44 protein-coding genes, 3 tRNA genes and 1 pseudogene (2 of these 48 cut by a window edge) are annotated in these 57,671 nt (G+C 61.9%); 37 read left to right on the forward strand and 11 right to left on the reverse strand.

The features are described from left to right. From mgtA to AC07YV_RS08460, 3 genes are all read right to left on the reverse strand, one after another. Window positions 1-2,575: the 5' portion of a magnesium-translocating P-type ATPase gene (mgtA, locus tag AC07YV_RS08450; RefSeq protein ID WP_102699261.1), read on the reverse strand. Its footprint begins 140 nt before the window's first position; 2,575 of the gene's 2,715 nt are visible here — the first part of the coding sequence; its start codon is at window positions 2,573-2,575; its stop codon lies off the left edge, out of view. A gap of 569 nt (window positions 2,576-3,144) precedes the next feature. Next, on the reverse strand, window positions 3,145-4,482 hold the full coding sequence (locus tag AC07YV_RS08455; RefSeq protein ID WP_102699262.1) for a lysine N(6)-hydroxylase/L-ornithine N(5)-oxygenase family protein: 1,338 nt from the start codon (window positions 4,480-4,482) through the stop codon (window positions 3,145-3,147). Window positions 4,483-4,629: 147 nt separating this feature from the next. After that, complete coding sequence (locus AC07YV_RS08460) at window positions 4,630-5,112, reverse strand: sigma-70 family RNA polymerase sigma factor (RefSeq protein ID WP_015094172.1); 483 nt, start codon at window positions 5,110-5,112, stop codon at window positions 4,630-4,632. Window positions 5,113-5,476: 364 nt separating this feature from the next. On the opposite strand from AC07YV_RS08460, the gene AC07YV_RS08465 reads away from it, so the two are divergent. The 3 genes from AC07YV_RS08465 to AC07YV_RS08475 are packed head-to-tail and all read left to right on the forward strand — an operon-like array spanning window position 5,477 to window position 10,025. After that, entirely contained in the window at window positions 5,477-6,649 is a 1,173-nt protein-coding gene (locus AC07YV_RS08465; protein WP_102699263.1) for an efflux RND transporter periplasmic adaptor subunit, read from the forward strand. Then, a complete protein-coding gene (locus AC07YV_RS08470) occupies window positions 6,650-8,623 on the forward strand; it encodes a MacB family efflux pump subunit (protein ID WP_102699264.1) in 1,974 nt (657 codons plus the stop codon). Between the two features lie 7 nt (window positions 8,624-8,630). Beyond that, complete coding sequence (locus tag AC07YV_RS08475; protein WP_102699265.1) at window positions 8,631-10,025, forward strand: efflux transporter outer membrane subunit; 1,395 nt, start codon at window positions 8,631-8,633, stop codon at window positions 10,023-10,025. Between the two features lie 174 nt (window positions 10,026-10,199). Here AC07YV_RS08475 and pvdP read toward each other — a convergent pair whose 3' ends face one another. Further along, window positions 10,200-11,819, reverse strand: coding sequence for a pyoverdine maturation tyrosinase PvdP (pvdP, locus tag AC07YV_RS08480; protein ID WP_102699266.1), 1,620 nt, complete (start codon window positions 11,817-11,819; stop codon window positions 10,200-10,202). A 243-nt stretch (window positions 11,820-12,062) separates the two neighbouring features. Between pvdP and pvdM the strand changes: the two genes are divergently transcribed. The 27 genes from pvdM (at window position 12,063) to AC07YV_RS08615 (ending at window position 41,359) form a co-directional block, all read left to right on the forward strand. Next, window positions 12,063-13,412: a pyoverdine-tailoring dipeptidase-like protein PvdM gene (gene pvdM, locus AC07YV_RS08485; protein ID WP_102699267.1), complete on the forward strand. Its 1,350-nt coding sequence runs from the start codon at window positions 12,063-12,065 to the stop codon at window positions 13,410-13,412. 30 nt (window positions 13,413-13,442) lie between these two features. Beyond that, window positions 13,443-14,723 (forward strand): pyoverdine-tailoring periplasmic protein PvdN, encoded by a 1,281-nt coding sequence (pvdN, locus tag AC07YV_RS08490; RefSeq protein WP_102699268.1) that lies wholly within the window; start codon window positions 13,443-13,445, stop codon window positions 14,721-14,723. Between the two features lie 29 nt (window positions 14,724-14,752). Beyond that, window positions 14,753-15,625, forward strand: coding sequence for a dihydropyoverdine dehydrogenase (gene pvdO / locus AC07YV_RS08495; RefSeq protein WP_102699269.1), 873 nt, complete (start codon window positions 14,753-14,755; stop codon window positions 15,623-15,625). An 86-nt stretch (window positions 15,626-15,711) separates the two neighbouring features. Continuing rightward, window positions 15,712-16,479, forward strand: coding sequence for a class I SAM-dependent methyltransferase (locus AC07YV_RS08500; RefSeq protein WP_102699270.1), 768 nt, complete (start codon window positions 15,712-15,714; stop codon window positions 16,477-16,479). Between the two features lie 51 nt (window positions 16,480-16,530). After that, window positions 16,531-17,613 (forward strand): 3-isopropylmalate dehydrogenase, encoded by a 1,083-nt coding sequence (leuB, locus tag AC07YV_RS08505; RefSeq protein WP_007975659.1) that lies wholly within the window; start codon window positions 16,531-16,533, stop codon window positions 17,611-17,613. Between the two features lie 66 nt (window positions 17,614-17,679). Beyond that, complete coding sequence (gene asd, locus AC07YV_RS08510; RefSeq protein ID WP_007975660.1) at window positions 17,680-18,792, forward strand: aspartate-semialdehyde dehydrogenase; 1,113 nt, start codon at window positions 17,680-17,682, stop codon at window positions 18,790-18,792. Window positions 18,793-19,057: 265 nt separating this feature from the next. After that, complete coding sequence (locus AC07YV_RS08515; protein ID WP_102699271.1) at window positions 19,058-20,068, forward strand: aspartate-semialdehyde dehydrogenase; 1,011 nt, start codon at window positions 19,058-19,060, stop codon at window positions 20,066-20,068. Between the two features lie 205 nt (window positions 20,069-20,273). Further along, window positions 20,274-22,883: a motility hub landmark protein FimV gene (locus AC07YV_RS08520; protein WP_102699272.1), complete on the forward strand. Its 2,610-nt coding sequence runs from the start codon at window positions 20,274-20,276 to the stop codon at window positions 22,881-22,883. 272 nt (window positions 22,884-23,155) lie between these two features. Beyond that, the gene (truA, locus tag AC07YV_RS08525; protein WP_032829430.1) at window positions 23,156-23,980 is read left to right on the forward strand and encodes a tRNA pseudouridine(38-40) synthase TruA; all 825 of its coding nucleotides are present in this window, start codon (window positions 23,156-23,158) and stop codon (window positions 23,978-23,980) included. Between the two features lie 63 nt (window positions 23,981-24,043). Further along, on the forward strand, window positions 24,044-24,670 hold the full coding sequence (locus AC07YV_RS08530; protein ID WP_102699273.1) for a phosphoribosylanthranilate isomerase: 627 nt from the start codon (window positions 24,044-24,046) through the stop codon (window positions 24,668-24,670). 191 nt (window positions 24,671-24,861) lie between these two features. Continuing rightward, window positions 24,862-25,782: an acetyl-CoA carboxylase, carboxyltransferase subunit beta gene (gene accD, locus AC07YV_RS08535; protein ID WP_015095887.1), complete on the forward strand. Its 921-nt coding sequence runs from the start codon at window positions 24,862-24,864 to the stop codon at window positions 25,780-25,782. Further along, the gene (folC, locus tag AC07YV_RS08540) at window positions 25,779-27,086 is read left to right on the forward strand and encodes a bifunctional tetrahydrofolate synthase/dihydrofolate synthase (RefSeq protein WP_102699274.1); all 1,308 of its coding nucleotides are present in this window, start codon (window positions 25,779-25,781) and stop codon (window positions 27,084-27,086) included. The genes accD and folC overlap by 4 nt, the downstream gene beginning before the upstream one ends. Then, window positions 27,070-27,729, forward strand: a complete 660-nt coding sequence (locus AC07YV_RS08545; RefSeq protein ID WP_102699275.1) for an SPOR domain-containing protein — start codon at window positions 27,070-27,072, stop codon at window positions 27,727-27,729. Before folC ends, AC07YV_RS08545 begins: the two co-directional genes overlap by 17 nt. A gap of 98 nt (window positions 27,730-27,827) precedes the next feature. Beyond that, entirely contained in the window at window positions 27,828-28,388 is a 561-nt protein-coding gene (locus AC07YV_RS08550) for a CvpA family protein (RefSeq protein ID WP_007975669.1), read from the forward strand. Window positions 28,389-28,429: 41 nt separating this feature from the next. Beyond that, window positions 28,430-29,935, forward strand: coding sequence for an amidophosphoribosyltransferase (purF, locus tag AC07YV_RS08555; protein ID WP_007975670.1), 1,506 nt, complete (start codon window positions 28,430-28,432; stop codon window positions 29,933-29,935). Window positions 29,936-30,008: 73 nt separating this feature from the next. Continuing rightward, entirely contained in the window at window positions 30,009-31,220 is a 1,212-nt protein-coding gene (locus AC07YV_RS08560) for an O-succinylhomoserine sulfhydrylase (RefSeq protein WP_102699276.1), read from the forward strand. Next, window positions 31,217-31,993, forward strand: coding sequence for an SDR family oxidoreductase (locus AC07YV_RS08565; RefSeq protein ID WP_102699277.1), 777 nt, complete (start codon window positions 31,217-31,219; stop codon window positions 31,991-31,993). Before AC07YV_RS08560 ends, AC07YV_RS08565 begins: the two co-directional genes overlap by 4 nt. A 218-nt stretch (window positions 31,994-32,211) precedes the next feature. Continuing rightward, window positions 32,212-32,287 (forward strand) — tRNA-Val (locus AC07YV_RS08570). A 53-nt stretch (window positions 32,288-32,340) separates the two neighbouring features. Beyond that, a tRNA-Asp gene (locus AC07YV_RS08575) sits at window positions 32,341-32,417 on the forward strand. A gap of 378 nt (window positions 32,418-32,795) precedes the next feature. After that, window positions 32,796-33,305: a sigma-70 family RNA polymerase sigma factor gene (locus tag AC07YV_RS08580; protein ID WP_095965303.1), complete on the forward strand. Its 510-nt coding sequence runs from the start codon at window positions 32,796-32,798 to the stop codon at window positions 33,303-33,305. Then, window positions 33,302-34,252, forward strand: coding sequence for a FecR domain-containing protein (locus AC07YV_RS08585; RefSeq protein WP_102699278.1), 951 nt, complete (start codon window positions 33,302-33,304; stop codon window positions 34,250-34,252). The genes AC07YV_RS08580 and AC07YV_RS08585 overlap by 4 nt, the downstream gene beginning before the upstream one ends. 67 nt (window positions 34,253-34,319) lie before the next feature. Then, the gene (locus tag AC07YV_RS08590) at window positions 34,320-36,743 is read left to right on the forward strand and encodes a TonB-dependent receptor (RefSeq protein ID WP_102699279.1); all 2,424 of its coding nucleotides are present in this window, start codon (window positions 34,320-34,322) and stop codon (window positions 36,741-36,743) included. A gap of 78 nt (window positions 36,744-36,821) precedes the next feature. Then, a complete protein-coding gene (locus AC07YV_RS08595) occupies window positions 36,822-37,763 on the forward strand; it encodes an ABC transporter substrate-binding protein (RefSeq protein ID WP_102699319.1) in 942 nt (313 codons plus the stop codon). After that, window positions 37,763-38,752 (forward strand): FecCD family ABC transporter permease, encoded by a 990-nt coding sequence (locus AC07YV_RS08600; RefSeq protein WP_102699280.1) that lies wholly within the window; start codon window positions 37,763-37,765, stop codon window positions 38,750-38,752. The genes AC07YV_RS08595 and AC07YV_RS08600 overlap by 1 nt, the downstream gene beginning before the upstream one ends. Continuing rightward, window positions 38,745-39,776: a FecCD family ABC transporter permease gene (locus AC07YV_RS08605; protein WP_102699281.1), complete on the forward strand. Its 1,032-nt coding sequence runs from the start codon at window positions 38,745-38,747 to the stop codon at window positions 39,774-39,776. Before AC07YV_RS08600 ends, AC07YV_RS08605 begins: the two co-directional genes overlap by 8 nt. Window positions 39,777-39,788: 12 nt before the next feature. Continuing rightward, a complete protein-coding gene (locus tag AC07YV_RS08610) occupies window positions 39,789-40,580 on the forward strand; it encodes an ABC transporter ATP-binding protein (protein ID WP_102699282.1) in 792 nt (263 codons plus the stop codon). Further along, on the forward strand, window positions 40,577-41,359 hold the full coding sequence (locus AC07YV_RS08615; protein ID WP_102699283.1) for an IucA/IucC family C-terminal-domain containing protein: 783 nt from the start codon (window positions 40,577-40,579) through the stop codon (window positions 41,357-41,359). The genes AC07YV_RS08610 and AC07YV_RS08615 overlap by 4 nt, the downstream gene beginning before the upstream one ends. Window positions 41,360-41,434: 75 nt before the next feature. On the opposite strand, the gene aldA is transcribed toward AC07YV_RS08615, so the two are convergent. From aldA to AC07YV_RS08635, 4 genes are read right to left on the reverse strand one after another with little or no spacing between them, the layout of a single operon-like run. Next, the gene (aldA, locus tag AC07YV_RS08620; RefSeq protein ID WP_102699284.1) at window positions 41,435-42,868 is read right to left on the reverse strand and encodes an aldehyde dehydrogenase; all 1,434 of its coding nucleotides are present in this window, start codon (window positions 42,866-42,868) and stop codon (window positions 41,435-41,437) included. 19 nt (window positions 42,869-42,887) lie between these two features. Next, complete coding sequence (locus AC07YV_RS08625) at window positions 42,888-43,688, reverse strand: aldolase/citrate lyase family protein (RefSeq protein ID WP_102699285.1); 801 nt, start codon at window positions 43,686-43,688, stop codon at window positions 42,888-42,890. Between the two features lie 14 nt (window positions 43,689-43,702). Next, window positions 43,703-44,887 (reverse strand): L-rhamnonate dehydratase, encoded by a 1,185-nt coding sequence (gene rhmD / locus AC07YV_RS08630; protein ID WP_008047298.1) that lies wholly within the window; start codon window positions 44,885-44,887, stop codon window positions 43,703-43,705. A 33-nt stretch (window positions 44,888-44,920) separates the two neighbouring features. Then, window positions 44,921-46,216 carry an MFS transporter gene (locus AC07YV_RS08635; protein WP_102699286.1) on the reverse strand — a complete coding sequence of 432 codons (1,296 nt, stop codon included), beginning with the start codon at window positions 46,214-46,216 and terminating at the stop codon, window positions 44,921-44,923. A gap of 125 nt (window positions 46,217-46,341) precedes the next feature. Between AC07YV_RS08635 and AC07YV_RS08640 the strand changes: the two genes are divergently transcribed. The 5 genes from AC07YV_RS08640 to AC07YV_RS08660 all read left to right on the forward strand — a co-directional run bounded on the left by AC07YV_RS08640 (window position 46,342) and on the right by AC07YV_RS08660 (window position 53,036). Further along, the gene (locus AC07YV_RS08640) at window positions 46,342-47,283 is read left to right on the forward strand and encodes a LysR family transcriptional regulator (protein WP_102699287.1); all 942 of its coding nucleotides are present in this window, start codon (window positions 46,342-46,344) and stop codon (window positions 47,281-47,283) included. Between the two features lie 175 nt (window positions 47,284-47,458). Then, entirely contained in the window at window positions 47,459-50,290 is a 2,832-nt protein-coding gene (locus tag AC07YV_RS08645) for a xanthine dehydrogenase family protein molybdopterin-binding subunit (RefSeq protein WP_102699288.1), read from the forward strand. Then, on the forward strand, window positions 50,283-50,822 hold the full coding sequence (locus AC07YV_RS08650; RefSeq protein ID WP_015095868.1) for a (2Fe-2S)-binding protein: 540 nt from the start codon (window positions 50,283-50,285) through the stop codon (window positions 50,820-50,822). Before AC07YV_RS08645 ends, AC07YV_RS08650 begins: the two co-directional genes overlap by 8 nt. 2 nt (window positions 50,823-50,824) lie before the next feature. Next, window positions 50,825-52,063 carry a c-type cytochrome gene (locus AC07YV_RS08655; RefSeq protein ID WP_102699289.1) on the forward strand — a complete coding sequence of 413 codons (1,239 nt, stop codon included), beginning with the start codon at window positions 50,825-50,827 and terminating at the stop codon, window positions 52,061-52,063. Between the two features lies 1 nt (window position 52,064). Beyond that, window positions 52,065-53,036 (forward strand): XdhC family protein, encoded by a 972-nt coding sequence (locus tag AC07YV_RS08660; RefSeq protein WP_102699290.1) that lies wholly within the window; start codon window positions 52,065-52,067, stop codon window positions 53,034-53,036. Between the two features lie 117 nt (window positions 53,037-53,153). Here AC07YV_RS08660 and AC07YV_RS08665 read toward each other — a convergent pair whose 3' ends face one another. Next, window positions 53,154-54,437 (reverse strand): NAD(P)/FAD-dependent oxidoreductase, encoded by a 1,284-nt coding sequence (locus tag AC07YV_RS08665; RefSeq protein WP_102699291.1) that lies wholly within the window; start codon window positions 54,435-54,437, stop codon window positions 53,154-53,156. A gap of 184 nt (window positions 54,438-54,621) precedes the next feature. Here AC07YV_RS08665 and AC07YV_RS08670 point away from each other — a divergent pair. Beyond that, window positions 54,622-54,698 (forward strand) — tRNA-Val (locus AC07YV_RS08670). A gap of 517 nt (window positions 54,699-55,215) precedes the next feature. On the opposite strand, the gene AC07YV_RS08675 is transcribed toward AC07YV_RS08670, so the two are convergent. After that, window positions 55,216-57,360 (reverse strand): acyltransferase family protein, encoded by a 2,145-nt coding sequence (locus tag AC07YV_RS08675; protein WP_494990279.1) that lies wholly within the window; start codon window positions 57,358-57,360, stop codon window positions 55,216-55,218. Window positions 57,361-57,444: 84 nt separating this feature from the next. Here AC07YV_RS08675 and AC07YV_RS08680 point away from each other — a divergent pair. Then, a pseudogene (locus AC07YV_RS08680) lies at window positions 57,445-57,561 on the forward strand (glycoside hydrolase family 19 protein); the annotation flags it as partial. Window positions 57,562-57,571: 10 nt separating this feature from the next. Here the strand turns inward: AC07YV_RS08680 and AC07YV_RS08685 are convergent. Continuing rightward, window positions 57,572-57,671 carry the 3' portion of a hypothetical protein gene (locus AC07YV_RS08685; protein WP_095965321.1) on the reverse strand. 107 nt of this gene lie beyond the right edge of the window, so 100 of the gene's 207 nt are visible here — the last part of the coding sequence; the start codon falls outside the window, past its right edge; its stop codon occupies window positions 57,572-57,574.

The raw sequence follows: 57,671 nt of genomic DNA on the forward strand, positions 1-57,671 counted from the left end.
TCGGCAGGAAAATCCCCACGGCCATGATCAACCCGGTCATCACCAGCAACGGCATGGCCGCGCGGCTTTGCAGGAACGGGATCTTCGGCGTGCGGATCATGTGCACGATCAGTGTCTGGGTCAGCAGCCCGACCACGAACCAGCCGGACTGGAACAGGGTCTGGTGATCCGGGGTGTTGGCATCGAACACGTACCACATCAAGGCGAACGTGGTGATGTCGAAGATCGAGCTGATCGGCCCGAAAAACAGCATGAAGCGCCCGACATCCGCCGGCTGCCAGCGCTGCGGTTGCTTGAGCATTTCGTCATCGACGTTATCGAATGGAATGGCGATCTGCGAAATGTCATAGAGCAGGTTCTGCACCAGCAGGTGCATCGGCAGCATCGGCAGGAAGGGGATGAACGCACTGGCCACCAGCACCGAGAACACGTTGCCGAAGTTCGAACTGGCGGTCATCTTGATGTACTTGAGCATGTTGGCGAAGGTCCGGCGCCCTTCCAGCACACCCTCCTCCAGCACCATCAGGCTCTTTTCCAGCAGGATGATGTCGGCCGCCTCCTTGGCGATGTCCACGGCGCTGTCCACGGAAATGCCGATGTCGGCGGTGCGCAGGGCCGGGGCATCGTTAATGCCATCGCCCATGAAACCGACCACATGGCCGTTACCCTTGAGCAGACGGACGATGCGTTCCTTGTGCGACGGCGTCAGTTTGGCGAAGACGTTGGTGGTCTCCACGGCTTTCGCCAGTTCGGCATCCGACATGCGCTCGATGTCGTTGCCCATCAGCAGGCCCTGCTGCTCCAGGCCGACTTCGCGGCAGATCTTCGCCGTCACCAGTTCGTTGTCGCCGGTCAGCACTTTCACCGCCACGCCGTGGGCCGCCAGCGCCTTGAGGGCCGGCGCGGTGCTTTCTTTCGGCGGATCGAGAAAGGCCACATAACCGATCAGCGTCAGGGCCTGTTCATCGGCCAGGCTGTAGGTGTCGCGGCCTTCGATCATCGGCCGCGCGGCAACCGCCACCACCCGCAGGCCCTCGGCGTTGAACGTGGCCGTGACCTGACGGATGCGCGCCAGCAGTTCTTCGCTCAAGGCTTCATCGACTTCGCCGTGACGCACCCGCGAGCACACCGCCAGCACCTCTTCCACCGCCCCCTTGCAGATCAGCAGGTGCGGTTGATCGCGCTCGGCGACCACCACCGACATGCGCCGGCGGGTGAAGTCGAACGGAATCTCGTCGACCTTGCGAAACGCCGTGCCGACTTTCAGTTCACGGTGGATTTCGACGTGTTCGAGCACCGCCACATCCAGCAGGTTTTTCAGGCCGGTCTGGTAGTAGCTGTTGAGGTAGGCCATTTCCAGCACGTCATCCGAGTCGTTGCCCCAGACGTCGACGTTGCGCGCCAGGAAGATCTTGTCCTGGGTCAGGGTGCCGGTCTTGTCGGTGCACAGCACGTCCATGGCGCCGAAGTTCTGGATCGCGTCGAGGCGTTTGACGATGACTTTCTTGCGCGACAGGAACACCGCGCCCTTGGCCAGGGTCGAGGTGACGATCATCGGCAGCATTTCCGGGGTCAGGCCCACGGCAATCGACAGCGCGAACAGCAGCGCTTCGGTCCAGTCGCCCTTGGTGAAACCGTTGATGAACAACACCAGCGGCGCCATCACGAACATGAAGCGGATCAACAGCCAGCTGACTTTGTTGACACCGGTCTGGAACGAAGTCGGCGCGCGATCCGTCGCACCGACCCGCTGGGCCAGCGCACCGAAATAGGTGCTGTTGCCGGTGGTGAGGATCACCGCCATGGCCGTGCCGGACACCACGTTGGTGCCCATGAACAGGATGTTGTCCAGGTCCAGTGGGTTGAGCGTGTCGCGGTCCTGCTGGCGGGGGAATTTTTCCACCGGCATCGATTCACCGGTCATGGCCGCCTGACTGACGAACAGGTCCTTGGCGCTGAGCACCCGGCAATCGGCGGGAATCATGTCCCCGGCGGACAGCACGATCAGGTCGCCCGGCACCAGTTGTTTGATCGGCAATTCGATGCGCTGCGCGTGGTGTTCCTCAAGGTCCCGGCGCATCACCGTGGCCGTGTTGCTGACCATGGCCTTCAGGGCATCCGCGGCCTGGTTGGATTTGGTTTCCTGCCAGAAGCGCAGCAAGGTCGAGAGCACCACCATGGAGAAAATCACGATGGCGGCTTTCATGTCTTCGGTCAGCCAGGAGATGACTGCCAGCAAGGTCAGCAGCAGGTTGAACGGATTCTTGTAGCAGTGCCACAGGTGCGTCCACCAGGGCAGCGGCTGTTCGTGCTCGACTTCGTTGAGGCCGAATTGCTCGCGCAGGGTATCGGCTTCGAACTCGCTCAAGCCGTCGGTGTGACTGCCCAGTGTGTTGAGCAATTGGCCGGTGTCGCTGCCGGCAGCGCTCACCAGGGTTTGCGCCAGGGTGGGCGGGACTTCACGGCTGACCGTGGTGTCGGTGAAGGTTTCCAGCAACGCCAGGCGACGGAAGTGCCGGGCGATGTGGCGGTTACGCAGGAAGCCTGCGAAGAATTCCTTGAGGGTAAGTTTCATGGCTGGTGCCCCTTTGGTCAGCCGGGAAACCGTCGAGCAGGCAGGTCCACGCCTTTGCCGCCGGAACAACCGGCAAGGCAAGGCCTGGCGCGCCGGTCACGAATGACAGGCGTGTCGATAGAGCGGCGGCCACGACAAGAAGTCGAAACCACGCACTGTTCAGTGTCGATGAGAGGGACGTCTGGACATGGCCGGGACAGGCCATGATCAGGATGCCGCTGCTCGCTTGTCGGCGAGACAACGGCACAGGAGACTGCGCGTTATCTTGCCGAGAAAATGCCGGTTACCGAGACCGGCCGACAACTGTCACTCGAACAAGTACCCACTGTGGGTCTCCGTAATGGATGAAAACGCGCGAAGCTTACGCCCCGATGTTTGGAGAGTAAACCCGTTACAAAGTCTTGCCGGGGGAAACGCGGGGTTCTTCAGGAAGGGTTCAGGATTGAGGGTTTTGGGTGATTTCAATGGCCCCTTCGCGAGCAGGCTCGCTCCCACAGTAGTCCTGTGAACACAGGTCCATTGTGGGAGCGAGCCTGCTCGCGAAGGCGGCCTGTCAGGCGCCGAAAAACTTAGCTCGCGGTCGCCAACAACAGATCCACCACCGACCGCCCATGCCCGCGATGCTTGCCATGCTCATACAGCGACCCGGCAATCTCATCGGCACGGATCGGCAGGATCGACAGCAGGGTGTCGCTCAGCCCGTGGCTGGCCTGGCAGAAGCCCTGCATGTAGAGGCCGGCCTTGCAGCGCTCGTCGGTGATCAGTTTGTAATTGCGATCGACTTCGAAGTCACCCAGGTACTCTTCCAGCGGTGCCAGCAGCTTGCGGTGCATCTGCCGCTCGTAACCGGTGGCCAGGACCACGGCGTCGTAGTGACGCACCGAGACTTCACCGGTGGCGTTGTTGCGCAGCACCAGTTCGACGCCGCGTTCGTTGGCGGTGGCCTTTTCGATCGTGGTCAGGGTATGGAACGCATGACGGGCGATGCCCGAGACCTTCTGCCGGTAGAAGATGCCGTAGATGCGCTCGATCAGATCGATGTCCACCACCGAATAGTTGGTGTTGTGGTACTCGTTGACCAGGCGCTCGCGCTCGCTGTCGGGCTGCTGGAACACCAGGTCGGTGAACTCCGGCGAGAACACTTCGTTGACGAAGGGGCTGTCGTCGGCCGGCTTGAGTGCCGAGCCGCGCAGGATCATGTCCACCTGCACCGATGGGAAGCTGTCGTTCAAATCGATGAAGGCCTCGGCGGCGCTCTGCCCGCCACCGATGATCGCAATGCTCATCGGCTGGTTGTTCACGCATGGCTGTTTGGCCATCTGCGCCAGGTACTGGGAATGATGGAACACCCGGCCGTCATCCTTGAGCGCCTTGAACACTTCGGGAATACGCGGCGTACCACCGGCGCTGACCACCACCGAACGAGTGGTGCGTACCTGTTGGTGCCCGCTCGCATCGCGGGAAATCACTCGCAATGCCTCGACCTGATGGTTGTGCAGCACCGGCTCGATGGTCAGCACTTCTTCGCCGTAACGGCTTTGCGCCGTGAACTGCCCGGCAACCCAGCGAAGGTAGTCGTTGTACTCCATGCGGCACGGATAGAAGGTGCCCAGGTTGATGAAGTCCACCAGGCGCCTGTGGGCCTTGAGGTAATTGACGAATGAATAGGGGCTGGTCGGGTTGCGCAGGGTCACCAGGTCCTTGAGGAAGGAAATCTGCAACTCGCTCTGGGTCACCAGGGTGTTGCCGTGCCAGCGGTAGTCGGCCTGCTTGTCGAGAAACAGCACATCCAGGTTGCCCTGGCTCGCCCCGCGCTCTTGCAGCGCAATGGCCAGTGCCAGGTTCGACGGGCCGAAACCGACGCCGATCAGGTCGTGAACGAGGGGCGATGCAATTGCCTGTGTCATTTCCAGTGTCCTCTGGATGTTCCCCGCAAAAGCGGGACATTGAACCTAAGTGACCTGACAGGCCTTGGGCCGCACAACAGGTCGTCTGTTGACTAGGAACGAGGACAATGGAACAAAATTTAACGGGGCTTGATGAATCCCTGGGGATCAGTGGCCTTCCCACTGACGCATCCGCGCACGGCAATGCTTCATGGCGTTGACGATGTGCTTTTCCACCAGCGCACGGGAAATGCCCAGTTGCCCGGCGATTTCCAGATGGGACAGGCCATCGATCTTGCGCAGCAGAAAACTCTCGCGGCACAGCCGTGGCAGTTCCGCCAGGGCACGCTGGAGCATGTCCAGACGCTGGCCGTGATCGAGGACCTTGTGCGGTGAAGGTATGAAGCAGCTTTCTTCGCTGTCGAGTACGTCCAGCGGCTCGGTGCGACGCAAGGCGTTGCGCCGATGGTCATCGACGACCAGGTTGAGGGCGGTGCGATAAAGGAATGCCCGGGGCTGCTCGATCGGTGTATCGCTGGAACGCTCCAGGACCCGCAGGTAAGCGTCATGCACCACATCTTCGGCCACCTGACGGTTGCCCAGCCTGGCGTTCAGGAAACACACCAGCTCGCGATAGTAGTTTTCCAACATGACTCCCGTCCGCACGGGGGTGCGGTTGCTGTCCTTGAGCCGTTTCGGCGACCGCCGAAACACGCAGTGGCACGATAGTGGCAGTTTGAGAAGTGTAATTTATAGTAATTCTCATATAGATTTAAAGTACTGCTTCACCGTGCGCGCTAAATAGTCACCTCCACTGTAGGAGCTGCCGCAGGCTGCGATCCTTTGATCTTCAGCATGATCAGCCACCTCGAAGATCAAAAGATCGCAGCCTGCGGCAGCTCCTACAGGTGTTACGTCGTGTGTCCGGGGCTAAATTCCCGGGGGCTTTCATCGTACTAAGGACAGCTCCCCGTCTCTGCCCGGACGGGCCGATTTCCCAAGGCCGGAACCCTGCATGAAACGCCCCCGACAGACCCGACGCGCCCTGCTTGCAGCACTTTGTCTGATCCCCGTGGTGGCCGTCGCCGCCTGGCAGTTCATCCCGCCGGGCCGCGACCAGTTCACCACCGTCCAGGTCAGCCGCGCCGACATTGAAAGCAGCGTCACCGCCCTGGGCACCCTGCAACCGCGGCGCTATGTCGACGTCGGCGCCCAGGCCTCCGGGCAAATCCACAAGATCCACGTGGAAGTCGGCGACCGGGTCAAGGAAGGCCAGTTGCTGGTGGAAATCGACCCGTCCACGCAACAGGCCAAGCTCGATGCCGGGCGCTTCTCCATCGAAAACCTCAAGGCGCAGCTGCAGGAACAGCGGGCGCAACACGAACTGGCCCGGCAGAAATACCAGCGCCAGCAGAACCTCGCCGCCGGCGGCGCCACCCGTGAAGAAGACGTGCAGACCGCCCACGCCGAACTGCGCGTGACCCAGGCGCGCATCGACATGTTCCAGGCGCAGATCCGCCAGGCCGAAGCCAGCCTGCGCAGCGATCAGGCGGAGCTCGGCTACACGCGGATTTATGCGCCGATGGCCGGCACAGTGGTCGCGCTGGATGCCCGCGAGGGCCAGACCCTCAACGCCCAACAGCAGACACCGCTGATCCTGCGCATCGCCAAGCTGTCGCCGATGACCGTGTGGGCCGAGGTCTCGGAGGCCGACATCGGCCACGTCAAACCCGGCATGCACGCCTGGTTCACCACCCTGAGCGGTGGCACCCGGCGCTGGACCAGCACCGTGCGGCAAATCCTCCCGGTGCCGCCCAAGCCCCTGGACCAGACCAGCCAGGGCGGCGGCAGCCCTGCCAGCACCAGCAAAAGCGGGAGTGCCCGCGTGGTGCTGTACACCGTGCTGCTGGACGTCGACAACGCCGACAACGCGCTGATGGCGGAAATGACCACCCAGGTGTTCTTCGTCGCCAACCAGGCGCAGAACGTCCTCACCGCACCCATCGCCGCCCTGCAAACCGGCGCACAGCCAGACCTGCAGACCGCGCAAGTGGTCGCCAAAAACGGCAGCATCGAACAGCGCAACGTGCGCACCGGCATCAGTGATCGCCTGCGGGTACAGATCCTCGACGGCCTGCAAGAAGGCGATCATCTGTTGATCGGCCCGGTCGACGGGAGTGGCGGCTGAATGCTGACGCCCCTGATCGAACTTTCGGACATCCGCAAAGCCTACGGCGGTGGCGAAGCGCCTGAAGTTCACGTATTGCGCGGTATCGACCTGTCGATCCATGCCGGGGAGTTCGTGGCGATTGTCGGCGCTTCCGGTTCCGGCAAGTCGACGCTGATGAACATCCTCGGCTGCCTCGATCGTCCGACCTCGGGCGAATACCGCTTCGCCGGGGAAAACGTCGCCGCCCTCGACAGCGACGAACTGGCCTGGCTGCGTCGCGAAGCCTTCGGGTTTGTATTCCAGGGCTACCACCTGATTCCATCCGGCTCGGCCCAGGAAAACGTCGAGATGCCGGCCATCTATGCCGGCACCCCGGCCGCCGAACGCTACGCCCGCGCCGCCGCCCTGCTCGACCGTCTCGGCCTGGCTTCGCGCACCGGCAACCGCCCCCATCAACTCTCCGGCGGCCAGCAGCAACGGGTGTCGATCGCCCGCGCGCTGATGAACGGCGGCCACATCATCCTTGCCGACGAACCCACCGGCGCCCTCGACAGCCACAGCGGCGCCGAGGTCATGAGCCTGCTCGACGAGCTGGCGAGCCAGGGCCACGTGGTGATCCTCATCACCCACGACCGCGAAGTGGCGGCCCGGGCCAAACGCATCATCGAGATCCGCGACGGCCTGATCATCAGCGACAGCGCCAGTGAAAACCCGACCGCGCAAAACTCGGCCAACCCCGGTGCGCTACAAGCCGTCGACCTGCGCAAGCGCTTGAGTGAAGGCGCCGAAGCCACCGGCGCCTGGAAGGGTGAATTGGTCGATGCCGTGCACGCGGCGTGGCGGGTGATGTGGATCAACAAGTTCCGCACCGCGCTGACCCTGCTCGGGATCATCATCGGCGTCGCCTCGGTGGTGGTCATGCTGGCCGTGGGTGAAGGCAGCAAACGCCAGGTGATGGCGCAGATGGGCGCGTTCGGTTCCAACATCATTTACCTCAGCGGCTCGGCGCCCAATCCGCGCACGCCGATGGGCATCATCACCCTCGACGAGGTCGCGGCAATTGCCAGCTTGCCCCAGGTCATGCGGATCATGCCGGTCAACGGCCAGGAGGCCGGGGTGCGCTTCGGCAACCTGGATCACATGAGCTATGTCGGTGGCAACGACACCAACTTCCCGGCGATCTTCAACTGGCCGGTGGTCGAAGGCAGCTACTTCACCCACGCCGATGAACAGAACGCCGCGGCGGTCGCGGTGATCGGGCACAAGGTGCGGACCAAGTTGCTCAAGGACGTGGCCAACCCGATCGGCCAGTACATCCTGATCGAAAACGTACCCTTCCAGGTGGTCGGCGTGCTCGCCGAAAAAGGCGCCAGCTCCGGCGACTCCGACAGCGACGACCGCATTGCCATCCCCTACTCCGCCGCCAGTGTGCGCCTGTTCGGCACGCACAATCCCGAGTACATCGCCATCGCCGCCGCCGACGCGCGCAAGGTCAAGGAAACCGAAAAAGCCATCGAGCAATTGATGCTGCGCCTGCACGACGGCAAGCACGACTTCGAACTGACCAACAACGCCGCAATGATCCAGGCCGAGGCACGCACGCAAAACACCCTGTCGCTGATGCTCGGTTCAATTGCCGCCATTTCGCTGCTGGTGGGCGGGATCGGCGTGATGAACATCATGCTCATGACCGTGCGCGAGCGGACTCGTGAGATCGGTATCCGCATGGCCACCGGCGCGCGCCAGCGCGACATCCTGCGCCAGTTCCTCACCGAGGCGGTGATGCTCTCGGTGGTGGGCGGCCTCGCCGGGATCGCCCTGGCGCTGATCGTCGGTGGCGTGCTGATTTTCAGCGAAGTCGCTGTCGCGTTCTCCCTGATAGCGGTGCTGGGCGCCTTCGGCTGCGCCCTGGTCACCGGTGTTGTTTTCGGCTTTATGCCGGCCCGCAAAGCTGCCCGACTCGACCCGGTCACGGCCCTTACCAGTGAATGATCGATTGATGAAGCCGCCACTCAGTGTGTTAACCCTGTGCCTGTTGCTCAGTGCCTGCGGCACCCCGGCCCAGCGCCCCGACAGCGGCATCCAGCCGCCGGCCGCCTGGCAATCGCCGCACACCGCAGGCGCTGTCCATGACAACCAGCAATGGTGGAATCGCTTCGGCAGTCCGCAACTGGGTCGCCTGATCGAACAGGCGCGGCTCGGCAGTTACGATTTGGCCGCCGCCATCGCCAGAGTGCGCCAGGCCCAGGCCGACACGGTCATCGCCGGCGGCTCGCAACTGCCGGAGGTCAAGGCCGCGGCCAATGCTAATCGCCAGAAGCTGATACGGGGCAACGGCTACAGTCAGCTCGATGCCGACAGCGATAACAACGCCGTCGACTACTTCAATGCGAACCTGGTGGCCAGCTACGAAATCGATTTCTGGGGCGGCCAGCAAGCCAGCCGCGACAGTGCGCAATTCAGTCTGGACGCCAGCGAGTTCGATCAGGCCACCGTGGAATTGACCTTGCTCAGCGGGGTGGCCAACAGTTACGCACAAGCCTTGTCGTTGCAGGAACAGAGCCGCATCGCCGAGTTGAACCTGGCCAATGCGCAAAGCGTGCTGAAACTGGTGCAGACCCGCTTCGATTCGGGCTCGGCCACGGCCCTGGAACTGGCGCAGCAAAAAAGCCTGGTGGCGGCGCAGCAACGCCAGCTGCCGCTGGTGCGGCAACAGGCCGAGGAGGCACGAATCAGCCTCGCTGCCCTGCTCGGCCGCCCGGTACAGGCACTGTCGCTGGGTCAGGAACGTTTCGATCAACTGACCTGGCCGGCCATCGACGCCGGGGTGCCCAGCCAGTTGCTCAGCCGCCGTCCGGACATTGCCCGGGCCGAGGCGCAACTGGCTGCCGCCCAGGCCGACGTCACCGTCGCCCGGGCCGCGATGCTGCCCACCGTGACCCTCACCGCCGAAATCGGCTCCGGGGCCGACCGGGCCGACGATATTCTGCGCAGCCCCTTCTACAACCTCACCGCCGGGCTGCTTGCGCCGGTGTTCAACAACGGCCGCCTCGGCGCCCAGCGCGACAAGGCCACGGCGCGCCAGCAAGAACTGCTGGAAACCTATCGCGGCGCAATCATCAACGGCTTCGCCGACGTCGAAAAAGCCCTCAACAGCATTCGCGGACTGGATGAACAGCGCGGCTGGCAGAGTGAAGAACTGAGCCAGGCACAGACCGCGTTCAACATCGCGCAAAGCCGTTACCAGGCCGGGGCCGAGGATTTGCTGACGGTCCTGGAGACCCAACGCACGCTGTATGCGGCGCAGGATTTGAATGTGCAACTGCGCTTGTCGCGGATGCAGGCGAGCATTGCGTTGTACAAGGCGTTGGGTGGGGGGTGGCAGGTTCTTTAATCGTGGTGTCTGTCAGGACGCCTTCGCGAGCAAGCCCGCTCCCACAGTGGATCTTCAGTGAACACAAAACCTGTGTACGACCAAGATCAAATGTGGGAGCGGGCTTGCTCGCGAAGGGGCGGGAACATTCAACATCAATCCCCCTTCTTTCTCGATTTGACGGTCACGCCGTTATCAAGCCTGGTTCTGCTTAGCCTTCAGATTGCGCGCATACCACGGCCGCTGCGGCACTTTGCGGAACAAATCCTTCAGCTTCTTTTCGTCCTCGCCAAAGGTGATGCGCAGCGCCAGCTTCATGGTTTCCGGGTCCATTTCCACTGACTTGCCTGCCTGCAACCCCGGCGTGGTGCTGCAGCCATGGGTGACCGGGCCGAGCCATGGGTCATCGATTTCGACCCAACGCCCCGGTGCAAACCAGGGCACGCCATTGACCTGCAGCCGACTGACCTGCCCCGGGTGGAAGCGCTCATGGGCGCGGAACCAGTCCTCCAGACGATCGTCGATCCAGCCGTGGAAATGCCAGAACACCGGGTTCACATGGGAGGAAAACGGGTCGCCCAAGAAGTCGTTTTCCGCAGCGAACCAGCGCGCGGAAAAGTCTGCCGGATCACGGGCAAAGGGCACCGGCTGACCGTTGGACGGATCACGCGGCACCGAAGCCCAGCGCATGTGCAGCCAGTCGTGCAGGCCCAGTTCAACCTCCGAGCCGAACTGGCCGAGGGTCAGCGTCGACAGGTAACGCGGATCACGGTAGCGCGATTCCCAGACCTGGAAATTGCTGTGATACGTCTCGCCGGTCTTGATGTCACTGACCCATTGCGTGTACTCGTCATCGTCCTCGGCCAACCAGGTTGGCGGCAGCGCGGTGCCGTCGTGGTTGTCGAAGTACCGGGCGAAGCCGGGCCGGTCCCGCGCCAGCTCCGGCTGCGGCAACGGAAAGTGCTTCCAGGACGGCAAGTCCTGCATCGAACGCGCCGTGCCAAGCATGTGCCGGTGCATGAAGAAAAAGTCCACGCCCGAACCGTTACGATCCTTGCGCACACCTCGGCCATCGCGCTCCCTGTCACGCGGACCGGGTTGCCAGCCGAGCCCGCGCAAGGCGCCGCGCTGGTCTTCGGACAGCTTGTGCCACTTGTCCCGGGAGGCATGCCAGAGCTGGTGGAACAAACGGTGCTCCGGCGATACCAGCCAGGCCAGCAGGGCCGGATTGAGGCCGGTGCGTTCGCGCGCTTCAGGGAATACCCGTTTGACGGCAATGAAGCGATTGTCCTGGGCCGTCAGCATCAGCGGACGCTTGAGGTCCAGCACGCGCCCGCTGAGACTGCCGCTGCCGGCGTTAGCGAAACCGGCCCAGACCTCATCCAGGGTCATGTCGAACTCGTACTCGCAACAGCCGCTGGCGCCCAGCAGTCGCCAACCGAGCTGCTTCGGGTTGGCCTCGGACAGATCACCGAGCACCCGGTAACGGGGCTCCTCGGCAGAGCGCAATCGCTCGGCGGTGTCGAGGAAACCGACGACGCCACGACCTTTGTGACCGATGTCGAGAAAGACCTCCAGCCCTTCCAGCGGCAAGCCTTCGAGACCGGCGTCACGGCCTTCGAACCGAATCTGCCAGACCCCGCGCAAGGCATCCGCCAACCGCTGGCCGGCCACGTCCGCCACGTCGAACGAGGCTTCGTCCGGGGTGATCGTCGGGTCCGGTTTGGTCAGTTCGCGATGCCCGTAGTAGACCGCAGGCACGGCGGCACCGGTCAGCGCCAGACCCGCGAGGAACCATCGTCGAGAAATCGTCATTGCCCTACCTGTGTCAGCCATGGAGCAGGCTTTATCCAAGCTAGAACGATTGTTGCCCTGACAAATTTAAAAGCTTCGCGAGCAGGCTCGCTCCCACAGGTAACCGCATTCCAAATGTGGGAGCGAGCCTGCTCGCGAAGAGGCCGGCACAAACAACTAAATTCTCAGGCCAGCCACTCGTTCCCCCCAGATAGCAAAGGCCCCCGCGCCTGATCCCCGACGGCGAACCTGACTGAGACGGCAATGACAAAACCACGTTCGAAAAAGGCTCTTTTCATCGGCTTGCCGCTGGCCCTGGCGATCAGCGCGGGGGCAGGGTTCGCGGCTTGGGACTACTGGTTCAGGGACAATCCCGGCTACCCGGTGAAGGTGATGAAACAGGCCGATCAGCTGCAGGAGCGTATCCTCTCGTTCGACAGCCACATCACCATACCGATGGACTTCGGCACCGCCGGCAACGAAGTCGACAAGGACGGCGAAGGCCAGTTCGACCTGGTCAAGACCGGACGCGGGCGCCTGTCCGGGGCGGCGCTGACGATTTTCGGCTGGCCGGAAATCTGGAACGGCCCCAACGCGCCCCATCGCCCGACCGCCGGTTTCGTCGACGAGGCCCGACACGAGCAGGAAACCCGCTACAAGATCATCAGCGCGATGGTGCGTGACTTCCCCCATCAAGTCGCCATCGCCTACACCCCCGACGACTTCCGTCGCCTGCACGGCGAAGGCAAGTTCGCGATTTTCATCAGCATGCTCAACGCCTACCCGCTGGGCAACGACCTCAATGCCCTGGACAAGTGGGCGGCGCGCGGCATGCGCATGTTCGGCTTCAGCTACGTGGGCAACAACGCCTGGGCCGACTCGTCGCGGCCGCTGCCGTTCTTCAATGATTCGCGGGACGCCCTCGGCGGGCTGTCGGACATCGGCAAGCAAGCGGTGCAGCGTCTCAACGACCTGGGCGTGATCATCGATGTGTCGCAGATGTCGACCAAGGCCCTGGAGCAGGTCGCACACCTGAGCCGCACGCCGATGGTCGCCTCGCACTCGGCGCCGCGCGCCCTGGTGGACATCCCGCGCAACCTCAGCGATGCGGAAATGCAGTTGATCAAGAACAGCGGCGGCGTGGTGCAGATTGTCGGTTTCCCGACCTACATCCGCCCGTTGAGCCAGGCCACCCAGGACAAGCTCAACGCCCTGCGCGCGCGCTTCGACCTGCAACCGCTGCAAGGCCTGGAAATGGCGCTGATGCCGGGTGACCCGGTGATCACCGTCTGGCCCGAGCAGCGTTTCGGCGAATACGCCAGCCAGCTCTATTCGATCCTCGACGAAGAACCCAAGGCCAGTCTCAAGGATTACGGCGACGCGATCGATTACGCCGTGAAAAAAATCGGCATCGACCACGTCGGCATCAGTTCCGACTTCAACGATGGCGGCGGCCTCGACGGCTGGAAAGACGTCAGCGAAGCCCGCAACGTGACCGCCGAACTGATCAGCCGCGGCTACAGCGAGGCCGACATCGCCAAGCTCTGGGGCGGCAATTTCCTGCGGGTCTGGGACCAGGTGCAAAAGTCCTCCCGGCCTGTGGTCCAGAACTGATTTTTCCTTTTGCCAAAGCGAACCGAACCCATGACCAACCGTCGTTCATTCCTCAAGCAGGCCGGCATTCTGGCGGCCGGCATTCCCCTGGCCTCGACCGTGAACCTGCCGGTACTGGCCGCTGCCCCGGCGCCCTTGCCCAAGGACAAATGGGACCAGTTGCGCCAATTGTTCACGCAGGACCCGAACTACCTGCACTTCGCCAACTTCCTGGTGACCTCGCACCCGCGTCCGGTGCGTGAAGCCATCGAGATGCACCGCGCCAACCTCGATCGCAACCCCGGCCTTGCCATGGACTGGCATCGCGGCGAAACCGAACGCCGCGAAGAAGAGGTGCGCGTCTGGGCCGGGCGCTATTTGAAAGCCAAACCGTCGCAGATCGCCCTGACCGGCAGCACCACCGAAGGCCTGGCGATGATCTACGCCGGCATCCACGTGCGCCCGGACCAGGAAATCCTCACCAGCGAACACGAGCACTACGCCGCCAACAGCGTGTTCGAATACCGCACCCAGAAAGACGGCACCCAGGTTCGCAAGATCAAATTGTTCGAAGACCCGTACAAGGTCTCGACCGCCGAAGTGCTGGCCGCGATTGAACGCAACATTCGCCCCGAGACCCGCGTACTGGGCATGACCTGGGTGCACTCCGGCAGCGGCGTGAAGCTGCCCATCGGCGAAATCGGCAAACTGGTGGAAGAGAAAAACCGTGGCCGCGAGGACAAGGACCGCATCCTCTACGTGATCGATGGCGTCCACGGCTTCGGCGTGGAGAACGTCGATTTCCCGGACATGCACTGCGATTTCTTCATCGCCGGCACCCACAAATGGATGTTCGGCCCACGGGGCACCGGGATCATCTGCGCTCGTTCCGACGAGCTCAAGGACGTGACCCCGACCATCCCGACCTTCTCCGAAGCCACGCAATTTTCCACGGTGATGACCTACGGCGGCTACCACTCGTTCGAACACCGCTGGGCATTGACCGAAGCCTTCAAGTTGCACCTGGACCTGGGCAAGGCCGAGGTCGCGGCACGCATCCATGACATCAACAGCTACCTGAAAAAACGCTTGCAGCAGCACCCGTCGGTGGAGCTGGTCACGCCCCTGTCACCGGAGTATTCCGCCGGCTTCACCTTCTTCCGCATCAAGAACCGCGACTGCGAAGAAGTCGCCAATTACCTGATGGATCAGCGCGTGGTGTGCGATGCCGTGGACCGTGATGTCGGGCCGATCATTCGAGTGTCGCCGGGGTTGCTCAATACCCAAGCGCACATCGACAGGTTGATGGAACTGATGGCCAGCCGGCTCTGACCCACCGATTTCAAGGAGCGAGAACCCGTATGAAAAGCCCCCTCAAAAACATCGGCGCCCTGATCCTGCTGGGATTGCTCGGCAGTACCGTGCCAGGCTTGGCCCAGGCCTATACGGCGCCATTACCGGGCAAAGTCTTCAAGGATTGTCGTGACTGCCCGGAAATGGTGGTGCTGCCCGCCGGCACCTTCACCATGGGCACCCCGGACGACGAAGTCGGCCGCGAGCCTGACGAAGGCCCGATGCATGAGGTGACGTTCGACAAACCCTTCGCCATGAGCCGTTACCAGATCACCGCCGGCGAATGGAACCAGTACATGAAGGAAACCGGCATCACCCTGCCCGATGGCGACACCCGCCCCGGCCGCGCGTGCACCAACGGCAAGCCGAGCTACCCCCAGGGCCCGCGCCAGCCGGCGGTGTGCATGAACTTCGCCGAGGTCAGCGCCTACGTCGCCTGGCTGTCGATGAAAACCGGCCAGCACTACCACATCGTCAGCGAAGCCCAGCGCGAGTACGCGGCCCGTGGCGGATCGACGGGCGCGTTCCCCTTCCCGTTCGACCCCGGCACCGAATACAGCATCGCCACCCACGCCAACACCTACGGCCCGACCGACGGCTACAGCTACAGCTCGCCGGTCGGCAGCTACCCGGCGAATGCCTTTGGCCTGTACGACATGCACGGCAACGTCTACGAGTGGATCGCCGACTGCTACCACCCGGACTACGTCGGCGCGCCCACCGACGGCAGCGCCTGGACCGAGCCCGACTGCGACACCCTGCGCATCCGTGGCAACGACTGGGGCGAAGCACCGGTGTTTTCCCGTTCGGGCAACCGCAACGACATCGACCCGCAGACCCGTGGCGACTGGATCGGATTCCGCGTTGTGCGCAGTCTCTAACCTCCCCCCACACCTTGTGGGAGCGAGCCTGCTCGCGAAGGCGGCAGCCCAAACACCCCAAGACTCACCCCAAAAAGGAAGTCCCCATGACCAGCACCGCCCAGCACAGCCAGGTAGTCCAAAAGCAATTCGGTGAACAGGCAGCCGCCTACCTGAGCAGCGCCGTCCACGCTCAAGGCACCGAATTCGCTCTGCTACAGGCTGAACTGGCGGGGCAGGGCGATGCCCGGGTCCTGGACCTGGGTTGCGGCGCCGGTCACGTGAGTTTCCACGTGGCTTCGCTGGTCAAGGAAGTCGTGGCCTACGACCTGTCGCAGCAAATGCTGGATGTGGTCGCCGGTGCTGCCGTTGATCGTGGCTTGAGCAACGTATCGACGGTCCTCGGTGCCGCCGAGCGCCTGCCGTTCGCCGATGGCGAATTCGATTTCGTCTTCAGCCGCTATTCGGCGCACCATTGGAGCGATCTGGGTGTGGCCCTGCGGGAAGTGCGGCGGGTGTTGAAGCCGGGTGGCGTGGCGGCATTTGTCGACGTGTTGTCACCGGGCAGTCCGTTGTTCGACACTTACCTGCAAAGCGTCGAAGTGCTGCGTGACACCAGCCATGTGCGCGATTATTCCGCCGGTGAGTGGCTGCGCCAGGTCAGTGAGGCGGGGTTGCACACCCGCAGTACCGCCCGTCAGCGCTTGCGCCTGGAGTACAACAGCTGGGTCGAGCGCATGCGCACCCCTGAAGTGATGCGCGCGGCGATCCGCCAGTTGCAGCAGTCGATGGGCAACGAAGTGCGCGAATATTTTGAGATTGAGGCAGACGGTTCGTTCAGTACCGATGTGCTGGTATTGATGGCCGAGCGATAGAATTTTTCCGGGAGCGCCCAAGGGTGCACCGACTGATGACATGAGGAAAGCATGAGCAAGCAGATTCTGATTCTCCCAGGTGACGGTATTGGCCCGGAAATCATGGCCGAAGCGGTCAAGGTGCTGGAACTGGCCAGTGACAAGTTCTCTCTGGGCTTCGAGCTGAGCCACGACGTGATCGGTGGCGCGGCCATCGACAAGCACGGCGTGCCTTTGGCCGATGAAACCCTGGAACGTGCCCGCGCGGCCGATGCCGTGTTGCTGGGTGCGGTCGGCGGCCCGAAATGGGACACCATCGAGCGTGACATCCGCCCTGAGCGCGGCCTGTTGAAAATCCGTGCGCAACTGGGCCTGTTCGGCAACCTGCGTCCGGCGATCCTGTACCCGCAACTGGCCGAGGCTTCGAGCCTGAAGCCGGAAATCGTCTCCGGGCTGGACATCCTGATCGTTCGCGAACTGACCGGCGGCATCTACTTCGGTGCGCCGCGCGGTACCCGTACCCTGGAAAACGGCGAGCGTCAGTCCTACGACACCCTGCCGTACAGCGAAAGCGAAATCCGCCGCATCGCCCGTGTCGGCTTCGACATGGCCATGGTTCGCGGCAAGAAACTGTGCTCGGTGGACAAGGCCAACGTACTGGCGTCCAGCCAGTTGTGGCGTGAAGTGGTCGAGCAAGTGGCCAAGGATTATCCTGAAGTCGAACTGAGCCACATGTACGTCGACAACGCCGCCATGCAGCTGGTGCGTGCACCGAAGCAGTTCGACGTGATCGTCACCGACAACATGTTCGGCGACATCCTGTCCGACCAGGCTTCGATGCTCACCGGTTCCATCGGCATGCTGCCGTCGGCGTCCCTGGACACCAACAACAAGGGCATGTACGAGCCGTGCCACGGTTCGGCGCCGGACATCGCGGGCAAGGGCATTGCCAACCCGCTGGCGACCATTTTGTCGGTGTCGATGATGCTGCGTTACAGCTTCAATCAGCAGGCAGCTGCCGATGCCATCGAGAAAGCCGTGAGCCTGGTGCTCGATCAGGGCTTGCGCACGGGCGACATCTGGTCGGCCGGTTGCACTAAAGTCGGTACGCAGGAAATGGGTGACGCAGTAGTCGCCGCGCTGCGGAATCTGTAATCTCTCGGGCCCGCTGCCAAATTCAAGACAAGGCAGCGGCCCACATTTCAAGAAGGTGTAGTTGCGATGAAACGTGTAGGTCTGATCGGTTGGCGCGGTATGGTCGGTTCCGTGCTCATGCAGCGGATGCTGGAAGAGCAGGATTTCGATCTTATCGAGCCGGTGTTTTTCACCACTTCCAATGTCGGTGGCCAAGGCCCGTCCGTGGGCAAGGACATTGCTCCGCTCAAGGACGCTTACAGCATTGAAGAGCTGAAAACCCTCGACGTGATTCTGACCTGCCAGGGTGGCGACTACACCAGCGAAGTCTTCCCCAAGCTGCGCGAAGCCGGCTGGCAGGGTTACTGGATCGACGCCGCTTCCAGCCTGCGCATGCAGGATGACGCGGTGATCGTGCTGGACCCGGTGAACCGCAAGGTCATCGACCAGCAGCTCGATGCTGGCACCAAGAACTACATCGGCGGCAACTGCACCGTCAGCCTGATGCTGATGGGTCTCGGTGGCCTGTTCGAAGCGGGCCTGGTGGAATGGATGAGCGCCATGACCTATCAGGCGGCTTCCGGTGCCGGCGCGCAGAATATGCGTGAACTGATCAAGCAGATGGGCGCGACCCACGCTGCTGTTGCCGATCAACTGGCCGATCCGGCCAGCGCGATCCTCGACATCGACCGTCGTGTGGCCGAAGCCATGCGCAGCGACGCGTACCCGACCGAAAACTTCGGCGTACCGTTGGCCGGCAGTCTGATCCCGTGGATCGACAAGGAACTGCCGAACGGCCAGAGCCGCGAAGAGTGGAAGGCCCAGGCCGAGACCAACAAGATCCTCGGTCGCTTCAAGAGCCCGATCCCGGTCGATGGCATCTGCGTGCGCATCGGCGCCATGCGCTGCCACAGCCAGGCGCTGACCATCAAGCTGAACAAAGACGTGCCGATCGCCGATATCGAAGGGTTGATCAGCCAGCACAACCCTTGGGTCAAGCTGGTGCCGAACAGCCGTGAGACCAGCATTCAGGAGCTGAGCCCGAACAAGGTCACCGGCACCCTGAACATCCCGGTTGGCCGTCTGCGCAAGCTGAACATGGGTTCGCAGTTCGTTGGCGCGTTCACCGTCGGCGACCAGTTGCTGTGGGGCGCGGCCGAACCGCTGCGTCGCATGCTGCGGATCCTGCTCGAGCGTTGATCGACTGATGCAATGAAAGAACCCGCGCCTTGAAAGAGGTGCGGGTTTTTTTATCTCTGGCAGTCTGAGGCTTCTTCGTTGTCTGGTCGGCCGTCTTCGCGAGCAAGCCCGCTCCCACATTGGCCTCATGAGCACCGGAGATCAAATGTGGGAGCGGGCTTGCTCGCGAAGGGGCCATCACAGGCACCACAAGGCCCGGCAGAATTGCCTGCATCCCCACCACCCGGTAAAGTGCCGCTCCCCCCGTTTCGCCAGAGGCCAAGCCATGAACCAGTCCATTGATATTGCCGTGATCGGCGCCACCGGTACTGTCGGCGAAACGCTCGTGCAGATTCTCGAAGAGCGCGATTTCCCGATCGGCACCCTTCATCTGTTGGCCAGCAGCGAGTCGGCCGGCAGTTCCGTGCCCTATCGCGGCAAGAACGTGCGGGTGCGGGAAGTCGATGAGTTCGATTTCAGCAAGGTGCAGTTGGCATTTTTTGCCGCCGGCCCGGCTGTTTCCTTGAGTTTTGCTTCCCGTGCGACCGACGCCGGTTGCTCGGTGATCGATCTGTCCGGTGCCTTGCCCGCGGATAAGGCGCCGCAGGTCGTGCCTGAGGCCAACGCTCAGGTGCTGGCGGGCTTGAAAAAGCCGTTTCTGGTCAGTGGTCCAAGTCCGTCGGCTACCACGCTGGCGGTGGTGCTCGCGCCGCTGATGGATGTGCTCGATTTGCAGCGTGTCAGCCTGACCGCCAGCCTGGCGGTATCGGCCCAGGGCCGTGAAGCCGTGAGCGAGCTCGCCCGGCAAACCGCCGAACTGCTGAATGTGCGGCCGCTGGAACCGAGATTCTTTGACCGGCAAATGGCCTTCAACCTGTTGGCCCAGGTCGGCAAGCCGGACGAACAAGGTCATACGCTGCTGGAAAAACGCCTGGTGCGGGAGCTGCGTCAGGTCATGGCGCTGCCTTCATTGAAGATTTCCGTCACTTGCATTCAAGCCCCGGTGTTTTTTGGCGATAGCTATAGCGTGACCCTGCAGTGCGCAAAGGACATTGATTTGGCCAAAGTCAATGCTGCGTTGGAAGACGCGCCCGGTATCGAGCTGGTCGAGGCGGGCGATTACCCGACGCCGGTAGGTGACGCGGTAGGCCAGGATGTGGTCTACGTGGGGCGGGTTCGCCACGGTATCGACGACCTGTCGGAACTTAATTTGTGGCTGACGTCAGATAACGTACGCAAAGGCGCCGCGCTCAACGCTGTGCAGCTGGCTGAGTTGTTGATTAAAGACCTGCTGTAAAAGATACTTTGCAACAATTTGTCGAATGATTCCGCGCGAGCCTATGCTTGCCGGAGTGCTGAAGGCGAGCCACTCTGCGGGGCTTTGCGGGGCATCAATCAAATGATCGCGCGCGACGACCTTCGTCGTTGCACGCAATGCCGTACGGCTGCGGCTATCAATATCTTCTCGCTGGCCGAGGAATGTTCAAACTAAGGATGAGCTAATGGTTCAAGTTCGCAAACTGGTGTTAGCAATAGCGGCCGCCTCGGCGCTGTCCTCCGGTATGGCGCATGCCCTCGGGCTCGGGGAACTGACCCTGAAATCGACCCTCAACCAGCCGCTGGTGGCGGAAATCGAGCTGCTCGATGTCAAGGACCTCACCGCTGCCGAATTGGTGCCGAGCCTGGCTTCGCCGGAAGATTTCGCCAAGGCCGGTGTTGACCGCCAGGCGTTTCTGAATGACTTGACCTTCACCCCGGTGCTTAACGCCAACGGCAAAAGCATCCTGCGCGTGACCTCCAGCAAGCCGCTCTCCGAGCCGATGGTGAAGTTCCTGGTTCAGGTGATGTGGCCGAACGGCCGTTTGCTGCGCGACTACAGTGTGCTGCTCGATCCATCGAAATTCTCGCCGCAAGCCGCCGAGGCGGCTGCGCAGCCCGCACCGACTTCAACCGTCGCTGCGCCGGTCACCGGTGCGACCAAGCCGTCGCAATACACCACCACGCCGCGCGATACCCTGTGGGAGATCGCCGCGAAGGCGCGTAATGGCGGTTCGATCCAGCAAACCATGCTGGCCATTCAGGCGCTGAACCCGGACGCCTTCATTGACGGCAACATCAACCGCTTGAAAACCGGCCAGGTGCTGCGTATGCCGGATCAGGCGCAGAGCACCAACCTGCCGCAACCCAAAGCCATCGCCGAAGTGGCCGCGCAGAACAAGGCCTGGCGTCAGGGTCGCCGTTATGTCGCCAAGCCCGGGGCAGGGCAGCAGCAACTGGACGCCACCAATCGCGCTCGCAGCGATGTTGCTCCGGCTCAAGCGGCCAGCGACAAGCTGAGCCTGGTGTCTGCCGAATCCGGCAAGAATCGTGGCAAAGGACCTGCCGGCGATGCCGTGGCCCTCAGCAACAAGCTGGCGGTGACTCAGGAAAGCCTCGACACCAGCCGTCGTGATAACGCCGAGCTGAAGAGCCGCGTGGCCGACCTGCAAAGTCAGATGGACAAGCTGCAGCGCCTGCTCGAGTTGAAGAACAATCAACTGGCCAAGTTGCAGGCCGAGGGCGCGACTGACGCACCAGGCACCGCAACGGCTCCGGCAATGTCGGCCGAGCTGGCGCCCAATCCGGCTGCACCTGCTCCGGCAGACACTGCGCCTGTGGCCGCGGCGCCCGAGGCAGCTGCGACTCCGGTCGGGCAACCTGTCGAGGCGACGCCGGCCGCATCCGACGATCAGAAATTCAATGAGTTGCTGAGCAATCCGGTGCTGCTGGGCCTGGTGGGTGGCGGTGCTGTCGTTCTGCTGCTCTTGCTGCTGTTGCTGGCGCGCCGCCGCAAAGCCCAGCAAGCTGCCGAGAAGCATCAGCGCATGGCGCGTGCCCTGGCCGAAGAGCAGCCGTTCTCGGCCGATCTCGACTTGCCGGAAAGCAGCTTCGAAGGCCTTGAAGTTCCGTCGCCGAGCGTCAAGCTGGCGACTGCACCGACACCAGCTCCCGCGCCTGCGCCGGTCATTGCCCCCGTCGTGATGACCACGCCGATCGCCGCGCCATTGGTGTCGCCGGCTGCCGAGCGTTCCGATGACGTGCTGGGCCAGGCTCAGTCGCACATCAGTGCCGGTCGCCTGAACCAGGCTGCCGCATTGCTGGAGGACGGCGTCAAGCGAGAGCCTCAGCGCAGCGATTTGCGCTTGAAGCTGATGGAAGTCTACGGCCAGCAAGGCGACCGCGATGCGTTCGTCAGCCAGGAGCGCAAGCTGGTGGCCAATGGCGACAACTTCGCCCAGGTTGAAAAGCTCAAAAGCCGCTTCCCGGCCATGGCGCTGGTCGCTGCCGGTGGCATCGCCGCAGCCGCCGTTGCTGCCGAGCTGGACGCGCAGTACGTCAAGGACCTGTTGCTCGATGAGCCGCAAGCACCCGCGTCGGAACCGACGCCGCTCGAGGATGACCTCGACAGCGCCTTCGACCTGAGCCTGGATGATCTGGACACGATCCAGCCTGTGGCGCCTGCACCTGTAGCGGAGCCTGAAGTGGAGGCTTTGGCGGATCTGGACGAATTCCCGCTGGATGACGATCTGAGTTTTGAGTCGGTGTTGCAGCAACAGACCGAAATCAAGGAAAACCTCGACGACCTGTCGGACTTCGACCTTGACCTGGATCTCGGTGCGCAACCGTCGCCGGCGATGCTGGCTGAAGACGATTTCCTGCTGGATCTGGATGAGGGCGTGAAGGATTTTCCAGTCGCCGAAACCCCGGCTGCTCCTGACGTTGCGCTGGATGATCTGGATTTGCCTGCCGACTTCGACCTGTCGCTGGCCGACGAAATGAGCACGCCGGATGCGTTCGCCGCCGAGCTGGATGATGTCAACGCCGAGCTGGAAAGCCTGTCCAACAGCATCGGTGAGCCGACCTTTACCGAAGCCGACGCCGCACTGGATGGTGATGACGAGTTCGACTTCCTCTCGGGTACCGATGAAGCCGCTACCAAGCTCGATCTGGCCCAGGCCTATATCGACATGGGAGACAGCGACGGTGCCCGCGACATCCTCAATGAGGTCGTGAGCGAAGGCAGTGACGAGCAGAAGAGCGAAGCCAGGGAGATGCTTTCGCGTCTGGCTTGAGTGATCGGTACGTTGTAAACAGAACGGCAGCCCGGTGAGGCTGCCGTTTTTGTTTGGGCGATGAATTGATGTCGTCTGCTGTGGCCTCTGCGCGGGCAAGCCCGCTCCCACAGGATCACACTGTACCTGTGGGAGCGGGCTTGCCCGCGAAGGGGCCGGAACAGTCAAAGGAGATCTCTCTGGTATCCCCGCCCGGTGGCCTTATAATGCCCGCCTTTGGTACATCATCAGGCTGTCCCTCCTTGGCAAATATAGATAACCCGGCCGCCGAAATGGCAGCCGACGGCTTTTTCCGGATCGCGCTGGGCGTTGAATACAAAGGCTCGCGCTACCGTGGCTGGCAGCGCCAGGCGTCCGGGGTGCTCACCGTGCAGGAAACCCTCGAAAACGCCCTGTCCAAAGTCGCCGATTCACCCGTCTCGCTGATGTGCGCCGGGCGTACCGACGCCGGGGTGCATGCCTGCGGACAGGTGGTGCATTTCGATACCCAGGTCGAGCGTTCGATGAAGGCCTGGACCATGGGTGCCAACATCAACTTGCCCCACGACGTCAGTGTCAGTTGGGCCAAGGTCATGCCGGCGCACTTCCATGCGCGTTTCAAGGCCATTGCCCGGCGTTATCGCTACGTGATCTACAACGATCAGATCCGCCCCGCGCACCTGAACGAAGAAGTGACCTGGAACCACCGCCCGCTGGACGTCGAGCGCATGGCCGAAGCGGCTCAGTACCTGCTCGGCACCCATGATTTCAGTGCTTTCCGTGCCGGCCAGTGCCAGGCCAAGTCGCCGATCAAGGAGCTGCATCACCTGCGTGTCACCCGCCACGGCAAGATGATCGTGCTGGACATTCGCGCCAGCGCCTTCCTGCACCACATGGTGCGCAACATCGCTGGCGTGCTGATGACCATTGGCGCCGGCGAGCGTCCGGTGGAGTGGATGAAAGAGGTGCTGGAGAGCCGGATTCGCCGGACCGGTGGCGTGACGGCGCATCCATTCGGTTTGTATCTGGTGCAGGTCGAGTACCGTGACGAGTTCGAATTGCCAGAACGTTACATCGGCCCACACTTCCTGACCGGCTTCTCCGAACTTGGCGGCTGACGCCCTCGAATGCTTTTGTTACCATCCGGGACTTTCCCGGATTTGTCTTGGAGTTGTGTTGACATGTCAGCCGTTCGCAGCAAGATCTGTGGGATTACCCGCATAGAGGATGCGTTGGCGGCCGTCGAGGCCGGGGCGGATGCCATCGGCTTCGTGTTCTATGCCAAAAGCCCCCGTGCGGTGACGTTCCAGCAGGCGCGCTCGATCATCCAGGCGCTGCCACCGTTCGTGACCACCGTGGGCCTGTTCGTCAATGCGAGCCGTTGCGAACTGGGCGAACTCCTCGACGCAGTGGCCCTGGACCTGCTGCAATTTCACGGCGATGAAAGCGCGACGGATTGCGAAGGCTGGCACCGCCCGTACATCAAGGCGCTGCGGGTCAAGGCGGGGGATGACATCGCCGCGGCCTGTAATGCGTATGCCAGCGCCAGCGGAATCCTGCTCGACACCTATGTCGAAGGCGTTCCCGGAGGAACCGGTGAGGCGTTTGACTGGTCACTGATACCGCAAGGTTTGAGCAAACCGATCATTCTGGCCGGCGGCCTGACGCCGGATAACGTCGCCGAAGCGATTGCCCGCGTCCGGCCCTATGCCGTGGATGTCAGCGGCGGGGTAGAGGCGAGCAAGGGCATCAAGGATCACGCAAAGGTCCAGGCATTTATCAAGGCGGTACGCGGTAGCACCTGTTGATGTGACGGCTGGCAGACTGCCGCCGTCCACTGCACTGTACAAAACGGCTGAGGGTCATGGGGTGGTACGCAGGTCACGTTTTGCTGATCCGGCCATTCACTGATCATCGCCGCACACATGAATTTAGCGCTAGGGCATACACGGGGCTGCGAACCAGAGCGTTCGGGCCGCCGGTACTGGAGAAAGAAAGCATGAGCAACTGGTTAGTAGACAAACTGATCCCTTCGATCATGCGTTCCGAGGTCAAGAAGAGCTCGGTGCCTGAAGGTCTTTGGCACAAATGCCCGTCTTGCGAGGCTGTGCTGTATCGTCCGGAGTTGGAAAAGACCCTGGACGTTTGCCCCAAGTGCAACCACCACATGCGTATCGGCGCCCGCGCCCGTATCGACATCTTCCTCGACGTTGAAGGCCGTACCGAGCTGGGTGCAGACCTGGAGCCGGTTGACCGTCTGAAGTTTCGCGACGGCAAGAAGTACAAGGACCGCCTGACCGCTGCACAAAAGCAGACCGGCGAAAAAGACGCGCTGGTGTCGATGAGCGGCACGTTGCTGGGCATGCCGATCGTGGTTTCTGCGTTCGAGTTTTCCTTCATGGGCGGTTCGATGGGCGCCATCGTCGGTGAGCGTTTCGTTCGCGCCGCCAACTACGCCCTGGAAAAACGTTGCCCGATGGTCTGTTTCTCGGCTTCCGGCGGTGCGCGGATGCAGGAAGCGCTGATTTCCCTGATGCAGATGGCCAAGACCTCTGCGGTGCTGGCGCGCCTGCGTGAAGAAGGCATCCCGTTCATCTCCGTGCTGACCGATCCGGTCTACGGCGGCGTTTCCGCCAGCCTCGCGATGCTGGGCGACGTGATTGTCGGCGAGCCGAAGGCGCTGATCGGTTTTGCCGGTCCGCGTGTGATCGAGCAGACCGTGCGTGAAAAACTGCCGGAAGGCTTCCAGCGCAGCGAGTTCCTGCTGGAGCACGGTGCCATCGACATGATCATCGACCGTCAGGAACTGCGTCCGCGCCTGGGCAACCTGCTGGCGCAAATGATGGGCCTGCCGACGCCGAAGTTCGTGGCTGCACCCATCGTTCCAATCGTGGTTCCACCGGTACCTGCCAGCCTATGACCCAACGTACCCTTGGCGAATGGCTCGCCTACCTCGAACAGTTGCACCCTTCGGCCATCGACATGGGGCTGGAGCGGTCGCAGCAGGTAGCGTCCCGCATGGGACTGGGCAAGCCGGCGCCTCGGGTGATTACGGTCACCGGGACCAACGGCAAGGGTTCCACCTGTGCGTTCGTGGCGTCCTTGCTGCGGGCCCAGGGCTTGAAGGTGGGGGTTTACAACTCCCCGCACCTGCTGCGCTACAACGAGCGGGTAACGGTCAACGGCGTCGAAGCCACTGACGCCGAACTGTGCGAGGCCTTTGCAGCGGTAGAGGCCGGGCGTGGCGACACTTCGCTCACCTACTTCGAAATGGGCACCCTGGCGGCGTTCTGGCTGTTCCAGCAATCCGGGCTCGATGCGGTGGTGCTGGAAGTGGGTCTGGGCGGTCGCCTGGACACGGTCAACGTGGTGGATGCCGACATGGCGCTGGTCACCAGTATTGGCGTCGATCATGCCGACTACCTGGGTGATACCCGAGAGTCCGTGGCCTTCGAGAAGGCCGGTATTTTCCGCCAGGGCGCGCCAGCGCTCTGTGGCGATCTGAATCCTCCACAACCCCTGCTGGACAAGGCGCGCGAGCTCAACTGCCCGTTTTTCCTGCGTGGGCGCGATTTTGATCTCGGCGTGACCGATCACAACTGGCAGTGGCGCGGTGTCGATGCGCAAGGGCGTGCGGTCGAGCTGCGCGACCTGCCGCTGCTCGATCTGCCGATGGAAAACGCCGCGCTGGCGTTGCAGGCTTACTTGCTGCTTGGCTTGCCTTGGGTGGATGTGCAGATTATCGAAGCGCTGCGGGCTACGAAGGTGGTCGGTCGTCTGGATCGCCGCGCGTTCGAGTGGCAGGGCAAGCGTTTGAATTTATTGCTGGATGTGGGGCATAACCCGCATGCGGCGGAGTACCTCGCCCGTCGTCTGGCCAGCCGTCCACCGGTCGGCAAGCGCCTGGCGGTGTTCGGGCTGCTGGCGGACAAGGATCTGGGTGGTGTTGTCGGCGAATTGAATGCTAGTGTCCAGCACTGGGCTGTTGCACCGCTGGATTCGCCTCGGGCGCGTCCGGTTGCGGATCTGCACGATGCATTGCAGGGTCTTGGTGCCTCGGTCACGTCATACGGCAGTGTAGCGGCCGCCCTGGAAGGGCAGTGCGCGCAGGCCACGAGCGACGACGAAATCCTGTTGTTCGGATCATTTTATTGTGTCGCCGAGGCCCTTGAATGGCTGGCCCGGCGCTCCACGGAGGAAGCGGCAAATGGCATTGCTGGATAAGGCATACAAGCAGCGCATGGTTGGCGCCCTGGTATTGGTCGCGCTGGCGGTGATTTTTCTGCCGATGCTGTTTTCCCGCCAGGACGAACAGCGCCAGGTGACGGTCGAAGCGCCGGCGGCCCCGCAGGCGCCTGCGCTGCCCCAGGTGCAGGTCGAACCCGTGGCGGTGCCTGAGCCGCAAGCCTTGCCTCAGGAACCCGTGCCGAGCGATGACGAAATCGCCCAGCAGGAATCGGCGGTGCCGGCTGTGCCGGTGGCTCCGGCACCTGCTGTCAAACCGATTACGCCGCCGCCTGCACCGGTTCCGGCGCTGGCCGCCAAGCCAGCGACCGCGCCTGCCCAGCCCATCACGGCGGCACCGGGCAAGCCGGACACCACGCAAAGCCGTGTCGATGCCAATGGTTTGTCGGTCAGCTGGTCGGTGCAACTGGCCAGCCTGGCGAACCGTGAAAGCGCGGAAAAGCTGCAGAAAACCCTGCGCAGCCAGGGTTACAACGCCTACATCCGGACCGCCGACGGCAAAAACCGGGTGTTTGTCGGGCCGCTGATCGAGCGCGCAGAAGCCGACCGGCTGCGGGATTTGCTGAACCGCCAGCAGAACCTGAAGGGGTTTGTCGTGCGCTTTCAGCCGGAACGTGGCTAAAACTATCGCCCCGATATGAAATGCACTGACAATCGCAGCTTACCGATAAGCATGGGCTCTGCTAAAATGCGCCGCCTTATCCGTCTGTAGGCTGCACTGTGCCATTTACCTGGGTTGACTGGGCGATCGTAGCAATCGTCGCCATCTCCGCATTGATCAGTCTGAGCCGCGGCTTCGTCAAAGAAGCACTGTCGCTGCTGACCTGGATCATCGCAGGAGTCGTTGCCTGGATGTTCGGTGGCTCATTGTCCGAGTACCTCGGCGGGTACATTCAAACGCCATCGGCCCGTATAATCACGGGCTGTGCCATCATGTTTGTCGCCACTTTAATCGTAGGCGCAATGATCAATTATCTTATCGGCGAACTGGTTCGCGTCACCGGGCTCTCCGGGACCGACCGATTCCTCGGCATGGCCTTCGGCGCCGCGCGTGGCGGTTTGCTGGTGGTCATCGCCGTCGGGCTGTTGAGCCTGGGGCCGGTACAGCAGGACGGGTGGTGGAAAGAGTCACAGCTCGTGCCAAAATTTCTATTGGTCGCCGACTGGTCCAAAAACCTGATCCTCGGGTGGAGCAGTCAGTGGCTTGCCAGCGGAATCAGCGTACCCGCTGATATTCCGTTCAAGGAGCAACTCTTGCCGATGGCCAAAACGCCTCAGTGAGTAGTGCTCAGTTCAGATCCATTAAGTAGGGGTTGCGTCGCATGTGTGGCATCGTCGGTATCGTCGGTAAGTCGAACGTCAATCAGGCGCTGTATGACGCGCTAACCGTGCTCCAGCACCGCGGCCAGGACGCTGCCGGTATCGTGACCAGCCATGATGGCCGGTTGTTCCTGCGCAAGGATAACGGCCTGGTGCGTGACGTGTTCCAGCAGCGTCACATGCAGCGCCTGGTCGGCCACATGGGCATTGGCCATGTGCGTTATCCGACCGCGGGCAGCTCGACGTCGGCTGAAGCTCAACCGTTTTACGTCAACTCGCCTTACGGCATCACCCTGGCGCACAACGGTAACCTGACCAACGTTGAACAACTGGCCAAGGAGATTTACGAATCTGACCTGCGCCACGTTAACACCAGCTCCGATTCGGAAGTGCTGCTCAACGTGTTCGCGCACGAACTGGCCCAGCGCGGCAAGTTGCAGCCGACCGAAGAAGACGTGTTTGCCGCCGTCACCGACGTGCACAACCGTTGCGTTGGTGGTTATGCCGTCGTGGCCATGATCACCGGCTACGGCATCGTGGGCTTTCGCGACCCGCACGGCATCCGCCCGATCGTTTTCGGCCAGCGTCACACCGACGAAGGCGTCGAGTACATGATCGCCTCGGAAAGCGTTTCCCTGGACGTGCTGGGCTTCACCCTGATTCGCGACCTGGCGCCAGGCGAAGCGGTCTACATCACTGAAGAGGGCAAGCTGTACACCCGTCAGTGCGCGACCAACCCGTCCCTGACCCCGTGCATCTTCGAACACGTCTACCTGGCGCGTCCGGATTCGATCATCGACGGCGTGTCGGTCTACAAGGCCCGCCTGCGCATGGGTGAGAAGCTGGCCGAGAAGATCCTGCGCGAGCGTCCGGATCACGACATCGACGTGGTCATCCCGATTCCGGACACCAGCCGCACCGCCGCGCTGGAGCTGGCGAACCACCTGGGCGTGAAGTTCCGCGAAGGCTTCGTGAAGAACCGCTACATCGGCCGGACCTTCATCATGCCGGGCCAGGCCGCACGGAAAAAATCCGTACGCCAGAAGCTCAACGCCATCGAACTGGAATTCCGCGGCAAGAACGTGATGCTGGTGGATGACTCCATCGTTCGCGGTACCACGTGCAAGCAGATCATCCAGATGGCCCGCGAAGCCGGCGCCAAGAACGTCTACTTCTGCTCTGCGGCGCCAGCGGTTCGCTACCCGAACGTCTACGGCATCGACATGCCGAGCGCTCACGAGCTGATCGCACACAATCGTTCGACCCAGGACGTGGCTGACCTGATCGGCGCCGACTGGCTGATCTATCAGGATCTGCCTGACTTGATCGAAGCGGTCGGTGGCGGCAAGATCAAGATCGACAAGTTCGATTGCGCGGTGTTCGATGGCCAGTACGTCACTGGCGACGTCGACGAGGCTTACCTGAACAAGATCGAGCAGGCACGCAACGATGCCTCCAAGGTCAAGACGCAGGCAGTCAGCGCGATCATCGACCTGTACAACAACTGAGTTTCTACCGGCCCTGAGGGGCCGGTTTTGTATCCGGCTTTTAATTGACGAGAATAGGGAAAGGAGTGACAGCATGAGTCAGGATTGGGATGCCGGTCGGCTGGACAGCGACCTCGAAGGCGTAGCGTTCGATACCCTGGCCGTACGTGCCGGTCAGCACCGTACGCCGGAAGGCGAGCACGGTGATCCGATGTTCTTCACTTCCAGCTATGTATTCCGCACCGCTGCCGACGCAGCCGCGCGGTTTGCCGGGGAAGTACCGGGTAACGTTTACTCGCGCTACACCAACCCGACCGTACGCGCCTTCGAAGAGCGCATCGCCGCTCTGGAAAGCGCCGAGCAAGCCGTGGCCACCGCCACCGGCATGGCTGCGATCATGGCCGTGGTGATGAGCCTGTGCAGCGCCGGCGATCACGTATTGGTGTCGCGCAGCGTGTTCGGCTCGACCATCAGCCTGTTCGAAAAGTACTTCAAGCGTTTCGGCATCGAAGTCGATTACGTGGCCCTGGCGGATCTGTCCGGCTGGGACGCGGCGATCAAGTCCAATACCAAGCTGCTGTTCGTCGAGTCGCCGTCCAACCCGCTGGCCGAGTTGGTCGACATTGCCGAGCTGGCGAAAATCGCCCACGCCAAGGGCGCGATGCTGGTGGTCGATAACTGCTTCTGCACCCCGGCCTTGCAGCAGCCGCTGAAAATGGGCGCGGACATCGTCGTGCACTCGGCCACCAAATTCATCGATGGCCAGGGCCGTTGCATGGGCGGCGTGGTCGCCGGTCGCAGCGAGCAGATGAAAGAAGTGGTGGGCTTCCTGCGTACCGCCGGGCCGACCCTGAGCCCGTTCAACGCCTGGATCTTCCTCAAGGGCCTGGAAACCCTGAACCTGCGGATGAAGGCCCATTGTGCCAACGCCCAGCAACTGGCCGAGTGGCTGGAACAGCAGGCAGGCATCGAGAAAGTCCATTACGCCGGCCTCAAGAGCCATCCGCAGCACGAGCTGGCGCTGCGCCAGCAGAAGGGTTTCGGTGCGGTCGTCAGTTTTGAGGTGAAGGGCGGCAAAGAGGGTGCCTGGCGCTTTATCGATGCCACGCGCCTGATTTCGATCACCGCCAACCTGGGCGACAGCAAAACCACCATCACCCATCCGAGCACCACCTCCCATGGTCGCCTGGCGCCGCAGGAGCGTGAAGCGGCGGGCATTCGTGACAGCCTGATCCGCATTGCGGTCGGCCTGGAAGACGTGGCGGACCTGCAAGCCGATCTGGCGCGCGGCCTGGCTGCGTTGTGATCGAGTTGTCTGCGCCAAACACCGGCTCCAATGGCCGCGTAGCGCTGGTGACCGGTGCTGCGCGGGGCATAGGCCTGGGGATTTCGGCCTGGCTGATCAGCGAAGGCTGGCAAGTCGTGCTGACGGATCTGGACCGGGAGCGCGGGTCGAAAGTGGCGAAAGTGCTGGGTGACAACGCCTGGTTCATCGCCATGGATGTCGCCAACGAGGGACAAGTCGCGCTGGGCGTGGCCGAGGTGCTCGGCCAGTTCGGGCGCCTGGATGCGCTGGTCTGCAATGCGGCGGTTGCCGATCCGCACAACATCACCCTCGAAAGCCTCGACCTGGCCCACTGGAATCGGGTGTTGGCGGTGAACCTCAGCGGGCCGATGCTGCTGGCCAAGCACTGTGCGCCGTACCTGCGCGCTCACAGCGGCGCGATCGTCAATCTGGCCTCGACCCGCGCCGGGCAGTCGGAACCCGACACAGAGGCCTATGCGGCGAGCAAGGGCGGCTTGTTGGCCCTGACTCATGCGTTGGCCATCAGCCTTGGCCCGGAGATCCGGGTCAATGCCGTCAGCCCTGGCTGGATCGATGCGCGCGACCCTTCGGCGCGGCGCGCCGAACCCTTGACCGAGGCCGATCATGCCCAGCATCCGGCGGGCAGGGTAGGGACGGTCGAGGATGTGGCGGCGATGGTGGCCTGGCTGCTGTCGAGGAATGCCGGTTTTGTCACCGGTCAGGAATTCGTGGTCGATGGCGGCATGACCAAGAAGATGATTTACAGCGAGTAAGCTCCGGGTTTGATGTTGGATGTGCTGCTTTCGCGAGCAAGTCGAATCGTCGCACCGCCGCTCCCACATTTGGAATGCATTCCCCTGTGGGAGCGGGCTTGCTCGCGAAAGCGGTCTTGCTGCATTTACATGATTTTGTCTTTTTCAGAAAAACTTCAATCCTGCTATTGACTTAGGTTCGCTACCTGCGTAAATTTCGCGGCCTCGGAGATGCAAACGGGTGATTAGCTCAGCTGGGAGAGCGTCTGCCTTACAAGCAGAATGTCGGCGGTTCGATCCCGTCATCACCCACCACTCCCGAGATACTTGCGAAAGCAAGAGGTAGGCTGAAATGCCTCCACCGACGCGCAGCGGTAGTTCAGTCGGTTAGAATACCGGCCTGTCACGCCGGGGGTCGCGGGTTCGAGTCCCGTCCGCTGCGCCATATCTGCCCCGAGGCCCACTGAACGCCTTGGAGCTACGAAGAAACCACTGGTTACTTCGAGTCGATAGCAAAGACCCTGGTCGAAAGACCGGGGTTTTTTGTATCTGCGATTTGGCTTTTTCTCCTGCCTCGCGACCCTCAGGGTTTCACATATGCCGGCCTGGCGCAGATGCCCGGTAAATCCCGATGACTCTCGAAAATCCCCCTCAATAACCCGCAGCCTTGTTAACCGGCGCCTGCGCGGCCGAAATGCCTGCCTGTCATCAAATAACTCAAGCATTTACCGGGTGCAATTCGCACAAAGGACTTGGATTGCCCGCGCAACACTAATTAGAATGAGTCGCATTTAAATTATTTCTTCGCCCAGGGTTCCTTCAGATGAGTGATGCCGCGATGCCGCCGGAGCAAGCCTTCCACGACCTGTACCGCGACCATCGGGGCTGGCTCGAGGGCTGGTTGAGGCGACGCATGAGCAATGGCAGCGATGCAGCGGACCTGAGTCAGGATACCTTCGTTCGTGTACTGGCCAGCTCTCAGCGCATCGCCGACTTGCAAGAGCCTCGCGCCTACCTGGCGACCGTCGGCAAACGACTGCTGAGCAACTTCTACAAGCGTCGCAGCCTGGAGCAAGCCTATCTCGATGCATTGGCGTTGCTGCCCGAGGACTGTGTGCCGTCCCCGGAGCAACGCTGGATTCTGCTGGAGACCCTGCAAGCCCTGGACGAATTGCTCGATGGATTGCCGGGCCCGGTACGCCGCGCGTTTCTCTTGAGTCAACTCGAAGGCCTGGGCTATCAGGAGATTGCCGAGCGCCTGCAAGTCTCGGAACGCACGATCAAGCGCTACATGGCTCAAGCCTACGAACATTGCCTGCTGGTGGACATGTGAACGGTTCGGCACCTTCGGCCCAGACCCGACAAGTCGTGCGGGCCGCCGCGCAGTGGCTGGCCCTCATGGAATCCGGCTGTGCCAATGAGCGGGACCGGGAGCAGTTGCAGAGCTGGCGCGACAGCCATTCCAGCCATGAGCAGGCCTGGCAGAAAGCGCAGTGCTTGCGTCAACGCTTTGCCGACCTGCCATCGGGCCTGGCCATGGCCAGTCTGGACCGGCCGCAAGCCAGTCGACGCACGGTGCTCAAGCGCGCGGTCGGTGCAGTGGCGTTGCTGCCGACCGCCTGGTTGATCAGTCGGCAGTTGCCTCTGGATGCCTGGGGGGCCGACCTGCGCACCGCCACCGGGGAAAGCAAAAAAGTCCGGTTGGCCGATGGCAGCGCTGTGCAACTGAACACGGCCAGTGCCGTCGATATCGATCTGAAGAGCCGGCGCCTGACACTGGTGGAAGGCGAAATGGCGCTGAACGTGCCCGCGACTTCGCCGCTGACGATCCTCACGCGCTTCGGGCAAGTGACCGTCAGTCAGAGCGAAGTGTGTGTGCGTCAGGGGCAGACGGGCTGCAAGGTGTCAGTGCTTCGAGGCACGGTGCAGTTGCAGCCTCTGCATGGGCCGGTCTTTTCGTTGCGCGGCGGCCAGCAAGTCAGCCTGCAAGCGGCGGGTGCCGGCGCTGTGGAGCCATTCGATGTGCTGGCCCCTGGCTGGCGTGACGGAGTGCTGATGGCGCAGAACCAACCCTTGGGGGATTTCCTGCGCGAACTCAGCACCTATCGTCCGGGCGTGTTGCGTTGGGAGCCAGCGCTGGAATCGCTGCGCATCACCGGCAGTTTTCGCCTGGAAGACACCGATCGCATCCTCGCGCTTCTGGCGGTCAGCCTGCCGCTGGAGGTGCATTCGCGTACGCGTTATTGGGTAACGCTGGTGCCGCGCAAAAATAGTGTTTAACGCGTGTCCCCTTTTTTCGCGGCGCTTGTCATTCAAGGCAAGTGAAACGAAATCAGAGAGATTCTCAATGCCCGCAGTGATGCCTTGCAGTACGCGTCTGGCTCCATCCCGGTTGCGCCCGTTGATGCACTTGAGTCTGTTGTTGAGCCTGAGTGCCTGTCCGTTGTTCATCACTGCCGGTTGGGCAGAAGACGCGCCACGGCGCAGCTATCAGGTGCCAGCCGGTAGCCTCGGCGCGGCGCTGACCCGTTTCGCCGGCTTGGCCGGGGTCAATCTGTCCGTGGACCCGGCACTGGTGAGTGGGCGCACCAGCCCTGGCCTTTCCGGCGACTTCGCGGTGGAAGAGGGCTTTGCCCAACTGCTGCAGGGTTCCGGTCTGCAACTGCAACCGGTGGGCGAACAGGCGTACATGCTGACCCCGGCGCCAACAGGCAGCACCCTGCAATTGGGCGCGACCTCTATTTACGCGACGGCGGACACGGCGCACGGTGATCCGTATGCCGGCGGGCAGGTCGCACGCCGTGGGTCGCAAGGCTTGCTGGGCTCGAAAGACTTCATGGAGACGCCGTTCAGCGAGACCACCTACACCAGTGAGTTGGTGAAAAACCTGCAGGCTCGTACCCTGGGCGACCTGGTTGCCAGCGATCCCTCGGTTCGCGCCACCAATCCGGCGGGTGGGCGGTATGAGCAGTTCACCATTCGCGGAATGAGCCTGTTCAACAGTGATGTCTCCTACAACGGTCTCTACGGCATTCTGCCGACGTACACCATCGACATGGAAATGGCCGATCGCGTCGACGTCCTCAAAGGCCCGAGTCAGCTGATCAATGGCATTTCGCCGCGAGGCAGCGTGGGTGGCGGGATCAACGTGGTGCCCAAGCGCGCCACCGACGTGCCCGTTACTTCGTTTACCGGCAACTACGCTTCCGACAGCCAGGTCGGCGGTGCGGTAGATATCGGTCGACGCTTTGGTGAGGGGGACATGTTCGGGGTTCGTTTCAACGGCGTGAAGCAGTCCGGCGACACCGAATGGGATCACCAGAGTGTTGACCGCGAGATGGCTGTGCTGGGCCTGGATTTTCGCGGTGAGCGCCTGCGGCTCTCGACGGACATCGGACACAACGAGCGTGACACCGACGCCCCGCAGGAGCGCGTACAGGTGGGTGCCAAGGCGCAGGTTCCGCACGCCAGCGATGTTCGCCACAACTATGCACAGCCATGGAGCAAGGCGCGGACCAAGGACACCTTCGGTACGGTGACCGGCGAGTACGATGTCAGCGATTCCGTCATGGTGTACGCCGGTGCGGGTGCGCGTAAAAGTAATCACGACTTCCTTCGGCACGCCGTAGCGGTCACCAACAACGCGGGCGATTTCAGTGTTCAGCCACGTGACTTCACCCGTGACGAAAATGTCCGCACAGCCAACGCCGGGGTCCGCAACTGGTTCCATACCGGTCCGGTGAGCCATGAAATCAACCTGGCTGCCAGCTACTTCTACATGGACTTCGAAAACGGTGGCGCCCGTTATGCCGCCGCCCCGAGCAACCTCTACCACCCTGTGGAAACACCTACACCCATCACGCCCACGCGACTCGATTCTGAGGTGTATACCGAGAACCGTTCCAGCAGCGTGGCGTTGTCCGACACATTGGGCTTCTTCGATGACCAGGTGCTGTTGACCCTCGGCGCACGCTGGCAGCGAGTGCAGGTTGACGACTGGACGGATAATGTCAAAGGCGATACGGGCTACGATGAAGAAAAGGTATCGCCCTCGGGCGGCATTCTGTTCAAGGCCACCGACAAGCTCTCGTTGTATGCCAACTACATGGAGGGCCTGAGCCAGGGCAAGATCGCCCCGTCGACCTCGGTGAACGAGGACGAGATCTTCCCGCCGTTCATCAGTCGGCAGGTCGAGGTCGGTGCCAAATATGATGCGGGGGCGTTCGCCATTACCACTGCGGTGTTCCGGATCAAGCAGCCGGCCTATGAAACCAACGCCACGACACGGGTTTTCGGCCCGAACGGCAAACGCGAAAACAAGGGTGTGGAAGTCAACGTGTTCGGTGAGCCGCTCAAAGGTTTCCGCCTGCTCGGCGGAGTCATGTACATCGACAGCGAACTGACCGACACCACCAACGGCACCTTTGATGGCAACCGCGCGCCCGCCACGCCGGAATACAACGTCAGCCTGGGGGGCGAGTGGGACGTGCCGAATGTACAAGGCCTGACCCTCACCAGCCGCGGCATCTATTCCAGCTCGCAGTATCTGGACCAGTCCAATAACAAGGAAATCGATGCCTGGACGCGTGTCGACGTGGGCGCGCGCTATGCCTTCAAGGTTGAAGAAAAGAACATCACCCTGCGCGCCAATATCGAGAACGTGGCCGACAAGCGCTACTGGAGTTCGGCCGGGGCTTCGGATGACAGCGAGCCTGGATTGACGCTTGCGACTCCACGAACCTACCTGCTGTCGGCGACCGTCGACTTCTGAATCGATTCAACCGTGGAATGCGCCACAGGGATGGGCGCGACCGAGTTGTGTCATGAATCGATTGCAGAGGACCAGAGCATGCCCGGCCTGACTGACCCGCTCAAGAAAGAACAGCCCGACACGCCCTCCAGGCGCACGCTGCTGCGCCTGTCCCTGGGCCTGCTTGCGCTCAGGTTTGCCCCGTCGGCGTGGGCCCGGGCCGACGCTGCGCCGCTGCGGGTGATCACCCTGTTCCAGGGGGCCACGGACAGTGCCGTGGCGCTGGGCATCACACCCTGCGGCATCGTCGATTCCTGGAGTGAAAAGCCCACTTATCGCTATCTGCGCTCGGCACTGGAGCCGGTGCCCCATGTCGGGCTGGAAACCCAGCCCAGCCTTGAGGATATCGCGCTGCTCAAGCCGGACGTGATCATCGCCTCGCGCTTTCGCCATGAACGCATCGCGCCGTTGCTCAAGCAGATCGCCCCGGTGGTGATGCTCGAGGAAGTGTTCGAGTTCAAAAAGACCCTGGCGTTGATGGGCCTGGTCTTGCACCGCCAGCAGCGCGCCGACGAGGTGTTGGCCCGCTGGCAGTGGCGCACGGCACAACTGCGCGAGCAACTGCAGCAGGAATTTGCCGGGCGCTGGCCGCCGACGGTGTCGATTCTGGATGTCCGTGAGGACCATATCCGTAGTTATCTGCCGGCCAGTTTTCCGGGTTCGGTGATCACCGAGCTGGGGTTTGGCTGGAGTGAGGCCAGTCGCGCGGCGAGCGGGGTATCGATCAAACTCACCAGCAAGGAGAGTCTGGCGGTGGTCAATGCCGACATTTTCTTTGTCTTCTTGCGCGCGGAGAAACCGGCAGTGCAGCGAAACTATGAAAGCCTGGTGCGGCATCCGCTGTGGCAGCAAATGCGTGCGCCGCAACAGGGGCAGGTGTGGCGGGTCGACGGAGTGGCCTGGAGCCTGTCGGGCGGGATGCTCGGGGCGAACCTGATGCTCGATGACGTCGCACGGCTGGTCACGGCGGACCTGTCCTGATGAGCAATGGTTTGAAGTTGTGCTGTGCCGCCGTGGTGTTGCTGCTCAGCGGCGTGCTGAGCCTGGCGGTCGGAGCCACCTGGATTCCGTTGTCGCACATTGCCGCCGCGTTCGTGCATCCCGATCCGCTGAGCGTCAGCCATGTGCTGGTGACCACCACACGCCTGTCGCGCACCTTGATGGCGATGGCCGTGGGCGCGAGCCTGGCCGTGGCGGGGGCCTTGATGCAGGCGCTGACGCGCAATCCGCTGGCGTCCCCCGGGTTGTTCGGGATCAACGCCGGCGCGACGTTTTTTATCATCCTGTGCTCCTCGCTGTTTTCCCTGTCATCCCCGGATGCCTGGCTGTGGAGCGCGTTCATCGGCGCGGCCGTGGCCGGCAGTCTGGTGTGGCTGATCGGCAACATGGGGCAGGGCAGTCTCAGCCCGCTGCGCATTGTGCTGGCGGGTGCGGCGATGGCCGCTTTGTTCTCCGCGTTCAGCCAGGCGTTGCTGGTGGTCAATCAGGATGGGCTGGACACGGTGCTGTTCTGGCTGGCGGGCTCGTTGACCGAGCGCAGCCTGTCGGTCGCCGCGCCACTGCTCATCTGTGGCGTGCTCGGGTTGCTCGGCGCGATGTTGCTGGCGGGTCAGGTCAACGTGCTTGACGCAGGCGAGCAGATCGCCACCGGCCTGGGTCAGCGCACCGGTTTGATCCGGCTGCTGATGAGCGTGCTGGTGGTCTGTCTGGCGGGCAGTGCCGTGGCATTGGCCGGCAGCATCGGGTTTATCGGCCTGCTGGTGCCGCACATGGTGCGCAAGGGCCTGTCCATCGATCATCGCTGGTTGCTGCCGGGGTGTGCGCTACTCGGCGCGATTGTCCTGCTGCTGGCCGATACCTTGTCGCGGGTGTTGATCCTGCCGCAGGAGGTCCCGGTGGGCGTGATGACGGCGCTGTTCGGCGCACCCTTCTTCATTCTGCTGGCCCGGCGTGGAGGTCGTTATGGATAAGGTCCTGACCTGGCGCCGCAGCGGTTTTTCCCGGCGGATCAATGTCACTACGTTGTGGCGGTTACTGGCGGCGTCGATGGTGACGGCGCTGATCATGCTTGGCTCCCTGTCGCTGGGCAAAGTCATGCTGTCGCCGTTGGAGGTGCTGCGGATTGTGCTGTCGAACCAGGACGCCAGCCTGACGTTCATCGTCGAGCAACTGCGCTTGCCGCGCATGCTCCTGGCGGGGTTGGTCGGGGCGGCGTTGTCGGTGTCGGGGCTGATTCTGCAAAGCATCATACGCAACCCGCTGGCTTCACCTGACCTGCTGGGTATCACCAGTGGGGCCAGTGCGGCGGCCGTGCTGTATCTGGCGTTTTTCTCCGTGGCGCTGGGCCAACAGTTTCTGCCGCTGGCGGCGATGTCCGGTGCAGGGCTGGCGGCATTGGCGATCTATCTGCTGGCCTGGAAGCAGGGGGCCTCACCGCTGCGCCTGGTGTTGATCGGGGTCGGCATCAGCGCGATGTTGACTGCCGCGACCACCTTCATCCTGGTCTTCAGTCCGCTGACCACGACCCTGTCGGCTTATGTCTGGCTGACCGGCAGCGTGTACGGCGCCAGTTGGCCGGAACCGCTGGCGCTGGGGCGCTGGTTGTTGGGTATCTGCCCGCTGCTGGTGCTACTGGCGCGGCAGGTGAGGGTGCAACAACTGGATGACGCTCTGGCCCAGGGCATTGGCGTTCGCGTGCAGTGGCTGCGCGCCGGTTTGTTGCTGGTGAGCGTGGCATTGGCTGGAGCTGCGATTGCCTGGGGCGGGGCGATCGCGTTTGTCGGGCTGATTGCGCCGCACATTGCCAAGCGCCTGGTAGCCCCGGGTTTTGGTGGCCAGGCGGTGATGGCCGCGTTGGTCGGGGCGAACCTCGTGGTGCTGGCCGACCTCGCCGGGCGTGTCCTGTTTTTGCCGCTGGATCTGCCGGCGGGGATTTTTGTCGCCGTGCTGGGCACACCCTTTTTTCTCTATTTGTTGATTAAACAGCGTCATTAAGGAATTCAACGCATGACGTCGATTGCAAGTCGCGGCCTGACCCTGAGTTACCAGCGCCAGGTCATTATTGACGCGCTGGACATGCAACTGCCCCAAGGCGAGATTTCGGTACTGATCGGCAGCAACGGCTGCGGCAAAAGCACCTTGCTCAAATCCTTCGCCCGGCTACTCAAACCGCAGCAGGGCTCGGTGATCCTCAATGGTGTGGATATCCAGCAAAAGTCCACGGCCGCCGTGGCCAGGGAGTTGGCCATTTTGCCTCAGACTCCCAGCGCGCCGGAGGGCATCACCGTGCGGCAGTTGGTGGCGCTGGGACGTTATCCGTATCAGAGCTGGATGCAGCAGTGGTCGGCTGAAGATGAGGCCATGGTCAACCGCGCGCTGACGCAAACCAGCCTCCAGGCCCTGGCGGACCGACCGGTGGACGCGTTGTCCGGTGGGCAGCGCCAGCGCGCGTGGATCGCCATGACCCTGGCCCAGGACACCGGCATCGTGCTGCTCGACGAACCCACCACGTTTCTCGACCTGGCGCACCAGATCGAAGTGCTGGACCTGCTGCGCGACCTCAACCGGCTCGAAAACAAGACCATCATCATGGTGCTGCACGACCTCAACCTGGCCTGTCGTTACGCCGACCACATGGTCGCGGTGCACAACCGGACGGCCTTTGCCCAGGGGCGGCCCGACGAGGTGTTGACCGAACCCTTGGTCAAAACCGTATTCGACCTCAATTGCCGGATCATTGCCGATCCGTTCTTCGGCACGCCGTTGTGCATTCCCTTTGGCCGGGAATTGCCGCAATGAGTCTGGCACGTCATTTCACCGCCTCGCAGTGGACGGTGTTGTCCGGCGGCTTGCGGCTCAAGGACGGCGACGAGCGCGACCCGTTGCGTTCGCTGATGGCCCGGGACTTGTTGCAGGAAGACGTGTGCGAGCAACTGCTGGACACCCTGGGCCCGGTGATCGGCTCGCCGACCCGGGCGATCACCGCCTCGCTGCTGGGCAAGCGCTTGTCGTTTCTGGCGACCGGCGCCTGTTTGTATGCGCTGTCGGTGTATGACAAGGGGCTGTTGTTGACGCTCGACAACACGCTGATCGAATACGGCCACGATGATGGGCAGTGGACGTCGTCGATGCCCCTGCATCACGGTCTGCCGCTGACCTATGGGGCCAATGAGCGCGAGGCCTGGCGGGAGGCCCTGGTGTGGGGACTGTTCGCGGGACTGCTGCAACCGTTGTGGCACACCTTCAACCGTGTCACCGGTGTTTCCCGGCGCATCCTCTGGGAAAACACGGCCGTGCGCGTGTACTCGCTGTATGAAAAACGCATGGCGAAAATCGAAGACCCGTCAGTGCGCGAGCGCTGTGAAGCGGATTTCAATTGGCTGCTGACACAAGCCGAGCCCGCGTTGTTCGGCCTCGATTACAACCCGCTGAGCCATTTTCGCCGACCGCCGACGCTGGTGGACGACGGGCAGCGCAGCATTCGCTTTCGCCGAACCTGTTGCTTCTATTACCTGGCCACCGAACCCGCTGAATACTGCTCGACCTGCCCGTTGCTACGTCCGGGGAAATGCCGATGAGAGTGCATTTCAGGAGGGCGGGGCAGACGCCTGAGCGATGGCACAGGCGCCTTCCCTTCACAGAAAGTGCGTGACTCAGCCTTGCAAATACACCGCGTGGGTATGGGTGTATTCGTACAGCCCGTGCTTGCCATCCGCGCCGCCGATGCCGGACTTGCGCACACCGGCATGGAACCCCTGCATCGCTTCGAAGTTCTCGCGATTGACGTAGGTTTCGCCAAAATCCAGCTCGCGCATCGCCTGCAGGGTTTTGCTCAGGTCACGGGTGTAGATCGACGAAGTCAGGCCATAGTCGCAGTCGTTGGCCAGGGCGATGGCTTCGTCCAGGTCGTCGATTATCTGGATCGGCAGCACTGGCCCGAAAATCTCTTCGCGCATGATCTCCATGTCGGCGCGACAACCGGCTAAAACAGTGGGCTGGAAGTGGAAGCCATTCGGCAAGTCGGCCACTTGCCCGCCGCTGATCAGGCTTGCGCCCTGGCTCAACGCGGTGCGGACTTTGCGGTTGACGCTGTCCAGCCCCTGGCGGTTGATCAGCGGGCCCATCTCCACGTCGGGCTGGGCAATCGGGTCGCCATAACGGGTCGCGCTCATGGCCGCCGCGATACGCTCGATAAATTGATCCGCCACCTTGCGCTCGACATAGACCCGCTCGGCGCAATTGCACACCTGGCCGCTATTGATGATCCGCGAATCGCGGATCGCCCTGACCGCCAGGTCGAGGTCTGCATCCGCCAGCACAATGGCCGGCGCCTTGCCGCCCAGTTCCAGGTTGAGTTTGGTGATGTTCGGCGCGGCGGCGGCCATGATTCGTGAGCCGGTGTCGACGCTGCCGGTGAAGCTGATCATGTCCACGCCCTTGTGCGCGCTCAGTGCCGCGCCGACTCGGCCGTCACCGCAGACCACGTTGAACACGCCGGGCGGCAGGTCGGTTTCGGCGACCAGCCGGGCAAATTCGAAGCAGTTGTTCGGGGTTTCTTCGCTGGGCTTGATGACGATGGTGTTGCCGGTCAGCAGGGCCGGGGCCATTTTTCGGGCAATCAGGAAGAAGGGGAAATTCCACGGCAGGATCCCGGCCACCACGCCCAAGGGTTTGCGCAACAGGAGGATGTTTTCGTTCTGGCGGTCGCTGGTGATGATTTCGCCTTCGATACGCCGGGCCCATTCGGCCATGTAGTCGAGGTAGTCGGCGGTGAAATTGACTTCGACTTCCGCCAGCCCGCTGATCTTGCCTTGCTCCAGGGTGATGGTGCGCGCCAGGTGCGAGACGTTTTCCCGCAGTTTCGCGGCGATCCGGCGCAAGTAGCCGGCGCGGTCATTCGCCGGTTTGCGCGCCCAGTCTTTCTGCGCGGCACGGGCGGCAGCGAGGGCGCGGTCGACGTCCTCGACGGTCGAGGCCGGGACTTTCGACAGCACGGCGCCGGTGGCCGGGTTGATCACATCGAGGTGGGCAGCGCTGGCCACGAATTGGCCGTCGATGAAGTTTTCGTAAACAGGCACGGATGACATGGTGCGACTCCTTGGCAGATCAGTAAGTGCGTGACGGCGCTTGAGGGGTGGCAGGTTCGCGATAGCGGGCGAGGGTGGCCATGGCGCCTTGGCGCAACAGGCTGATGTCGATGGCCACTGCAATGAACTGGCAGCCCCAGCGCTGGTAGCGGCGGGCGTCTTCTTCGTTGGGCGCGAGAATCCCGCAGGCCTTGCCGGCCGCCAGCGTGGCGTTCACGGCGTGTTGAATCCGCTCCTGGACTTCCGGGTGGCCGGGGTTGCCGGCATGACCCAGGCCGATCGACAAATCCGCCGGCCCGATAAACACCGCATCCACGCCCTCGACGGCGGCAATCGCAGCGACGTTTTCCACGCCGGTGCGCGATTCCACCTGCACGATCAGGCACAGTTGTTCGTGGGCGGTATTCAGGTAATCCGGCACGCCGTCCCAGCGCGTGGCCCGGGTCAGGCCGCCGCCGACCCCGCGGATGCCGTGGGGCGGGTAGCGCATGGCGCGCACCAGTGCCTGTGCCTGCTCAGCGGTTTCGACCATCGGGATCATCAGCGTCTGCGCGCCGATATCCAGCAGTTGCTTGATCAGGTTGGCATCGCCGTTCACCGCGCGCACCACTGGCGCGGTCGGGTAAGGCGCCACGGCCTGCAACTGGGCGAGTACGCCGGGCACGGTGTTGGGCGCGTGCTCGCCATCGATCAGCATCCAGTCGTAACCGGTGGTGGCGACGATCTCGGCGGCGTAGCCGGTGGCGAACCCGGCCCAGATGCCGTACCGGGTTTCGCTGTTGTTCAGTGCGGCCTTGAACGCGTTGTGCGGCATGTTCATCACGAACTCCTTTCTCAGCGGTTGTACGGCCGATGCAGTTGGCATTCCGGGTTGAGGGTCACGCCGAATCCTGGCTGGTCGAGCGCGGACAGGCGCATGCGGCCATTGACCGGCACCGGTTCGCCGAGCAGTTGCGGGTGGAACATCGGCACCACTTCGTCAGCCTTCGGCGCCATCATCAGGAACTCGGCGAACGGGCTGTTATGCCGGGTGGCGACGAAGTGGTAGCTGTACACCGAAGAACCGTGGGGGATGACCAGCGCGTTGTGGGCATCGGCCAGGGCCGAGATCTTCACCAGTTCAGTGATCCCGCCGCACCAGCCGACATCCGGCTGGATGATGTCGCAGCAGCCCATCTCCAGCAGCATGCGGAAGCCCCAGCGCGTGGCTTCGTGTTCGCCGGTGGTCACCAGCATGCCCTTGGGTACGTTGTTGCGCAGGGCGGCATAGCCCCAGTAATCGTCCGGCGGCAGGGCTTCTTCGATCCATTTCAAGCCATGTTCGTGGGCGCCGACCGCCAGTCTGGTGGCGTAGTTGAGGTCCAGGCTCATCCAGCAATCGAGCATCAGCCAGAAGTCCGGGCCGACACGCTCGCGCATGGTCGCCAGTTCTTCGAGGTTCTTGCGCAGGCCTTCTTCGCCTTCGGCCGGGCCGTGGTGCAGCGGCATCTTGCCGCCGATGAAACCCATTTTCTGCGCCAGGTCCGGGCGGGCGCCGGTGGCGTAGAATTGCAATTCGTCGCGCACCGCACCGCCGAGCAGCTGGTGCACGGGCTCCTGGCGGATCTTGCCGAGCAAGTCCCACAGCGCCAGGTCGACGCCGGAGATCGTATTGATGACGATGCCCTTGCGCCCGTAATACAGGGTCGACTGGTACATCTGGTCCCAGATTTTTTCGATGTCGGTGACCCGGGCGCCTTCGAGGAAGCGCGCCAGGTGCTTCTCGACAATGTAGGCGGCAGGTTCGCCACCCGTGGTCACGGCAAAACCGACGGTGCCGTCGCTGGCTTCGATCTCCACCACCAGGGTGCCGAGCACGTTGATGCCGAAGGTACGGCGGCTCTGGCGGTACTCGGGGTATTTGCTCATCGGCGTGGCAATGTGATCGTCGATCCAGTGGCCGTCGGCCTGGTCGTGATAATCCGCACCGCCGCCTCGCAGCGTGAAAGCGCGGACGTGTTTGATGGTTGGAATGCCCATGGTGTGATTCCTTTTGTTAAACGGCGGTCAGGTTTAAACGGTGGCCGGTTTGTTCGAGGCTTCATGGCCGGGCGCGCGTACGCCCAGCACCAGCAACGCGGCGATGACGGTGGTAACGGCGAGCACGTACAAGCCTGCTGCCGGTGAATGGAAAGCGCCTTCGGCCCAGTTCTTCAGGATGGGGGCGATGAAGCCGCCGAGGGCGCCGAACGAGTTGATCAGGGCGATCCCGGCCGCGGCGGCGCTGCCGGCGAGGTAGCTGGAGGGGAAGGTCCAGAACACCGGTTGCACGGCGATGAAGCCGGAGGCGGCAAAACACAGGGCGATGATCCCCAGCAGCGGGTTGCTGAAGGTCACCGAGCAGGCGATCCCGGCGGCGGCCATCAGCAAGGTCAGGCACGCGGTGCGCCGACGTTCACCGGTGCGGTCGCTGTAGCCGGGGATCAGGTAGGCGGCGATCAATGCGCAAATCCATGGAATCGCCGTGACCAGGCCGACCATCAGCCCGACCTTGGTGCCGAGCAGTCCGCCGACCTGGCTTGGCAAGTAGAACACCACGCCGTAGACGCTGGCCTGGATCAACAGGTAGATCAGGCACAGGTACAGCACCGAGGGTTGGCAAATGACGTTGAGCAGGCTGCGGCCGTGGTTCTGTTTATGGCTGTCTTCCTGATCGAGCAGGGTCTGCACTTGCTGGCGTTCCTCGACGGTCAGCCACTTGGCGTCGGCCGGCCGGTTGTCCAGGTACCAGTAGGCCCAGATGCCCACCGCCGTCGCCATCAGGCCTTCAACGGCAAACAGCCACTGCCAGCCGTGGAAGCCGGCGAAGCCGTCCAGTTCCAGCAGCAGGCCGGACAACGGGCTGCCGAAGATGAATGCCAGCGGCGCACCGAAATAGAAGAAACCCATGGCCTTGCCGCGTACGGCGCTGGGGAACCAGTAGGTGAGGTAAAGGATCACGCCGGGAAAGAAGCCGGCTTCGGCCACGCCCAGCAGGAAGCGCAGGATGTAGAAGCTGGTTTCTGTGTGGGCGAAGACCATGGCGGCGGAGACCAGGCCCCAGGTGACCATGATCCGGCACATCCACAGGCGGGCGCCGACGCGGTGCAGGATCAGGTTGCTCGGCACTTCAAGCAACGCGTAGCCCACGAAGAACACCCCGGCACCGAAGGCGAAGGCGGCATCGCTGATGTTGGTATCGGCTTGAAAGGCTTGCTTGGCGAACCCGACGTTGGCACGGTCGAGGAAGGCCATGATGTACATCAGCAGGAGAAACGGGAGTAGCCGCCAGGAAATTTTGGCGAGCAGAGGCGCGGGTAGAGTCTTCATCGCAGTTTTCCTTTGGTAGGGCATTTGTTCTTATGGGGAAGACTGTACGGCCGCTGATCGATGCGTTACAAATCGAATCTAGCTCACAACTGATACCCTCAGGGTATCGATAAAAAAGGCCCGCCATGACCACGCCGATCATCTCCCGCAGCCTGCTCAATCGCCTGCGCTACAAGCATCTGCACATGCTGGTGACGCTCAGCAGCAGCCAGAACCTGCACCGCGCTTCGCAAAGCCTGAACATGTCGCAACCGGCGGCAACCCGCATGCTCCATGAGATTGAAGACATGTTCGGCTGCGATCTGTTCGAGCGCCTGCCGCGGGGGATGCGCCCGACAGCGCTGGGCCAGGAGCTGATTCGCTTTGCCGAGTCGGCCATCAGTGGTCTGGACCGTTGTGCCGAGGACCTGATGGCGCGGCAGCAGGGCGGCTACGGCTATCTGTCGATCGGTACCATCATGGGCGCGGCGCCGGGTCTGGTCATGGATTCGATTGCCGAGATCAAGGCGCTCAATCCGCAGCTGCGGATTCGCATCATGGGCGACACCAGCGACCAGGTGATCCAGTTGCTGGAACAGGGCCGCATTGACCTTGCCATCGCCCGGCGCAATGCCGCCACCGACAGTGAGCATTACGTCTTCGAGCAATTGGGTAACGAACGCTTGCTGGTGGTGGTGCACGCCGGCCACCCGCTGGCCCGGCGCAAGAAACTGGACATGGCGGAACTGGTCAACGGTTGGCCGTGGATCCTGCAACCGGAAACCAGTCCGGCGCGCATCGGCCTGGATCAGGCCTTGCAGCGGTTAGCCTTGCCGCTACCGGCGGACATCATCGAATGCAGTTCGGTGTACTCCATGCAGCAACTGATTCAGCTGACCGACGCGATCATGGTCCTGTCGGAAACCGCATTGCGCGACTATCTTAAAATGGGCCTGGTGGTGGCGTTGCCGGTGGAACTGGATGTGCAGATGGCGCCATTCGGGTTGTTGTTGCGCAAGGGCGAGCACATCAGCCGGGAGTTGGGGTTGTTCATCGAACTGCTGCGTCGAAAAGTCGCGGTTTTTTGATTCCTTGGTCAGTTTTTAGTTTTCCGCGAAGGCATAAGCCTATAAACTTAACCTTTCGGTCAGCTTTGCACTGTCAACAACAGCCCTTTGCATCGTCGAAAAGGGCTTCTGCACGACTCGAGATTTCCAGTACATAACCAGAAGGGCGGACCCATAACCGCCCAGAGGATGATCCATGTCCAACCGTGATATATCCCGGCGCTCGTTCCTTCAGGGCGGGCTGGTAGCGGGTGTGAGCGTGACGCTCACGCCGTTGAGCAGCCAGGCGCTGGCCGCCTTGATGGAAAACAGCGTGACCGTGCCGTCCGAGCAGTGGCTCGGCAACAATGGCAAGGCGCGCGCCCGTAACGATGCCTTGTCCAAGGTCTGCGGCAGCAAGGTCTTTGCCCGCGACATCCGCGCCAAGGACATGCCGGGCTGGCCGCAGCAACAAGGCCACGCCATGCTGCTCAAAACCATCAAGGCCGACCACATTTTTGCAGGCATCGACCTGTCGTGGCTGGGTGCCGAGTTGCAGCCGGACCGCATCGTCACCGCCGAAGACCTGGTCAAGGACGGTATCGTGTTCCCTGAGGAGCACGCCCCGGATCCACTGTTGCCGGCCGGCAAGGTGCCGATGTTCATCGGTCACCCGGTGGCGATCCTGATCTGGAACGACTTCGAGCGTTTCCGTCAGGCCAAGAACCAGCTCAAGTTCAACGACAAGGCGATCCGCTACGGCGATAAAGTGCCGTTCTATGAAGGCGATCCTTACGGCAGCTTCCGCTACGTGCGCGTCGGCGGTGCGACCTCGGCCGACGAAGACGAGTTCGCCAGCCTCAAGGATTCGATCCTGTTCCCGATGCTGAAAAACCGTCGTCCGGTGTGGAACTCCCAGCCGAACCTGCACGGCAACCTGACCGAGCGCGGGCTGTTCTACGCCGACCGCATGAAGCAGCAGATCGATACGCCGCCGGACAACTGGCTGGTGTTCGACGAGCGCTACAAGACCCCGTCGATCGAGCCGGCCGCCCTGGAACCGGACAACGGCAACGGCTGGTACGACCCGGCGACCAAGACCCTGCATTTCGTCGTCGCCACCCAGTGCCCGCTGGAAGCGGCGACCGAGACCGCGAAGATGATCGCGCCGTCGCGTTTCGGCCTGGCCAACCTGAACATGCACCCGGGTTACACCGTCGGTTATGGCTCCAAAGACCACAACATTTTCGTCTACTACGCAGCGCTGGCCGCGTTGTACGGCGCCGGTGTGCCGGTGCGCCTGGCCAACGACCGCTACGAGCAGTTCCAGAGCGGCATCAAGCGTCACCCGTTCGACATTCGCTACCAGTTGGCGGTGGACAAGAACGACCACAGCTTCAAGATCTTCCGCGCTGAAATGAGCGTCGACGGTGGCGGGCGAATCAACTACAGCCCGTCGGTGGCGGCGGTGGGCGCCACGGCCGCGCAATCGATCTATTACATGCCGCAGAACGACCTGCAGGTCACGGCTTACCATTCCCGTGCGGTAGAAGCCGGGTCGATGCGTGGCTACGGCACCCTGCAGAGCATGGCGTCGACCGAAATGATGGTCGACGAAATCGCCGATCGCCTGGGTATCGATGCCATTGAACTGCGCCGCAAGAACGCGCTGCGCTCGGGCATGAAAAACACCCAGGGCGCGATCCCGGCCGGTGCCCTGCGCCTGCACGAGATTCTCGACAAGGCGGCGGTCCACGAGGTCTGGAAAAACCGCGACGCGATCAAGAAACAACGCGAAGCCGCCGATCCGGATAACTGGTACGGGGTGGGTTTCGCCATCTGCCAGAAAGACTTCGGCACCGGTTCCGAAGCGCCGATGGCCAGCATTGAATTCACCGCTGAAGGTCGCATCAGCCTGCGCCACATCGGTATCGAGATCGGCACCGGCATGTCGACCTCGCAGGCCATGGTCGTGGCCGATTTCCTCGGTATCCCGGCGCACGAAGTGAAGACCGGTGAAACCGAATGGAAGGAGTTGCAGCTGATCAGCAGTGGCAACCCGTACATCATGAGCCAGGCCGAACAGGATAATGTCCTGCGCAACCCGCGTTGGGTCGGCAAGGTGGCTTCGGCATCGTCGGCCACCAACTCGGCGTACTACTTCAGCCACGCCACCCGTGAAGCGGCGCGCGTGCTGTTCAACCACGGCCTGTGGCCGGCGGCGATGGAGATCTGGCGCCAAGGTCCTTACGGCGGTCAGGCCAACCCTTACGTGGTGCGCCGCGAAGACGCCCATTGGGTCGACGGCAAGCTCACCGCCAACGGCATGGAACCCCTGCCGTTCGCCATGCTGGCCAAGCGTGTTCACGAGCGCGGCCTGGTGAGCGGCGCCACGGTGCACGGTTTCAACCGCTGGAGCTGGGCCGAGGCCGAGTTCAGCATCGACGGCGTGCGTGAGCGTTTGCCGCTCGACGGCTTGGCCGTGAAGTACGGCGACGGTGCACCGAAAGCGAAGAAGGCGCAGATGAACAGCGCCGGTTTCCATTTGCTGGACCGGCAGAACATCGCCTACCCGGCAACCCAGTTGAACAACGCGGCGGTGACGTACTACAGCCCGGTGGCGACGCTGGTGGAAGTGAAGGTCAACAAGGGTTCGAACGAAGTGTCGGTACTCAACCATCACTCGTGGGTCGAGTGCGGTCGCGTGCTGGTGCCGGAACTGGTCAAGGGCCAGCTCGAAGGCGGCATCGCCATGGGCATCGGCCATGCGCTGATGGAAGAAATGCCGCTGTACGAAGGCGGGCCGGGGGAGGGTGACTGGAACTTCAACCGTTACCGCCTGCCAATGGCGCGGCATGTTGCGGTGTGGAAGCAGACGGCGGAGATCCTGCCGCCACTGTCGCCAAGCGACCCGTCCAAGGGCATCGCCGAAGTGGTGATGATTCCGGTGGTCGGTGCCATCGGCAATGCCGTGGCCCATGCCATCGGTAAACGTGTCCGCGACCTGCCTATCACTTCTGCACGCATCAAGGAGGCCCTCAATGGCTAACCGTCCGCTTCAACTGACCCTCAACGGTCAATCCGTCGGCCCGGTGGACATCCCTGATGACCTGCCGATGATCGACTACCTGCACGAATACAAGAACCTCACCGGTTCGCGCCTGGGCTGCGGCCAGGGCATCTGCCACGCCTGCGTGGTGATCGTCGACAACCCTGACGGCACCAGCGAAGAAGTGCGCACCTGCATCACCGGCGCGCACTATTTCGAAGGCAAGAAAGTACGGACCATCGAAGGCCATGCGACCTGCGACGAGCAGGGCAAGGTCACCGAGCTGAACCCGATCCAGCAGCGCTTCGTCGACGAGTTCGCCTTCCAGTGCAGCTACTGCGCGCCGGGCTTCGTCAATGCCGCGACCGTGCTGGTGGAAAAGCTGCAGCGTCAGCCGATCGTCAAAAGCCAGCTGGAAAAAGTCATCGAGGACAGCCTCGGTCATCACATCTGCCGTTGCACCGGGTACGTGCGCTACTACAGCGCCACCCGCAACGTGCTGACCGATCTCGGCCTGGTCAAGGAGGGTTAAGCATGAAGCCACTATTGTCCCGCCTGGCGCTGGCGGTCGGCCTGGCTGCGCCTGTGTTGCTGGCCCACGCCGATGAGGCGCAGGTCAAGCAAGGCCAATACCTTGCCCGCGCCGCCGATTGCATGGCCTGCCACACCGCGCCGGGTGGCGCGCCCTATGCGGGCGGCCTGCCGATCGTGTCGCCGTTCGGCACGATCTACGGCACCAACATCACCCCGAGCAAAGAGCACGGCATCGGCCTGTACAGCGATGACGAGTTCTTCGCCGCGCTGACCGAAGGCAAGCGCCGCGATGGCGCGAACCTGTATCCGGCGATGCCGTACACCTCGTATCACCTGATGCCGCGCGCCGATTCCGATGCGATTCATGCCTACCTGAAAACCGTCGAGCCGATCGAGCGCGCCGCGCCGGTCACCAGCCTGAGCTTTCCGTTCAACGTGCGCCTGGGCCTGATGGGCTGGAACATGATGTACGGCAAGGACGTGAAGCTGGAGCCGGCTGAAGGCAAGAGCGAAGCCTGGAAGCGCGGCCAGTACATGGTCGATGTGCTGGGTCACTGCGGCGAGTGCCACACCCCACGCGGCTTGCCGGGTGCGATGCAGCAGGACAAACGCATGACCGGCGGCATTCTCAATGGTTATCTCGCACCAAGCCTGCTGGCCACTGACCTGGCGGCCCGTGGCTGGAATCATCAGGACCTGAGCTCGTTCCTCAAGCACGGCATGAGCGCCCAGGGCACGATGTTCAACGAGATGTTCCCGGTGTTCCACAACAGCACCCAGGGCCTGAGCGATCCGGATCTGGCGGCGATGGCGACCTTCCTGCTCGGCGATCAGCCGCCAGCGGCGAAAGTGCTCACCGAAGTGCCGGTGGACAAATTGAGCCCGAGTGCCCAGCGTGGCCGTCAGGAATATTTGAACGTCTGCGCCGGTTGCCATGCGCCGGGCGGCGAGGGCAAGCCGCACATCGCCGTGGCCATGCGTGGCAACACCACGCTGCGCCTGGAAGATCCGCGCAACCTGGTGCGGGTGATCGACGACGGTATCGGTGAGCAGAAATTCTCCGGGTTCGAACACATGCAGCCGATGCCCGGCTTCGCCGACAAGTTGAGCGACGGGCAACTCACGGATCTGCTGAACTACCTGCGTCAGGGTTGGGGCGGTCAGCCCAATGACCTGGCGGTGAACGACGTGCAGACGTTGCGGGCCGATGCGCCGCCGCTCGAGCACAAGGCCCACTGATATGCAGCATCTCGATCTGCAAGTGGTGCGCCGGGCGTTGGAGTGGTCGACGGCCGGTCAGCGCATCTGGCTGTGTACGGTGCTGGCCACGTACGGCTCGGCACCGCGCGCACCGGGTTCGCTGCTGGCGGTGAACGCTGACGGGCAATGGATCGGTTCGCTGTCGGGTGGCTGTGTCGAGGAAGACTTTCTCGAGCGAGTCGCCGAGGGCGCGTTTCTGCAGCCGGTCAGCGTCGTTCGTTACGGCGAAGGCGACGACCCACGCTCGCGCGTCAGCCTGCCCTGTGGCGGGGTGCTGGACGTGCTGGTTGAGAAGCTTGACGCCGAATGTGACGTGCAGGCGCATTTGCGCGAGCTGGAGTCGGCACTGTTGGGCCGACGTCGGCTGATCCGAGAAGTCGATCTGCAAAGCGGTGCGCGCAGCCTGTTCGATGATCGTGAGCAGGGTGTGCGCATCGAGCGTGAAATCGACCGGGTGCGTGTACGTGTCGGCGCGGCCCAGCGCTTGTTGCTGGCCGGCTATTCCAGTGTGGCCCAGGCCTGCGCGGAATTTGCCGTGGGCCTGGGTTTCGAGGTGATTCTGTGCGATCCGCGGGACGAAGTGCTGGAAGGCGTCGTGCTGGAGAACGTGGAGATTCGCCGCCAACTGCCGTCGGTGTTCATCGCCGACGGCGGCTGCCACAGCGACACGGCGGTGGTGGCGTTGACCCACGACCCGCGTATCGATGACCTGGCGATGATGGAGGCGGTTCGCACCGAGGCGTTCTATATCGGTGTGATGGGCTCCATGCAGACCTCACAGAAGCGCTTCGAGCGCTTGCGGCGCATCGGCGGTCTGGGGGAGGTCGAGTTGGGGCGGATTCATGCGCCAATCGGGCTGAACCTGGGCAGCAAGACGCCAGCGGAGATTGCCCTGGCGGTGCTGGCGGATATCCTGCGGATTCGCAGCGGTATCCCACGAGATCGTCTCTAACCCCCAAAACCTGTGGGAGCGAGCTTGCTCGCGATGAGGTCGTAACATCCAACACATCCGTTGGCTGCCAGACCGATATCGCGAGCAGGCTCGCTCCTACAATGTATTGCGTGTCGCTTAGTACCCGAATTTATCCCGCAATCCGTAATACCACGCACCCAATGCCGCAAACGGCGTACGCAGCAACTGTCCGCCGGGGAACGGGTAGTGGGGCAGGTCGGCAAACGCGTCAAAACGCTCGGCCTGGCCGCGCAACGCTTCGGCCAGCACCTTGCCCGCCAGGTGCGTGTAGGTCACGCCATGGCCGCTGCAGCCCTGGGAGTAGTAGATGTTGTCGCCCAGGCGTCCGACCTGCGGCAGACGCGACAGGGTCAGCAGGAAGTTACCGGTCCACGCGTAATCGATCTTCACGTCCTTGAGCTGCGGGAAGGCCTTGAGCATCTTCGGTCGAATGATCGCTTCGATGTTCGCCGGATCCCGCGCGCCGTACACCACGCCGCCGCCGAAAATCAGGCGCTTGTCACCGCTGAGGCGGTAGTAGTCGAGCAGGTAATTGCAGTCTTCGACGCAGTAGTCCTGAGGCAGCAGGGTCCTGGCCAGTTCTTCACCCAGGGGCTCGGTGGTAATCACCTGCGTTCCGCAAGGCATCGACTTGGCCGCCAGTTCCGGCACCAGATTACCCAGATAAGCGTTGCCGGCGACGATGATGAATTTGGCGCGGACCTTACCCTGCGGCGTGTGCACCACCGGATTCGCACCGCGCTCGATACGCACGGCCGGCGACTGCTCGTAGATCGTCCCGCCCAGGGATTCCACCGCCGCCGCTTCACCCAGCGCCAGGTTGAGCGGATGGATGTGGCCGCCACTCATGTCCAGCATCCCGCCGACGTACTGATCACACGCCACCACTTCGCGAATGCGCCGTTGATCCATCAACTCGAGCTGGGTGTGGCCGAATCGCTCCCACAGGCGCTTCTGCGACTCCAGGTGACCCATCTGCTTGGCGGTCATCGCGGCGAACACACCACCGTCCTTCAGATCGCACTGGATGTTGTACCTGGCAACCCGCTCACGAATGATCCGGCCACCTTCAAACGCCATCTGCCCCAGCAACTGAGCCTGCTTGGGACCGACCGTGCGCTCGATGACATCGATGTCGCGGCTATAGCTGTTAACGATCTGCCCGCCATTACGCCCGGACGCCCCGAAACCCACCTTGGCGGCCTCAAGCACCGTGACCTTGAAACCGTTCTCCAGCAGAAACAGGGCAGAGGACAGCCCCGTGTAACCGGCGCCAATCACACAGACATCGGTCTCGACGTCATCCTGCAACGCCGGGCGCGGCGGAACCGCATTGGCCGATGCGGCGTAGTAGGACTCTGGGTAGGGAGTGTTAGCCATCCGGCAGCCTCTGTTTAATATATTTTACGAGTGCGTTGATCCTACCCGAGTTGAAAATCGCCCGCCAGCCACCCGGAAAATCTTCTTTGTACCGGCAAAATTAAATATTTTGCATATTCATAGGGTTAGCGCGAAAAAAGGTGTTGACACCCCTCCGGAATTCCGTAGAATGCCGCCTCACAGCAGGCACGTAGCTCAGTTGGTTAGAGCACCACCTTGACATGGTGGGGGTCGTTGGTTCGAGTCCAATCGCGCCTACCAAACAAAATCCGCTCTGCTGGGCGGTCTGGAAGGGCTCACCGAAAGGTGGGCCCTTTTTTGTTGTCTGGTGTTTGGGCAAACATTGGGAATGTTTTGGGCAAACGACCGCCGCGCTACATCTTCAGGTCGGCTTTCACCTTCATATAAACCACCGCGTTGTCTGGTAGTGCTCGGTCATCTTCACGTCCGCGTACCCCATCAAACCCTGAATGTATCCCTGCTCGACACCCTGCTGCGCGTACAGCCATGCACCGAGCGCGCGGATCTCGTGGAAGGTAGGGCGCTCACCCGCCGGCACTTCCTCGTAAGCCTAGGTGACCCAGGTCCTCACAGTACTACGCTGCGTGGCTCGCTGCCGTGGCTGCGATCAAAGAGCGCTCCCCGCCGCCTGACTGATAGCCGCTTGCCCAAAACGATCAGCGGTCAGACTACCCGGCCGTTATAAACTGGCCGGGTAGTCCGTGAATTATTTTATTGTGCGCTGGAATATTCGTAAAAAGCAGTCGCTGCTAGAGCGCTAGTTTTGATCGGTATTTGAATGCTCGTTCGTTACAAGGTCTACAAGTAATTTTCTTGCGAGGTATTCAGACGCTATTGGCGTAAGGTGTCCATAATCCCAGCTTGTGATGCCTGCTTTAATGTCATTTCCCAAGTAGGTCATGCAGCCATCTTTGTTGCAGAATGCGCTTATTATATCGGCATAAATTGCTCCCGAGTTGGCCAGGCTTTTTTTCAACTCGGTGTTTTGATCCATAACTGACATGTTTAGCCCTAAAAGGGTGCGCCTTGGCGTGTTAATCCATAGGGTTTTCATGATCGTTTTAGGAAGATCAACTGTCCAGTGTGGTGTGGGCCCTGTAAAAATAACGCGCTTGACTCCAGCGTCTTTCAATGCCAGGAAAATACGGCGAAGAGCCGCTGGGTCGTGGTTTTCATTTTGGCCAACAATTACTACGTCTGGAATTAGTTGCTTTATTTGCTTGAGAGCAAACCAGTTTGACTGCGTACAGAAATCTGTGGTTGAAGGGTCCTTGACGTCGGGAGATGCCACACATCCTGAACTGGCGACTTGTAGAACATCCCAGTTTTCAGGCATTTCTTTTCTTAACCCTGAGAAAAGTTGTTGAGCGTGAGAGTCTCCCCAAATAAATAGTGTCTTGCCTTCTGGGAATCGCTTTGTGTAGCAACTGCTGTCTATTTCGGCGACCGGTACATTTGTTGAGTTTCCTTTGACGTACTGGGCTGTATTTTGAAAATTGCACTCGCCACGATAATTCTTGAATAATTCAAGTTTTGCGAAGTATTTTCGCTCTGGTAAAGAGTTTTCAAAATACTCCGCGAATTCCTCTCTGTCTTTTAAGCGAGATTTGAAGCCGCCATTTACGTATGTGGTATATCCAGTGATCCCGAAAAACAGCATAAGAACGATCAGTGCTGTTGTTTTTGTTTTGTTGTAACCGCCAAGGCGCAATGGCCGCTCGACAAATTTATATGTCAGCCAAGACAGGAGTACGGAAGTCACAACAGCCAGGCTCAATGTTGTTGGTGAGACTGTGCTCCCTTCCAGGATGTGAGCGAATGATAGAAGAGGCCAATGCCAAAGATACAGTGGGAAACTGATAAGTCCGAACCAAACGAATATTCGATTGGATAGTACTGTTCTGTTCAACCATGCGTGTGGACCTCCCGCGATAATGAGAGATGCGCCCACAGTTGGCAATAGTGCCCACCAGCCGGGAAACTGGTTGTTCTTGGTGGTTAGAGAAAACGCCACTACAAGGCATGTGAACCCAACAAAGGATTGAATGTTTCGAATAACTGGGCCGCCGACCCCTCGCCATTTCGGGAATGTCTGGCTTTTATACAGGGTCACATAGGCCAGATATGATCCAATTAGAAGCTCCCAAAATCTGGTTTGCGGTGAGTAGAAAGTGCCAACCGGGTCTGACTGCACGCTCATTACGTTTAAGGCAAACGATGTGCCGCCTATCAAGGCGAGTAGTATCAGAGTGTTCAGTCTTATTTTAAATGCGGCCCAGAGTATCAATGGCCAAACAAGATAAAACTGCTCTTCAATACCCAGGGACCATAAATGCAGGAGCGGTTTTGTGTCTGCGCTATTGTCGAAGTAACCAGATTCTGCACGTAGCACGAAATTTGATATGAAAACAGAGCCTCCGGCAATGTGTTTTCCAAGTTGCATGTATTCATCAGCAAGGAGAACAAACCAGCCGAATGCCCAAGTGGCGGCAAGCATGAGCAAGAGCGCGGGAAAAATCCGCCTTACCCGACGGCTATAAAATTCCACGAAACTAAAACTGTTTTTCTCGAGGCTTCCGAAAATGATGCTGGAAATCAGGAAGCCGGAAATAACGAAAAAGACATCAACACCAACGAACCCACCCGGAATCAGGGATGGAAAGGCATGGAACGCGACGACAGACAGGACTGCAATCGCGCGCAGCCCATCAATATCTGGCCGATATTTAGGGTGACTCAGGTGCTTATCGACCGCTGATTGCGGCGATTCGGATAAGGAAGTCATTGTTTTTAGTAGATCCGATTTAATTGAACGCCATATTTGGGCGCCGAGGATCATACCAGCACCACAAACCTTTCCCGCCATCGAGCGGTTTTTTTCGCCTGGAGAAAGCATGCTCATCACCGCGCAGCAGCTGCTGCAGATCCTCCGGAGCGCCCGCCGCCAAGCGGGCGTTTTTGCACCTGCGCGCTCAACGCGACCAGGTATCGCGGTCGTGACCTGATCCAGATCGCTGGCCGGGCGAATTACGCGGCGTGTGGCGAAGCATTGGGAGACCTCATCAATCATCCGGAGCTGCTGGAGCAGCCGCAGTCGCCTGCCTCATAAAAGCTCAGAGCGCGAAACCCGTCGCATGAACCAGATGCACCTCCTGCGCTCCAGCGATCAGGTGCATGGGGACGTTCTGTTGTACATCAATGGACGGTACCTCG

Source organism: Pseudomonas sp. GW456-E7 (assembly GCF_059424105.1).

Excerpts from the sequence above, each read along its gene's own strand:
- AC07YV_RS08455 (WP_102699262.1), bottom strand. The coding sequence starts at position 4,482 with ATGACACAGGCAATTGCATCGCCCCTCGTTCACGACCTGATCGGCGTC.
- AC07YV_RS08460 (WP_015094172.1), bottom strand. The coding sequence starts at position 5,112 with ATGTTGGAAAACTACTATCGCGAGCTGGTGTGTTTCCTGAACGCCAGG.
- AC07YV_RS08465 (WP_102699263.1), top strand. The coding sequence starts at position 5,477 with ATGAAACGCCCCCGACAGACCCGACGCGCCCTGCTTGCAGCACTTTGT.
- AC07YV_RS08470 (WP_102699264.1), top strand. The coding sequence starts at position 6,650 with ATGCTGACGCCCCTGATCGAACTTTCGGACATCCGCAAAGCCTACGGC.
- AC07YV_RS08475 (WP_102699265.1), top strand. The coding sequence starts at position 8,631 with ATGAAGCCGCCACTCAGTGTGTTAACCCTGTGCCTGTTGCTCAGTGCC.
- pvdP (WP_102699266.1), bottom strand. The coding sequence starts at position 11,819 with ATGACGATTTCTCGACGATGGTTCCTCGCGGGTCTGGCGCTGACCGGT.
- pvdM (WP_102699267.1), top strand. The coding sequence starts at position 12,063 with ATGACAAAACCACGTTCGAAAAAGGCTCTTTTCATCGGCTTGCCGCTG.
- pvdN (WP_102699268.1), top strand. The coding sequence starts at position 13,443 with ATGACCAACCGTCGTTCATTCCTCAAGCAGGCCGGCATTCTGGCGGCC.
- pvdO (WP_102699269.1), top strand. The coding sequence starts at position 14,753 with ATGAAAAGCCCCCTCAAAAACATCGGCGCCCTGATCCTGCTGGGATTG.
- AC07YV_RS08500 (WP_102699270.1), top strand. The coding sequence starts at position 15,712 with ATGACCAGCACCGCCCAGCACAGCCAGGTAGTCCAAAAGCAATTCGGT.
- leuB (WP_007975659.1), top strand. The coding sequence starts at position 16,531 with ATGAGCAAGCAGATTCTGATTCTCCCAGGTGACGGTATTGGCCCGGAA.
- asd (WP_007975660.1), top strand. The coding sequence starts at position 17,680 with ATGAAACGTGTAGGTCTGATCGGTTGGCGCGGTATGGTCGGTTCCGTG.
- AC07YV_RS08515 (WP_102699271.1), top strand. The coding sequence starts at position 19,058 with ATGAACCAGTCCATTGATATTGCCGTGATCGGCGCCACCGGTACTGTC.
- AC07YV_RS08520 (WP_102699272.1), top strand. The coding sequence starts at position 20,274 with ATGGTTCAAGTTCGCAAACTGGTGTTAGCAATAGCGGCCGCCTCGGCG.
- truA (WP_032829430.1), top strand. The coding sequence starts at position 23,156 with ATGGCAGCCGACGGCTTTTTCCGGATCGCGCTGGGCGTTGAATACAAA.
- AC07YV_RS08530 (WP_102699273.1), top strand. The coding sequence starts at position 24,044 with ATGTCAGCCGTTCGCAGCAAGATCTGTGGGATTACCCGCATAGAGGAT.
- accD (WP_015095887.1), top strand. The coding sequence starts at position 24,862 with ATGAGCAACTGGTTAGTAGACAAACTGATCCCTTCGATCATGCGTTCC.
- folC (WP_102699274.1), top strand. The coding sequence starts at position 25,779 with ATGACCCAACGTACCCTTGGCGAATGGCTCGCCTACCTCGAACAGTTG.
- AC07YV_RS08545 (WP_102699275.1), top strand. The coding sequence starts at position 27,070 with ATGGCATTGCTGGATAAGGCATACAAGCAGCGCATGGTTGGCGCCCTG.
- purF (WP_007975670.1), top strand. The coding sequence starts at position 28,430 with ATGTGTGGCATCGTCGGTATCGTCGGTAAGTCGAACGTCAATCAGGCG.
- AC07YV_RS08560 (WP_102699276.1), top strand. The coding sequence starts at position 30,009 with ATGAGTCAGGATTGGGATGCCGGTCGGCTGGACAGCGACCTCGAAGGC.
- AC07YV_RS08580 (WP_095965303.1), top strand. The coding sequence starts at position 32,796 with ATGAGTGATGCCGCGATGCCGCCGGAGCAAGCCTTCCACGACCTGTAC.
- AC07YV_RS08590 (WP_102699279.1), top strand. The coding sequence starts at position 34,320 with ATGCCCGCAGTGATGCCTTGCAGTACGCGTCTGGCTCCATCCCGGTTG.
- AC07YV_RS08595 (WP_102699319.1), top strand. The coding sequence starts at position 36,822 with ATGCCCGGCCTGACTGACCCGCTCAAGAAAGAACAGCCCGACACGCCC.
- AC07YV_RS08600 (WP_102699280.1), top strand. The coding sequence starts at position 37,763 with ATGAGCAATGGTTTGAAGTTGTGCTGTGCCGCCGTGGTGTTGCTGCTC.
- AC07YV_RS08605 (WP_102699281.1), top strand. The coding sequence starts at position 38,745 with ATGGATAAGGTCCTGACCTGGCGCCGCAGCGGTTTTTCCCGGCGGATC.
- AC07YV_RS08610 (WP_102699282.1), top strand. The coding sequence starts at position 39,789 with ATGACGTCGATTGCAAGTCGCGGCCTGACCCTGAGTTACCAGCGCCAG.
- AC07YV_RS08615 (WP_102699283.1), top strand. The coding sequence starts at position 40,577 with ATGAGTCTGGCACGTCATTTCACCGCCTCGCAGTGGACGGTGTTGTCC.
- aldA (WP_102699284.1), bottom strand. The coding sequence starts at position 42,868 with ATGTCATCCGTGCCTGTTTACGAAAACTTCATCGACGGCCAATTCGTG.
- AC07YV_RS08625 (WP_102699285.1), bottom strand. The coding sequence starts at position 43,688 with ATGAACATGCCGCACAACGCGTTCAAGGCCGCACTGAACAACAGCGAA.
- rhmD (WP_008047298.1), bottom strand. The coding sequence starts at position 44,887 with ATGGGCATTCCAACCATCAAACACGTCCGCGCTTTCACGCTGCGAGGC.
- AC07YV_RS08635 (WP_102699286.1), bottom strand. The coding sequence starts at position 46,216 with ATGAAGACTCTACCCGCGCCTCTGCTCGCCAAAATTTCCTGGCGGCTA.
- AC07YV_RS08640 (WP_102699287.1), top strand. The coding sequence starts at position 46,342 with ATGACCACGCCGATCATCTCCCGCAGCCTGCTCAATCGCCTGCGCTAC.
- AC07YV_RS08645 (WP_102699288.1), top strand. The coding sequence starts at position 47,459 with ATGTCCAACCGTGATATATCCCGGCGCTCGTTCCTTCAGGGCGGGCTG.
- AC07YV_RS08650 (WP_015095868.1), top strand. The coding sequence starts at position 50,283 with ATGGCTAACCGTCCGCTTCAACTGACCCTCAACGGTCAATCCGTCGGC.
- AC07YV_RS08655 (WP_102699289.1), top strand. The coding sequence starts at position 50,825 with ATGAAGCCACTATTGTCCCGCCTGGCGCTGGCGGTCGGCCTGGCTGCG.
- AC07YV_RS08660 (WP_102699290.1), top strand. The coding sequence starts at position 52,065 with ATGCAGCATCTCGATCTGCAAGTGGTGCGCCGGGCGTTGGAGTGGTCG.
- AC07YV_RS08665 (WP_102699291.1), bottom strand. The coding sequence starts at position 54,437 with ATGGCTAACACTCCCTACCCAGAGTCCTACTACGCCGCATCGGCCAAT.
- AC07YV_RS08675 (WP_494990279.1), bottom strand. The coding sequence starts at position 57,360 with ATGAGCATGCTTTCTCCAGGCGAAAAAAACCGCTCGATGGCGGGAAAG.